The following is a 56,483-nucleotide window of genomic DNA, read 5'->3' as shown; positions in this document are numbered from 1 at the left end:
GCACCACCGACACCCGGCTCCTCGGAGACGGCGAGGTGCGGGATGAACATGACGATGGACATGATGAAGGGCGCCATGTCGGCGTCGGACATGCCCATGAAGGACATGGACATGTCGATGATGGAGGAGTGTATGGAGGCCCTCTCCGCGTGCATGCAGGCGTGCCTCATGTGCGCCGATGCCGACGCCGGCGAGGGCCTCGGCCGGTGCGGCGCGATGTGCGCCAACTGCGCCGACGTGTGCGACGCGATGATGCGGATGATGCTCCGCACCACCGGCTACGACATGCAGGTCATGATGTCGATGATGGAGACCTGCGTCACCATGTGCCGCGCGTGCTCCGCGGAGTGCATGATGCACGCCGACGCCCACGAGCACTGCCGCATGTGCGCGATGGCCTGCGACCAGGCCGTCATGGCCATGGAGCGGATGATGGGCGCGATGAAGGAGATGATGCCGGCGAGCTGACGTGCGCATCACGTCGACGCGGCCCGGGCGGCCGCGTCGCGTGCGTCAGACCGCGGCGACGCTGTAGCGATCGTCTCCGCGGGCGAGCACGCCGTACACCGGGTGCAGGGCGACCGGGTCGCCGACGGCGAGTCGCCCCGTCAGCGCGCCGTGGTTCCACACCCGGTGCGCGCCGCCCTCGAGGTCGATGAGCTCGACGAACCCGTCCGACGCCGTCGCGACGACGACCGCGTCGGTCCACCGGCTGGCGACGATGCGCGAGAGCCGGTCCTGCATCGGGTGCAGGCCGTGACCGGGCCGATCGGAGCCGCACGACTCGCCCTCGACGCAGCCGCGCATGCCCATCGCGAGGCCCGTGCGGGACTCGGCGGCGGCGTGCGGGTTCTGCGGCGACATGTCGTGCTCCTCGGTCGGTCGGTTCGTGCAGGCGACGATACGCCGGGGCATGACGGATGTCCCGGGGCGCCGTCACACGCGGACACACGCGGCCCGCGGCCGGCCGTCGGCACCTCCGGCCGAACATCGGTCGCGTCGGGGGTCACCCGCATACGATGAGGCGCATGCAGCCCGACCGATCCCCCGCCCTGCGCGTCGCCGATCGCGTGCGCGACGCCGTGACCGCCGGCCGCCCGGTCCTCGCCCTGGAGTCGACCATCCTGACCCACGGCCTGCCGAGCCCGCGCAACCTCGAGGTCGGCCTCGCGACCGAGGCGCTCGTCCGCGAGGCCGGCGTGGAGCCGGCGACGATCGGCGTCATCGGGGGCACCGCGGTCGTCGGCCTCGACGAAGCGGAGATCGAGCGCCTGTGCAGCGCCGATGGCGTCGTCAAGGCGAGCACGCGCGATCTCCCGGTCGCTCGCGCGGCGGGCCTCGATGCGGGGACGACGGTCGCGGCGACCGCGTGGCTGGCGCACCGCGCGGGTATCCGGGTGTTCTCGACGGGCGGGCTCGGCGGCGTGCACCGCGGTGCGAGCGACACGTTCGACGAGTCGACCGACCTCCCGGCGCTCGCCGCGACTCCCATCGTCGTCGTGAGCGCCGGGGTGAAGTCGATCCTCGACGTGGGTGCGACGCTCGAACGTCTCGAGACGCTCGGCATCACCGTGCTCGGCCACCGGACCGACCGCTTCCCGGGCTTCTACGTCGCCGACTCCGGGTTCCCGGTCCCGGCGCGCGTCGAGTCGGCCGCGGAGGCGGCTGAGGTCGCTCGCGCGCGCGACGAGCTCGGCCTGGCCCCGGCGGTGCTCGTCGCCAACCCGGTGGCCGAGACCGACCAGCTCGATCCCGACGTCCACACCCGGGTCCTCGCCGAGGCGTTGGCTGCAGCGGATGCCGCGGGCGTGACCGGGCACGACACGACGCCGTTCCTGCTCGACTTCGTCCAGCGCGCGACCGACGGCCGCAGCCTCGAGGCGAACCTCGCGGTGTACCGCGGCAACGCCCGGCTCGGTGCGGAGATCGCGCGTGAGCTCGCCCGCTGAGCCGGAGTCGGGCCTGCTCGTCGTCGTCGGCGACCTGCTCGAGGACATCGTCGTCTGGGCGACCGAGCCGATCCGGGCTGCGACCGATTCGGCGGCGCAGGTGTTCCGGTCGCGCGGCGGCAGCGCAGCGAACGTCGCGGCGCACGCCGCGGCACGCACGCCGACGAGGTTCATCGGGAGAGTCGGCGACGACGGCGCCGGCGCTGCACTGGTGTCGGCGCTCGCCGCCTCCGGCGTCGACCTTCGCGTCCAGCGCGAGGGACGCACGGGAGCGGTCGTCCTGGTCGTCGCACCCGACGGCGAACGCACGATGTTCCCCGACCGAGCGGCGGCGGCCGAGCTCTCCGGCGTGGAACCCCGATGGCTCGACGGCGTGGCCTGGCTCCACGTGCCGAGCTACGGGTTCGAGCACGAACCGATGCGCGGCGAGGTGCGCCGCCTCGTCGCGCTCGCGCGCGATCGGGGGGCGCGCGTCTCGATCGACGCGTCGTCCACCGGGTTGCTCGAGGGACTCGGCGTCGCGCGCGTGCTCGGCTGGCTCGCGCAGCTCCGCCCGGACGTGCTCTTCGCGAACGAGGCCGAGGCCGAACGGCTCGGCGTCGACGGCGGTGGCGAGGTCGCGGCATCCGTCGCCGCCAGGGTCGTGGTCAAGCACGGTCCGGAGCCGACGGACGTGTTCGACGCCGGCGAGCGCGTCGCGCGCGTCCCGGTGCCGCCCGTCGCCGCCGTGCGCGACCTCACCGGCGCGGGCGACGCGTTCGCCGCGGGGTACCTCGCAGCCGCGATCGACGGAGCCGACGCCACGGCCGCGTGCGCAACCGGGCATGCCCTCGCCGCATCCGTCATCGCCTCGGCCGGCGGCGACATCCCGCACGGGTGACGGCGTGCCGAGCTGTCCACAGGAAGGGCAGCCGGGCCCGAGGCTCCCAGCCTGGCGACGTATGCTGCAATGCGGCCCGCGTTCCCCCGCCGACGGATGCCACCGACGCGCGCCGCGAAGGACGACCTCATGAGCGACACCGAGACCACACCCGGCACGCGTTCCGCAGCGCGCGCCGCCGAACGCGCGGCAGCCCGCGCGGCCCGCACGGGGAGCATCCCGCTCATCGGGCGACGGGACGCCGCCGGAAGGCGACCTGAGCGCGACGCCGCCACGGGTGGCGGCGCGAAGCCGACCGACGCCGCACGCCCCCCGCGGCGCAGCCCGTTCGGCCGCCGCAGCGACACCCCGCCCGGGCCGCGTGCGACGTTCCGCCAGCTGCTGCCGTTCATCTTCGAGCACCGGCCCGTGCTGATCCTCGTCGCGGCGCTGTCGATCGTCGGCGCGATCGCGAGCCTCGCGCAGCCGCTGCTCGTGGGCCGCGTGATCACCATCGTCGAGGCCGGCGACCCGCTCGACGGCATCGTCTGGGCGCTCGTCGCACTCGTCGTCATCAGCGCGATCATCACGGGCTACCAGCACTACCTGCTCCAGCGCACCGGGGAGGGCGTCGTGCTCTCGAGCCGGCGCCGCCTCATCGCGAAGATCCTGCACCTGCCGATCGCCGAATTCGACACGCGCCGCACGGGCGACCTCGTGTCGCGGGTCGGCAGCGACACGACGATGCTCCGCGCCGTGCTCACCCAGGGCCTCGTCGAGGCGATCGGCGGCGCGGTCACGTTCGTCGGCGCGCTCATCGCGATGCTCGTCATCGACGCGGCGCTCCTCGGACTCACCGTCCTCGTCATCGCGGTCGCGATCACGACCGTCACCCTGCTGTCCGCTCGAGTGCGCGAGGCCTCGCACGCCGCGCAGGCGAAGGTCGGCGACGTCGCGGCCTCGGTCGAGCGCGCCATCACCTCCGTGCGCACGATCCGCGCCGCGGGCGCCACCGAGCGCGAAGTGCGCGACGTCGAGGTCGAGGCCGAGGGCGCCTGGGAGATGGGGGTCAAGGTCGCGCGGATCTCGGCGCTCATCGTCCCGATCGCGGGCATCGCGATGCAGGTGTCGTTCCTCGTCGTCCTCGGCGTGGGCGGCTTCCGCGTCGCATCGGGCGCGATCACGATCGCCGACCTCGTCGCCTTCATCCTCTTCCTGTTCATGATGATCCTGCCGCTCGGCCAGGCGTTCGGCGCGATCACCTCGGTCAACCAGGCGCTCGGTGCGCTCGGCCGCATCCAGGAGATCCTCGACCTGCCCGACGAGGACGCGAACGACCGGCAGCTGGCCGCGCGCGCCGTCATGGTCGGTCCGGCGAACGAGGGCCTGCTCCCGGATGCCGCGGCCGTCGAGTTCGACGACGTCCACTTCGCGTACGCGCTCACCCGGCCGTCCGACCCGGCCGATCCCGGCAACGACTCACCCGACGAGCACCTGCCCGAGCCCGACGCGACCGACCGCCAGCCCGTGCTCCGCGGCGTCTCGTTCCGTGTCCCGCGCGGTCAGCGCATCGCGCTCGTCGGACCGTCCGGCGCGGGCAAGTCGACCATCCTGTCGCTCATCGAGCGCTTCTACGACCCGAGCGTCGGCACCGTCCGACTCGGCGGACTCGACCTCCGGTCGCTCGACCGCACCGAGCTCCGCGCGCAGATCGGCTACGTCGAACAGGACGCGCCCGTGCTCGCCGGCACCATCCGCGACAACCTGAAGCTCGGCAGCCCCGACGCGACCGACGAGGAGTGCGTGCACGTGCTGCACGCCGTGAACCTCGGCTCGGTGCTCGAGCGCGACCCCGCCGGCCTCGACGCGCAGGTCGGCGAGAACGGCATCATGCTCTCGGGCGGCGAGCGCCAGCGCCTCGCGATCGCGCGGGCGCTGCTCGCCGCGCCGCCGATCCTGCTGCTCGACGAGTCCACGTCCTCGCTCGACGGCGTGAACGAGCGCATGATGCGGGAGGCGATCGACGCGGTCGCCGCCGGGCGCACGCTCATCGTCATCGCGCACCGGCTCTCCACGGTCGTGGACTCCGACCGCATCGTGGTCGTCGAGGACGGCCGCGTCATCGGCGAGGGCACCCACCAGGAGCTCGTCGAGTCCGTGCCGCTTTACCGCGAGCTCGCCGAGCACCAGCTGCTCGTCTGACCCGAGGCACCCCCACCTCGGATTCAGGGCTGACCCCCACCCCGCCCCGGGGCCTGCGCGGATGCCGCGCACCCCGGGGCATCCGTACCGTGTCCTCATCGCGTTTCCGGCGCGCACGCGCCGCCCACCCGGAGGACCATCATGACCTTGCTCGACGCTCCCAGGACCGCTGCCCGCGGCGCGACGACCGTGCGCGACCTCGCCGCGGTCCTCGCCGCTCCCGCCACCGCCGAGGATGCGGCGCCGTCCTCGCCCGAGCCCACCTTCGACGCCCTCCGCGCACGCCTCCAGTCGTGGCTGCGCGAGTGGGACACCCAGCGACTCCCCGCATTCGAGCAGGCGCGCTCCGTCGCCCCGGCGGGCGACCGTCCCAGCTCGCTCCGCGCCGCGCCGACGCGCACCGACGGCGCGGTGCGCATCACCGCGAGCCTCTACGACCCGCCGAGCCGCGGGGGCGACCCGCTCGCCTGGACCCGCAACTGGGTCACCGCGGTCGTGCTGCCGACCGCGCCGGCGGACGGCCGGGTGTTCTACCGCTTCCGCGTCGGCAGCCGCCTCGTGCTCGACGGTCGCGCCGAGACCGCGCTCGTCTCGACGAGCGTGCACGTCGGCGTCGTCTCGGATGCGGCATCCGGCAGCCCGTTCGACGTGCCGGGATTCGCCACCCCGACGGCGCGCCCGCTCGTCGGCGTGACCGCCCGCGAGGACGTCGACGCGCAGGCCGAGCAGGACGTGGAGGGCTCGATCGCCGTGCGCGCGGGCGAGTCGCCCGTCATCGGCATCGTGGTGGGCGCCGACGTCGTGTTCCGCGACGGCTGGATGCGCGTCCACGAGGGGTCCGGCCTCTGGGTCGGCGCCGCCGACCGCGGTCCGACCGGGTCGGTCGAGGTGCGCTTCGCTCCCGACGCGCTGCTCGACCTGTTCGGCGACACCGGCATCTGACACCCGCTCGCGTCCCATGCGGCGTAGCCTCGCCGCATGGGACGCTACGCCGTGGTCCTGCCGATCGACCGGCTCGAGGTCGGCGGCAGCTTCCCGGTCTCGGCGTGGCCGCTGCACGTCACCGTCGTCGAGCCGTTCGAGACCGATCACGGCACGGCGTGGGTCGCCGACCTGATCGGACCGGTCCTGCACGGACGGCGCCCGATCGAGGCATCCGCCTTCGACCGGGCGATGTTCGGTCGACACCGCGACGTCCCGGTGACGCTGGTCCGCGACGACGGCCCGCTCGGCGCGATGCGCACGCGCCTCCTCGACGCGCTCCGCGACGCCGACATCGACGTCGCGCGTGCCCGAGCGGACTACCGACCGCACGTGACCGACACCGCGCACGGCTCGGTGCCGCCCGGCCGCTCCGTCCGACTCGCGCAGGTCGCGCTCGTGGACCTGCGCCCGCCCGAGGGTCGCGCCATGCGCTCCATCGCGGCGATCTGGCCGCTCGCGGCGGACTGACGGGTCAGCCGGCCGTGCATCGGGCACCTCAGGCGAGCACGTGCCCTACTGACGCGGAGAGCGGACCTCCGCACGCTCGGCCTCCGGCGACGCCGGGCCGTCGTCCGATGACGCTTCGGCACCACGGGTCCGCCACTTCTGCCACGGCCAGTGGCCCGAGATCTCGACCTCGAGCGACCAGCTGAGGAAGGTTCTGATGACCACGATGAGCGCGAGGACCGACACCGATTCGAGCGTGGGCTCGACTGCGACCGTCCGGATGATGTCCGCAGCGACGAGCAGCTCGAGGCCGATGAGGATGCCGCGGCCGAGCACGCGACGGAACCGCGCGTAGACCGGGCCGGCCCTCCGCAACCGACGGATGCCGGCGTCGACCACTGCGACGGCGACGCCGACGACGATCGCGACGACCCCCAGCAGGTCGATGACCTCACCGGTGCGCTCGATGAACGGCCCGAAGTCCATACGCCCTCCCGCAGCCCACGGTAGACCCGCGCGCCCGGCGCGCGACGGATGAGCGCGCGCGTGGCGGCGAGGCGGGGCCGCCCCGCAACTGGGGCTTCCGGCGGGCGCCGTGGGCGAGGAGAATCCGGGTATCGCCCGACGAGGCGGTCGGGCGGAGCCCGCATGGGCTGATGTTGAGACCAGGGGGTCCGATCATGCACGTCGCCCGAATCCTGTCCGCCGCGGCCCTGGTGGTGGTCGCATCGTTGACGCCGGTGGCCGCACAGGCCGACGACACCACGTACACCGCCCAGCTCAGCGCGGCGAACGAGGTGCCCGCCAACGCGTCGCTCGCTCGCGGCGCGGCGATCTTCCAGCTCTCCGCCGACGGCACCGAACTGGACTACCGGCTGATCGTCGCGAACCTCGAGAATCCGATCGCGGCGCACATCCACCTCGCGCCGGAGGGCACGAACGGCGCAGTCGTGACCTTCCTGTACGGTCCCATGCCAGCGGGCGCCGGACGCACGAGCGGCGTGATCGCGACGGGCACGATCACGGCGGCGAACCTCATCGGGCCGCTGGCCGGCGCCTCGCTGGCCGATCTCGTCGCCGAGATCGAGGCCGGCAACACCTACGTCAACGTGCACACCAACGATGGCGAGCCGCCGGCGAACACCGGGCCCGGAGACCTGGCGAGCGGCGAGATCCGCGGCCAGATCGGCTGACCGCCGCGCGATCGCCCCGGGAGACGGCGACGGATGCCGCGGGCGTGACGCGCCTTCCCGTGCACGTCGCGCCCGCGGCATCCGTCGCCTGCGCGCCCCCGGCGCGCGTCACCGCCGGTCGTCGCCCACCCCTGAGCGACGACCGGCGGAGGGTCCGCTACGCCTGCTGCTGCAGGTGGTAGCGGAGGCTGGAGAGTTCGGCGCGCAGCGCCGCGGGCACGCGGTCGCCGAACTTCGCGAAGTACTCCTCGGTGAGGTCGCACTCGGCGAGCCACGTCGTCGGGTCGACCTCGAAGAGCTGGTCGAGCGCGTCATCGGTGATCTCGATGCCGTCGAGGTCGAGCGAACCCTCGGCCGGCAGGTTGCCGATCGGGGTCTCGTCGGCCTCTGCCGTGCCCTCGATGCGCCCGACGACCCACTCGATGACCCGCGAGTTCTCGCCGAAGCCCGGCCACAGGAACTTCCCGTCGTGGCCCTTGCGGAACCAGTTGACCTGGAAGATCTTCGGCGCGTTCGTGCCGAGCACGCGGCCCATCTTGACCCAGTGGCCCCAGTAGTCGGCCATGTTGTAGCCGCAGAACGGGAGCATCGCGAACGGGTCGCGGCGGAGTTCGCCGACGGTGCCCTCGGCTGCGGCGGTCTGCTCCGACGAGATCGTGGCGCCCATGAACACGCCGTGCTTCCACGAGCGGGCCTCGGCGACGAGCGGGACGTTCGTCGCCCGGCGACCGCCGAAGAGGATCGCGTCGATCGGCACGCCGTCGTGGGCGTCCCAGTCGTCCGAGATCTGCGGGCACTGGGCCGCCGCGACCGTGAAGCGCGAGTTCGGGTGCGCCGCGGGACGACCCGAGCCGGGGGTCCACGCGTTGCCCTGCCAGTCGGTGAGCTCGGCCGGGACCGTGTCGGTCAGGCCCTCCCACCAGACGTCGCCGTCGGGGCGGAGCGCCACGTTCGTGAAGATCGTGTTGCCCCAGAGCGTCTGCACCGCGGTCGGGTTGGTCGTCTCGCCGGTCCCGGGCGCGACGCCGAAGAAGCCGGCCTCGGGGTTGATCGCGTAGAGGCGGCCGTCCTCGCCGGGGCGCATCCAGGCGATGTCGTCGCCGATCGTCTCGACCTTCCAGCCGGGGATCGTGGGTCGGAGCATCGCGAGGTTCGTCTTGCCGCAGGCCGACGGGAACGCCGCGGCGATGTGGTACGCCTTGCCCTCGGGCGAGGTGACCTTGATGAGGAGCATGTGCTCGGCGAGCCATCCCTCGTCGCGGGCCATGACGCTCGCGATGCGCAGCGCGAACGCCTTCTTCGCGAGCAGCGCGTTGCCGCCGTAGCCCGACCCGTACGACCAGATCTCGCGGGAGTCGGGGAACTGCACGATGTACTTCGTGTCGTTGCAGGGCCACTCGACGTCGTCGCGCCGGTGGCCGACGCCGTCGACGAGCGGGTAGCCGAGCGAGTGGACCGTGTGCACCCACGGCTCACCGGACTCGATGAGGCGGTAGACCTGCTCGCCCATGCGGGTCATGATGCCCATCGAGAGCACGACGTACGGCGAGTCGGTGATCTCGACGCCGAGCTGGCTGATCTCGCCGCCGAGCGGGCCCATCGAGAAGGGCACGACGTACATCGTGCGTCCCTTCATCGAGCCGGTGAAGACGCCGATGAGCTCCTCGCGCATCGCGTGCGGGTCGCGCCAGTTGTTCGTGGGGCCCGCGTCCTCCTCGTAGGTGGAGCAGATGAACGTGCGGTCCTCGACGCGCGCGACGTCCGACGGGTCGGTGCGAGCGAGGTAGCTGTTGGGACGCCACTCGGGGTTGAGCTTGATCAGCTTGCCCTCGGCGATGAGCTGGCGCGTGAGCTGGTCGGCCTCCTGCTTGGAGCCGTCGCACCAGACGATGTCGTCGGGCTGGGTGATCGCGGCGATCTCGGCCACCCAGGCGCGCAGGGCCGGGTCGGTCGTGCCTCGGGGGCGGTCCTCCGCGTCCGAGGCGGGTCCGGAGGCGCTGACCGAGAAGTCGGAGATGGTCATCGTCGTCCTTTCGAGGAGTTCGGAGAGCCGCCGTGATCGGTGGCGTGTTTCAAGTCTCGGCGAGGATGCGCCATCCATTCGGCCGATTCGGGTGTTAAGAATCCGCGATCTTTCGATAATCTGAAGGCATGAAGCTCGGCAGCCCAGACCTGGCCACGCTCGGCCACCGCATCCGGCACTACCGGACCGACCTCGGGCTCACGCTCGACCAGCTCGGCGATCGGGTGGGGCTCGCGGGCAGTCAGCTCTCCCTCATCGAGAACGGCAAACGCGAGCCGAAGCTCTCCACGCTCGATGCGCTCGCGTCTGCGCTCGAGGTCGACCTCGCCGACCTGCTCTCCCGCGAGGCGCCGAGCAGACGCGCCGAGCTCGAGCTCGAGCTCGGACGGGCGCAGTCGAGCCCGCTCTACGCCGCGCTCGGCCTGCCGCACGTGAAGCCGAGCCGCGGGATGACCGACGAGTCGCTCGAGGCGATCGTCGGCCTGCACCACGAGCTGCAGCGCCGCGCGAGCGAGGCGATCGCGACGCCCGAGGAGGCGCGGCGTGCGAACACCGAGCTCCGGGAACGCATGCGCTCGCGGAACAACTACCTGCCCGAGATCGAGCAGCTCGCCGAGGAGCAGGTGCGCGCGTCCGGCCATCGACAGGGCGCGCTCACCCACCGCGAGGTCAGCGTCATGGCCGAGCGCCTCGGTTTCCAGCTGATCTACGTCAACGACCTGCCCGACTCCACCCGGTCGATCACCGACCTGGCGAACGGGCGGATCTACCTGCCGCCGGCCTCGATCCCCGGCGGTCACGGGCTGCGCTCGATGGCGCTGCAGGCGATGGCGCACCGCCTCCTCGGCCACGAGCCGCCGGCGAGCTACGTCGAGTTCCTCTGGCAGCGGCTCGAGATCAACTACTTCGCGGCCGCGTGCCTGATGCCGCAGGATGCATCCGTCACCTTCCTGCAGGAGGCGAAGAAGGACAAGCGCCTCGCGATCGAGGACTTCCGCGACGCGTTCGGCGTCACGCACGAGGCCGCGGCGCTCCGCTTCACGAACCTGGCCACGAGCCAGCTCGACATGACCGTGCACTTCCTGCGGGTGAACGGCGACGGGGCGCTGCTCAAGGGCTACGAGAACGACGGCCTGCCGCTGCCGACGGATGTCACGGGGTCGATCGAGGGCCAGTGGGTGTGCAAGAAGTGGAGCGCCCGCACCGCGTTCGAGCACACCAATCGGACGACCGAGAACTACCAGTACACCGACACCCCGGTCGGCACGTTCTGGTGCGCGACGCAGACGGGGCGAACGGATGCCACCGAGTTCTCGATCACCGTCGGCGTGCCGTTCAACCAGGCGAAGTGGTTCCGCGGGCGCGAGACCACCCTGCGCTCGGAGTCGCGCTGTCCCGACGAGTCGTGCTGCCGGCGCGCGCCCGACGGCTTGGCCGAGCGGTGGGCGGGCCAGGCGTGGCCGAGCGCACGGCTGCACGCGCACGTGCTCTCGCCGCTGCCGTCCGGAACGTTCCCGGGCGTGGACGACGCGGAGGTGTACGCGTTCCTCGAGGCCCACGCCGGCGAGTAGCCCCGAGGGACGCTCGACATCGCTTGCGATACTGTGCGCCACACAGTACAGTGCAGGACATGAGCATGGATGCCACGACTGCGAGCCACCTGCAGGAACTGCGGCGCGGAACCGTCGTGCTCGGCTGCCTCGTCCGGCTCCGCGAACCCGACTACGGGTACGCGCTGCTCGAGTCGCTCAACCGCATCGGCATCACCGTCGATGCGAACACCCTCTACCCGCTGCTCCGACGACTCGAGAAGCAGGGCCTCCTCACGAGCGAATGGAACACCGACGAGGCGAGGCCTCGGAAGTTCTACCGCACCAGCCCGGCGGGCGAGCAGCTCGCCGGGGTCCTCACCGCCGACTGGAAGCACATCGACCGGGCGCTGGCTCGGCTCACCTCGGGAGAAGGATCATGACCACCCCCGCAGCAACCCTCACCGACCGCTACGTCTGGGCCGCCGCCCGCACACTCCCCGAACCACAACGCGAGGAGTTCGGCCGCGAGCTGCGCGAGCGCATCGGCGACGAGGTCGACGCGCGTCGCGGGTCCGGCGCACCGGACGACGACGCCGAGTTCGCCGTCCTCGTCGAGCTCGGAGACCCCGCGGCACTCGCGGCGAGGTACCTCGATCGCCCGCTGCACCTCATCGGGCCGCGCTACTACCTCACCTGGAAGCGCCTCGTGACGATGCTCCTCGCGATCGTCCTCCCGATCGCGGTCGGGGCCGTCCTGCTCGCCCAGGCGCTCGCGGGAGCGCCGGTCGGCGAGGTCTTCGCGAGCGCGTTCAGCGTCGGATTCTCCCTCGCCGTCCAGCTGGCCTTCTGGCCCACGCTGGTGTTCGCGATCATCGAGCGCAACCCCGGCTCCGGTCCGGTCGAACGCTGGACGCCCGAGCGCCTGCCGACGATCCCCGACGACGGCAGGGGCGGTCGCCTCGGCGACCTCATCGCGTCCCTCGTCTTCCTCGGGCTGTTCGCCGGGGTCATCATCTGGCAGGGCTACGGCGCACCGGTCGCCAACCCGCTGGGCGAGTCGGTCCCCGTGCTCTCCCCCGACCTGTGGTCGTTCTGGATCCCGTGGTTTCTGGTGCTGATCGGGCTCGAGATGGTGTTCGCGACGGCGATCTACGCGTGGGGCTGGAACTGGTGGCTCGCGATCGTGAACCTCCTGCTCAACGTCGCCTTCGCGGTGCCCGCGCTGTGGCTCTTCACGACCGGCCGGCTGGTCAACCCGGAGTTCCTCGACGTGGTCGGGTGGCCGTGGGGCGAGGCCGGCGGAATCGTGGTCACGATCATCGTCTTCGCCGTCATCGCGGTGAGCGTCTGGGACGTGATCGACGGCGTGATCAAGACCGTCCGCAGGCGCGGCGGGTCCGCGCTCTCGCTCGGCCGGATCTAGCCTCGCAGCGCGAGCGCGCGGCACGGACGCGCGCGCCTACTTCGGCTGCATCCGGATCCCGCCGTCGAGGCGGATCGTCTCACCGTTCAGCATCGGGTTCGCCACGATCGAGCGCACGAGCGCCGCGTACTCGCTCGGGTGACCGAGTCGTGACGGATGCGGCACCTGCGCCTCGAGCGAGGCGCGCACGTCGTCGGGCATCCCGGCCATCATCGGCGTCTCGAAGATGCCGGGCGCGATCGTCACGACCCGGATGAGCAGCTTCGAGAGATCCCGCGCGATCGGCAGCGTCATACCGGCGACGCCGGCCTTGGAGGCGGAGTAGGCGGCTTGGCCGACCTGGCCGTCGAAGGCGGCGACGGAGGCGGTGTTCACGATGACGCCGCGCTCGAGCGTCGCGGGGCCGTCGGCGACTCCGGCGGCCACCGGCTCGGTCGCCGCCATCGCCGCCGCCGCGAGTCGGATCACGTTGAACGTGCCGATGAGGTTGACCCGGATGGTGCGCTCGAACGCCTCGAGCGGCGCGGGGCCCTCACGGCCGACCGTGCGGTTCGCGGTCACGATGCCGGCGCAGTTGACCGCGACCCGAAGGGGTCCGAGTGCGGATGCCGCGGCGACCGCCGCGGCGACCTGCGCCTCGTCGGCGACGTCCGCGGGCACGAACCGCGCCCGCTCGCCGAGCTCGGCCGCGGCCTGCTCGCCGCGCGGGCCCGGCAGGTCGACGAGCACGACCCGGGCGCCGCCGTCGACGAGGGCCTGCGCCGTCGCACGCCCGAGCCCGGACGCGCCGCCCGTGACGATCGCGGATGCTCCGGTGAGTTCCATGTGGTTCCTTCCTTCGGTTCGATTCCGGTTCGGCGGCGTGCCGACGCCGGTGCCGAGGCTCGGCGAGGAGTGCCGCGCGGGGCGGCCGGGACGGCTCAGACCCGCTCGACGACGTACGCGTTGGCCATGCCGCCGCCCTCGCACATCGTCTGCAGTCCGTATCGTCCGCCGGTCGCCTCGAGCTGGTTCACGAGGGTCGTGAGCAGCCGCGTGCCGCTCGAGCCGAGCGCGTGGCCGAGCGCGATCGCCCCGCCGCGCGGGTTCAGCTTGTCGGGGTCGGCGCCGGTCTCGGCGAGCCACGCGAGCGGCACGGACGCGAACGCCTCGTTGACCTCGTACGCGTCGATGTCGTCGTGGCCGAGGCCGGCGCGCTCGAGCACCTTCGCGGTGGCCGGGATGACGCCCGTCAGCATGAAGAGCGGATCGCTCCCGACGACCGAGAACGCGCGGAAGCGCGCCCGCGGCTCGAGCCCGAGCCGTTCGGCGGCCTCGGCGCTCATGATGAGCGCGGCCGAGGCGCCGTCCGTGAGGGGCGAGGAGTTTCCGGGGGTGATCCGCCATTCGACGTCGGGGAAGCGCTCGGCGAGCCGGTCGGTGCGGAACGCCGGGTTCAGCCCGGCGAGCGACTCGACCGAGGTGCCGGGTCGCACGGTCTCGTCGACCAGCCGGTCCACGCCCGCGACGGGCACGAGCTCGGTCGCGAACGCGCCCGACTCCCCGGCCGCCGCGGCGAGGTCGTGCGAGCGCGCCGCGAAGGTGTCGAGCTCGTCCCGTGTGAAGCCCCATTCCTGCGCGATCAGCTCCGCGGACACGCCCTGGCTCACGAGGCCCTCGGGGTACCGCGCGTGCACGCGCGTGCCGAACGGGTCGGCGCCCGCCGCGCTCGAGCCGAGCGGCACCCGGCTCATCGACTCGACGCCGCACGCGATGATGATGTCGGCCTGGCCGGCGAGGATCGCCTGCGCCGCGAAGGTCGCCGCCTGCTGGCTCGACCCGCACTGGCGATCGATGCTCGTGCCGGGCACGTGCTCGGGGAAGCCGGCCGCGAGCACGGCGTTCCGGGTGACGTTGTAGGACTGCTCGCCGATCTGGCTGACGCAGCCACCGATGACGTCGTCGACGATGCCGGGGTCGAGGTCGTTCCGGTCGATGATCGCCGTGAGCACGCCCGCGAGCAGGTCCACCGGATGGACGCCGCTCAGCATCCCCCCGGGCTTGCCGCGCCCCACCGGGGTGCGGACGACGTCGACGATGACGGCTTCGGTGCTCATGCCTCCAGCCTAGGTCCGACCGCACGGCGGGCGGCACGGCGGGTGGGACGCGAACGGCCGGCTCGCGGCATCCGTCGAGCGATCGGATGCCGCGGCCGGCCGGGCAGGTCCGGAGATGGGGGGGTCAGCCGACCTCGGCCACCTCGGGCACGGCCGCGGGCGCGACCTGCTCGATGCGCACGGGCTCGCGCTCGGGCAGCACGACGGGGTGACTGCCGGCCATCGCCTCGATGACCCGGACGACCTGGCACGAGTAGCCGTACTCGTTGTCGTACCAGACGTAGAGCACGACGTCGGTGCCGTCGGCGATCGTGGCGAGGCCGTCGACGATGCCGGCGCGGTGGCTGCCGACGAAGTCGGTCGAGACGACCTCGGCCGACTCGATGTAGTCGACCTGCTGCCGCAGCGGCGACGTGAGCGACACCTTGCGGAGGTATGCGTTCACCGTGGCCTTGTCGGTGGGGCGCTCGAGCTGCAGGTTCAGGATCGCGAGCGAGACGTCGGGCGTGGGCACGCGGATGGCACTGCCCGTGAGCTTGCCCTCGAGCGCCGGCAGCGCCTTCGCGACGGCCTTGGCCGCGCCGGTCTCGGTGATGACCATGTTGAGCACCGCCGAGCGGCCGCGGCGGTCGCCCTTGTGGAAGTTGTCGATGAGGTTCTGGTCGTTCGTGAACGAGTGCACGGTCTCGACGTGGCCGCGCACGACGCCGTACGCCTCGTCGATCGCCGCGAGCACGGGCGTGATCGCGTTGGTCGTGCACGACGCGGCGGACAGGATGCGGTCGTCGGGCTCGATGTCGGCGTGGTTGATGCCGTGCACGATGTTCTTGATCGCGCCCTTGCCGGGGGCCGTGAGCAGCACCCGCGAGACGCCGGTCGACTCGAGGTGGCGGGCGAGGCCGGCCTCGTCGCGCCAGCGACCCGTGTTGTCGACGACGATCGCGTCGTCGATGCCGTAGGCGGTGTAGTCGATGGTGCCGGGGTCGTCCGAGTAGATGACCTGGATCAGCGTGCCGTTGGCGAGGATCGTGTTCGCCTCCTCGTCGACCGTGATCGTGCCCTGGAACGGGCCGTGCACGGAGTCGCGGCGGAGGAGGCTCGCGCGCTTGGCGAGGTCGTTCTCGCTGCCCTTGCGCACGACGATGGCGCGCAGGCGCAGGCCCTGGCCGCCGCCGGCGTGGGCGATGAGGATGCGCGCGAGCAGGCGGCCGATGCGGCCGAAGCCGTAGAGCACCACGTCGGTGCCGGTCGGCGCGGGCTCGCCGGCGTCGACGAGGACGGGCGCGATCTCGGCCCGGAGGAAGTCGACGAGGTCGGTGCCGGCGGGCGCCGCGTGGAAGCGGGAGACGAGCCGGGCGACGTCGATCGAGGCGGGGCCGGGCGCGATCTCGGTGAGGGCCTCGAGCACGCGCATGGTGTCGGCCAGGTCGAGCTCGACGTCGCCGGCCTGCCGGGCGAAGCGGTGCGCCTTCAGCAGCTCGACGGCGGAGCGGTTGATGAGCCGCCGGCCGTGGATCGAGGTGACGACCCCGTGCCGGCGGTACAACCCGCCGATGAGCGGGATCATGCGCTCGGCGAGCTCCTCTCGGGCGATCCAATCCTCACGGCGGGCGTCGAACTCGTGGCTCACGGCTCTTCCTCTCAGCCGCGGGGCGGACCACGTCGGCCTTGCGGGTCGCGCGCGGGTGGGCAGCGTCGACCACGGGGTTGTCCAAGGGGATGCCACGATGATATCGGGCGCGACGCCGGTGACGGGCTGTACATGACGTCGGGTGCGGTGACCCGCGGCTGCCGCGACGGCGAGTCGCGCGCGGTGCCGTCAGACCGTGACGTCGTCGACGAGGGCGATGTCGTAGATCGCGATGCGCTGCGGCACGCCGTCGAACGCCTCGGCGCGGGCGTCGGACTCGAGGTACGCGGCTTCGAGGGCGCGGAAGGCGTCGGCGTCGCCGGGGGCGCTCACCGCCCACACGAACTGGTTCGCCTCGCGGAGGCCGTACGCGAACTCGATCGTGAACCCGGCGCCGGATCGCACGCCCGGCATCCACTCGTCGAACCACGACACGAACGCGTCGTACTCCCCGTCGACGAGCGTGTACCGGCGCAGCTGGATGGTCTTCACCCGAGTCATCCTGCCGCATCCGGCGGGCGGATGACGTCGTCGGGGGCGGGCTATACTCGCGGTGTCCAGGCGCCCGATCCCCCGCGATCGACGAGCGGCGCCGGCGCTCGAAAAATGGGCGCGAAGCGAAGGCCGGAACCGGCCGGCCGCGCGAGACACATACGGAACCGCCACATCCGTCACCGTCTCGAGAGGCTCCGCCATGCCCACCGTCTCCGCGCACGTCGCCCGCACCCTCGCCGCCCACGTCGACCACGTCTTCGGCGTCATGGGCAACGGCAACGCCTGGTTCCTCGACGCGCTCGAACGCACGACCTACGCGACGTTCACCGCGGTCCGGCACGAGGTCGGCGGCGTCGTCGCCGCCGACGCGCACTTCCGCGCCTCGAACCGGCTCGCGGCCGCCACCGCGACCTACGGCGCCGGGTTCACGAACACCCTGACGGCGCTGGCCGAGGCCGTGCAGGCGCAGGTGCCGCTCGTCCTCGTCGTCGGCGACGAGCCGACCTCGGGCCCGCGCCCGTGGGGCGTCGACCAGATCGCGCTGGCGTCCGCGGTGGGCGCGCGCACGTACACCGTCGGCCGGACGGATGCCGCGGCCACGACGGTCATCGCGATCGAGCACGCCCTCGCGTACCGGGTGCCGACTGTCCTCGCGATCCCGTACGACGTCGCGTCCGCCGACGCCGGTCCAGTGCCGGAGGTGCCCGCGCCGGCCGCCCCGGCGCCGCTCGCGCCGGACGGCGCGTTCACGGCGGGCACGATCGCGGCGCTCGCTCGCAGGCTCGCCGCCGCCGAGCGGCCGCTGCTGGTCGCCGGCCGGGGTGCCTGGCTCGCCGGAGCCGGCGACGTGCTCGGCGCGCTCGCAGACGCCACGGGCGCCGTCACGGCGACCACCGCGCTCGGGCGCGGCGTGTTCCCGAACGCGCGGTTCGACCTCGGCGTGACCGGCGGCTTTGGCGCGGAGGGTGCGATGGGCCTCGTGCGCGAGGCCGACGTCGCCGTCGTGTTCGGCGCCTCGCTCAACCAGTTCACGATGCGCTTCGGCGACCTCTTCGCACCCGGCACGCACGTGGCCCAGGTCGACGTCGCGCCCGCCGCCACGCATCCGCACGTCGGCGCCTTCGTCCGCGGCGACGCCGCGCTCGTCGCAGGTGCCCTCCTCGACGAGCTCGCCGAACTCGGCGCCCGGCCGTCCGGGTGGCGCGAGCGCGTCGAGCTCGCACCGCTGCGCGCGCACGAGCCCGGCGTCGGGACCGTGGCCGCCGACGGCCGGCTCGATCCGCGCAGCGTCGCGGCGCGGCTGGCCGAGCTGCTCCCGGAGGACCGCGTCGTCGTCTCGGACGGCGGCCACTTCATCGGCTGGGCCAACATGTACTGGCCCGTCGCGTCGCCGGACCGGATGATGATGGTCGGCACCGCGTTCCAGTCGATCGGGCTCGGCTTCCCGAGCGTCGCGGGTGCGGCGGCCGCCAAGCCCGGGTCGACGATCGTGCTGACGACCGGCGACGGCGGCGGGCTGATGGCGATCGCCGACCTCGAGACGGCCGTGCGGACGGCGGGCGGCCGCGGGGTCGCAGTGGTCTGGAACGACTCGGCCTACGGCGCCGAGGTCCACGTCTACGGGCGCATGGGGCTCGCCGAGCGGCCGATGCGGATCCCCGAGGCCGACTTCGCCGGGCTCGCCACGGCGCTCGGCGCCGAGGGCGTCGTCGTACGCGAGCTGTCGGACCTCGACCGGCTCGCGGGCTGGGCGGCGGAGCCGGTCGCGGAGCGGCGATTCCTCCTGCTGGACTGCCGCGTCTCGGACACGGTCACCGCGCCGTACCAGGAGGAGATCCTCGGCGTGAACTCGGCGACGATCGACTGACGCGACGCGGCCGGCCGACGCGGGCCGCCACCGAATCCGCCGGAACCTCGGCGAAGTGATCGTATATGATCCATGATACGAAGTTCCTCCCGCCTTCGATACGATCGCGGGTGACGCTCACGATGAAGTGGAGGCCCCGTGCCAGACCAGTCACGCATCCGCGAGATCGCCGACGAGCTCTTCGCCGCCGACCGCGACCGCACGACCGTCCCGCTCCTGACCGCCCGCAACCCCGGCATGACCGTCGAGGATGCGTACGCGGTGCAGCGCGAGTGGGCCGAGCGGCGCATGTCGGCCGGAGCCCGGCTCGTCGGCCGCAAGATCGGACTGACCTCGAAGGTCATGCAGGTGGCCACGGGCATCACCGAACCCGACTACGGCGTGATCTTCGACGACATGGTGTACGAGTCGGGTTCGGTCATCGAGTTCGACCGATTCTCGAACGTGCGCATCGAGGTCGAGCTCGCGTTCGTGCTCGGCGCGCCGCTCGAGGGGCCCGACACCACGATCTTCGACGTGCTCCGCGCGACCGAGTACGTCGTGCCCGCGCTCGAGGTGCTGAACTCGCACATCGCGCTCGAGGGCCGCACGATCGTCGACACCATCAGCGACAACGCCGCGATGGGCGCGATGGTCGTCGGCGGCCGCCCCGTGAAGGTCGACGACGTCGACCTCCGCTGGGTGGGCGCGCTGCTCTCGCGCAACGAGACGATCGAGGAATCGGGCGTCGCGGGTGCGGTGCTCGGCCACCCCGCGATGGGCGTCGCCTGGCTCGCGAACAAGCTCGCGCAGCACGGCCAGTCGCTCGGCGCGGGCGAGATCATCCTCGCCGGGAGCTTCACCCGCCCGATGTGGGTCGAGCGCGGCGACACGGTCCACGCCGACTACCACGACCTCGGGAGCATCTCGTGCCGATTCGCCTGACCCTGCCGCCGACCATCGCCGCCCGCATCGACGAGGCCGACCGTCCGCAGGTCGGCATGTGGGTCTGCTCCGGCAGCCCGCTGGTCGCCGAGATCGCCGCGGGCAGCGGCCTCGACTGGGTGCTGATCGACGGCGAGCACTCCCCCAACGGGCTCGAGTCGATCCTCGCCCAGCTCCAGGCGGTCGCCGCCTACCCGGTGGCCCCGGTCGTCCGCGTGCCGTACGGCGACACCGTCGTCATCAAGCAGTTCCTCGACCTCGGCGTGCAGAACCTCCTCGTGCCGATGGTCGACTCGGCCGCGCAGGCCGCCGAGATCGTGCGTGCGGTGCGCTACCCGACCGGCGGCGTCCGCGGTGTCGGCTCGTCGCTCGCGCGCGCCTCGCGCTGGAACCGCGTCGACGACTACCTCCAGGCCGCGTCGTCGACGATCAGCCTCCTGGTGCAGATCGAGTCGGCGGCGGCCGTGGCGGCGGTCGACGAGATCGCGGCGACGCCGGGCGTCGACGGCCTGTTCGTCGGGCCCGCCGACCTCGCCGCGTCGATGGGGCACCTCGGGCAGCAGTCCCACCCCGAGGTCGTCGAGGCGGTCCTCGCGTCGATCCGCGCGGGGATCGCGGCGGGCGTGCCGGTGGGCGTGAATGCGTTCGTGCCCGCCGATGCCGAACGCTACCTCGAGGCCGGCGCCTCGTTCGTCGCGGTCGGCGCGGATGTCGCGCTGCTCGCGCGTGCGTCCGAGGCCCTCGCCGATCGCTTCATCGGGCCGTCCGGCGCAGCGGACGCCTCGGGCGATCCGGCCGGCGGCACCGACGGGCCGGGCACCGCCGCGAGCGCCCCGACCGCCGAGCGCCCGAGCTACTGACCGACAGCGGCATCCGGGTCGTTGCCATGCATCGCCAGATCGTATATGATTTCGGATATCAGAAGACGAGGGAGTCCATGTCCGCCATCGCGAAGCCCGGCAAGATCATCGCCGTGCACCTCAACTACCCGTCGCGCGCAGCGCAGCGGGGTCGCACGCCCGCACAGCCGAGCTACTTCCTGAAGCCCCAGAGCTCGCTCGCGGGCACCGGCGGCACCGTCGAGCGCCCGGCCGGCACCGAGCTGCTCGCGTTCGAGGGCGAGATCGCACTGATCATCGGCGAGCCCGCTCGACACGTCTCCCCCGCGGAGGGCTGGGCGCACGTCGCCGCCGTCACCGCCGCGAACGACCTCGGGATCTACGACCTCCGCGCCGCCGACAAGGGATCGAACCTCCGATCCAAGGGCGGCGACGGCTTCACCCCGCTCGGGCCCGTCGCGATCCCGGTCGACGGCATCGGCCAGGGCGACTGGCGCGTGCGCACCTGGGTGAACGGCGAGCTCGTGCAGGAGGACACCTCCGACACGCTCCTGTTCGACTTCGGCCGCCTCGTCGCCGACCTGTCCCAGCACGGCACGCTGGAGACCGGCGACGTGATCCTCACGGGCACGCCGGCGGGATCGACCGTCGTGGTCCCGGGCGACGTCGTCGAGGTCGAGGTCGATGCACCGCGCGCGACGGGCGCGCCGACGACCGGCCGCCTCGTCACGACCGTCGCGCAGGGCACGGTCGCCTTCGGCGACTTCGGATCGAAGCCCGCGGTCGACGACCTCCAGCGCATCGAGGCATGGGGTTCCGAGGACGCGCACGCCGCCGCCGTCGCGGCCGGGCGAGCGACGCCACTCGACGCCGAGCCGCCGTTCGAACTGACCGAGGCGCTGCGCGCCCGGCTCTCGTCCGTGGCCGTCGCGACGCTCTCGGTCGCACTCCGCAAGCGCGGCTACCACGACGTCTTCATCGAGGGGGTCTTCGCGAACCACCCGGGCGACCGCATCGTGGGCCGCGCCCGCACGCTCCGGTTCATCCCGGCCCGTCCCGACCTCTTCGCCTCCCACGGCGGCGGCTACAACGCCCAGAAGCGCGCGTTCGACACCGTCGGCGCGGGCGAGGTGCTCGTGGTCGACGCCCGCGGCGAGCGCGGCACCGGCACGGTCGGCGACGTCCTCGCGCTCCGCGCCGAGGTGCGCGGCGCGGCCGGCATCGTCACCGACGGCGGCGTGCGCGACTTCGATGCGGTCGCCGAGATCGGGATCCCCGTGTTCTCGCGGGGCCCGCACCCGAGCGTCCTCGGTCGCCGGCACGTGCCGTGGGAGACCGACGTGACCATCGCGTGCGGCGGCGCAGCCGTTCAGCCCGGCGACGTGATCGTCGGCGACGGCGACGGCGTCATCGTGATCCCGCCGCACCTCGTCGCCGAGGTCGCCGCCGAGGCCGCCGAGCAGGACGCGGCCGACGCCTGGATCGCCGAGCGCGTCGCCGAGGGCGAGCCCGTCGACGGGCTGTTCCCGATGAACCGCTCATGGCGCGAGCGCTACGAGCGCGAGCGGGATGCCGCGGCATCCGGCGCCCTGCCGCCCGAGGAGGCACGATGAGCGCCGAGAGCAAGTCGCAGCGGGCGTACCGGTTCATCCGGGAGCGGATCGACGACGGCCGGTACGTCCCGGGCTACCGTCTGGTGCTGGCGCAGATCGCCGGCGAACTCGACGTCTCCGTGGTGCCCGTTCGCGAAGCCATCCGCCGTCTCGAGGCCGAAGGGCTCGTCACGTTCGAGAGGAACGTCGGCGCGCAGGTCGCGCTCATCAAGGAGACCGAGTACCTGCACACGATGCAGACGCTCGCACTCGTCGAGGGCTTCGCGACCTCGCTCACCGCGCCGTACGTGACGGCCGAGCAGCTCGCCCGGGCGCGCGCGATCAACGACGAGATGCGGCGCACGCTCGACGAGTTCGAACCGCATCGGTTCACCGAGCTCAACCTCGAGTTCCACTCCGTGCTCTTCGAGGGCTGCCCCAACCCGCACGTGCTCGACCTCGTGCACCGCGGATGGAACCGGATGCGGGTGCTGCGCGACTCGTCGTTCAGCTTCGTGCCGGGGCGCGCCCGCGCCTCCGTCGAGGAGCACGAGCGCATCGTCGACCTCATCGAGCGGGGCGCCGACGCGCTCGAGATCGAACTCGCCGCCCGGCAGCACCGCACCGCGACGCTCGACGCCGTGCTCGCCTACCAGGCCGACCACAAGCCGGCGGGCGCGCCGGCCCCGGAGGCCGTCACGACCTGACCCCGGCCGAGCCATCCGGCCACCAGCACCGCGGCGCTCGCCGACGCACGCCGCCCGCACAGCACGACACGGAAGGAACCCGCATGACCCAGCACATCCCCGAGGGGCTGCCCGACCGCATCCGCCACTACATCGGCGGCGAGTTCGTCGACTCGATCGGCGGCGAGACGTTCGACGTGCTCGACCCCGTCTCGAACGAGACCTACGTGCAGGCCGCGGCCGGCCAGAAGGCCGACATCGACCGCGCCGTCGCCGCCGCGCGCCGCGCCTTCGTCGACGGGCCGTGGCCGCGGATGCTGCCGCGCGAGCGCTCGCGCGTGCTGCACCGCATCGCCGACCTCGTCGAGTCGCGCGACGCGCGCCTGGCCGAGCTCGAGACCTTCGACACCGGCCTCCCGATCACGCAGGCACTCGGCCAGGCCCGCCGTGCGGCGGAGAACTTCCGGTTCTTCGCGGACCTGATCGTCGCGCAGGCCGACGACACGTACAAGGTGCCGGGTCGCCAGGTGAACTACGTCAACCGCAAGCCGATCGGCGTCGCCGGCCTGATCACGCCGTGGAACACGCCGTTCATGCTCGAGTCGTGGAAGCTCGCGCCCGCGATCGCGACCGGCAACACGGTCGTGCTGAAGCCCGCGGAGTTCACGCCGCTCTCGGCGAGCCTCTGGGCCGAGATCTTCGAGGAGGCGGGCCTCCCGCAGGGCGTGTTCAACCTCGTCAACGGGCTCGGCGAGGAGGCCGGCGACGCGCTCGTGAAGCACCCCGACGTGCCGCTCATCTCGTTCACCGGCGAGAGCCGCACCGGGCAGGTCATCTTCGGCAACGCGGCGCCGTTCCTGAAGGGCCTGTCGATGGAGCTCGGCGGCAAGAGCCCGGCCGTGGTCTTCGCCGACGCCGACCTCGACGCCGCGGTCGACGCGACCATCTTCGGCGTGTTCTCGCTGAACGGCGAGCGCTGCACCGCCGGCAGCCGCATCCTCGTCGAGCGCGCCGTCTACGACGAGTTCGTCGAGAAGTACGCCGCGCAGGCGAAGCGCGTCGTGGTCGGCGACCCGCACGACCCGAAGACCGAGGTCGGCGCGCTCGTGCACCCGGAGCACTACGACAAGGTCATGAGCTACGTCGAGATCGGCAAGGGCGAGGGCCGGCTCGTGGCCGGCGGCGGCCGCCCGGAGGGCTTCCCCACCGGCAACTACGTCGCCCCGACCGTGTTCGCCGACGTGGCGAAGGACGCCCGCATCTTCCAGGAGGAGATCTTCGGCCCGGTCGTCGCGATCACGCCGTTCGACTCCGACGAAGAGGCGCTCGAGCTCGCCAACGGGGTGAGGTACGGCCTGGCGGCGTACATCTGGACCAACGACCTGAAGCGCGCGCACAACTTCTCGCAGGCCGTCGAGGCCGGCATGGTCTGGCTGAACTCCAACAACGTGCGCGACCTGCGCACCCCCTTCGGCGGTGTCAAGGCCTCCGGCCTCGGCCACGAGGGCGGCTACCGCTCGATCGACTTCTACACCGACCAGCAGGCGGTGCACATCACGCTCGGCGCCGTGCACAACCCGACGTTCGGCAAGCAGGAGCACCACGAATCCGACCTGGACGACCCGGACCCGCGCTGACGCGCCATCCCACCGACCCATCTCACGCAAGGACGCTGACATGACCGACCGCAACGACATGACCCTCACCTCCTCGGGCTTCTACGTCTCCCAGGAGGCTCCGATCCACAGCGAGAACCCGATCCCGACGCCATCCGTCCCGGCCCCCGACATCCTGCGCTGCGCGTACATGGAGCTCGTCGTCACCGACCTCGAGGCGAGCCGGAACTTCTACGTCGAGGTCCTCGGCCTCACGGTGACCGAGGAAGACGAGAACACCGTCTACCTGCGCTCGCTCGAGGAGTTCATCCACCACAACCTCGTGCTCCGCTCGGGCCCGGTCGCGGCCGTCGCGGCGTTCAGCTACCGCGTGCGCACCCCGGAGGACCTCGACAAGGCCGTCGCGTTCTACACCGAGCTCGGATGCCGCGTCGAGCGTCGCACCGAGGGCTGGACGAAGGGCATCGGCGAGTCCGTGCGCGTCGAGGACCCGCTCGGATTCCCGTACGAGTTCTTCCACGACGTCGAGCACGTCGAGCGCCTCGCCTGGCGCTACGACCTGTACACGCCCGGCGCCCTCGTGCGACTCGACCACTTCAACCAGGTCACGCCCGACGTGCCGCGTGCGGTCGCGTTCATGCAGGACCTCGGCTTCCGGGTGACGGAGGACATCCAGGACGAGACCGGCACGGTCTACGCCGCGTGGATGCGCCGCAAGCCCACCGTGCACGACACCGCGATGACCGGCGGCGACGGCCCTCGCATGCACCACGTGGCCTTCTCGACGCACGAGAAGCACAACATCCTCGCCATCTGCGACAAGCTCGGCGCCCTGCGGATGTCGGACGCGATCGAACGCGGCCCCGGCCGCCACGGCGTCTCGAACGCGTTCTACCTCTACCTGCGCGACCCCGACGGCCACCGTGTCGAGATCTACACGCAGGACTACTACACGGGCGACCCCGACAACCCCGTCGTCACGTGGGACGTGCACGACAACCAGCGCCGAGACTGGTGGGGCAACCCCGTCGTGCCGTCCTGGTACACCGAGGCCTCGCTCGTGCTCGACCTCGACGGCAACCCGAAGCCCGTCGTCGCCCGCACCGACGACTCCGAGATGGCCGTCACCATCGGCGCGGACGGGTTCTCGTACACGCGGAAGGGCGACGAGGAGAAGGGCTTCAAGCTCGGGCACACGCTCTGAGCAGGGTCTCGGGCGCGCGAACAATAGCGGATTCGGCCAACCTTCGGAATGGCTGGACGTCCCGGCGACTCCGACGGGATGCTGGTCACGTGATCGCGTATCAGGGAACGACCGCTTCGCGGGCGATCACGACCGGGGGGACGACCCCGGGGGGCGCGAGTCCCCCGGGGCCCGAAGGTTCCCGACCCGCCGTGCGCCGCACGGCGTCATCGCCATTCAGAAAGGCACTCCCGTGAACACCCTGCTCATCATCGTCGGCATCATCGCCATCATCCTGCTGTTCACCGGCGGCTTCGTGCAGTCGCTGAACTTCCTGCTCTGGGTCGGCATCGTCCTGCTCGTCCTGGCCGTCATCGTCTGGCTCGTCCGGATGCTCACCGGCAACCGGAGCGTCTGACCGCCGACGCGGGACCGCGCGTGCGCGGTCCCTGCGCTCAGGCCGACTCGCCGCCCGCACCCTTCCTGTGCCGGGCGGCGTCGTCGTCCGTGGGCGCAACCGCGGCCGTGGACTCCCCGGCGGCCTCCTCCGCCTCCGCGTGCGGGTCGACGAGTTCCAACGCCTCGATCATCCCGGCGAGGAACCTCGCCACGACGGCGAGCTCGTCCTGGTCGAGCCCGTCCGCGACCTCGATCATCGCCCGGTGCATCAGGCCGAGCGTCGCCCGAACCTCCTCATCGCTGTCGCTCGTGCTCGCGACGACGAGCGAACGGCGATCCGTCGGGTGCGGCCGACGCACGAGGTGACCGCTCCGTTCGAGGCGGTCGATGAGCACGGTCGTCGACGCCGTCGAGATGCCGAGCAGCTTCGCCAGCGCCCCGGGCGTGAGCATGTCGCCTTCGCGTTCGGCGCGCAGCACGTAGCGCAGGGCGAGCAGGTCGGTCTCGCCCATGCCCATCGCGTCCCGTGTGCGCCGACGCATCTCCTGGTCGGCCGATCGGTACCGACGGAGCAGGTTGAGCACGTCGACGCTGCCGAGCCGCGTCTCGTCGGAGCCGTACCAGTAGCCGCTCGACTCGGATCCGCTCGGACGACTGGACACCCTGACACCCTAGTCGCCGGCAGCGCACCGCGCTTCGTGCACCGAGGTCCAAGTGCGTCGCGCGGACGGGCAACGCCGAGAGTCGGGTCGCTGCCTACCGTGGAACCCCAACTCAACGTGGAGGTGCCATGAACAGCCCGATCCCAGTCCTCGAGGAGACGCACGCCGATCTGCTCGCCGAGATCACGCCGCGCGACGGCGAGCGGCGCGAGATCCTCGACCCGGCGACGGGCGGCCTCGTCGGACACGCCCCGGTGCACGGCATCGGCGACCTCGAGCGGGCGATCGCCCGCGCGGAGGCCGCGCAGCCGGCCTGGGCGGCGCTCGGCCATGCGCGTCGGAGCGAGCTGCTCATGCTCGCCGCCGACGCGATCGACGCCGAGGCGGAGGCCCTCGCGCACGTGCTCTCGCGGGAGCAGGGCAAGCCGCTGAACGGTCCGAACGCGCGATTCGAGGTCGGCGCGGCATCCGGGTGGATGCGGGCCGCCGCGGCGACGCCGCTCGAGGCCGAGGTCGTCGTGGACGACGGCGAGACCCACGCCGAGCTGCACTACCGGCCGATCGGCGTCGTGGGCGCGATCGGTCCGTGGAACTGGCCGCAGATGATCACGGTCTGGCAGGTCGCGCCGGCGCTCCGCATGGGCAACACGGTCGTCGTGAAGCCGTCGGAGTACACCCCGCTCAGCGTGCTCGCCCTCATCGAGGTCATCAACCGCGTGCTGCCCGCAAGCGTCGTCGAGGTCGTCTCGGGCGGTCGCGACGTCGGTGCGGCGCTCGCGTCGCACCCGTCGGTCGGCAAGGTGATGTTCACCGGCTCCACCGCGACCGGCAAGGCGATCATCCGCAGTTCGGCCGACACGGTGAAGCGGCTCACCCTCGAGCTCGGCGGCAACGACGCCGGCATCGTGCTGCCCGACGTCGACCCGAAGGCGATCGCGGAGGCCGTCTTCTGGGGCGCGTTCATCAACACGGGGCAGACCTGCGCCGCGCTGAAGCGCCTGTACGTGCACGACGACGTCTACGACGCGGTGTGCGACGCCTTGGTCGACGTCGCGCGGGCGATGCCCATGGGCGTCGGGCTCGACGAGGCGAACGTGCTCGGGCCGCTGCAGAACCGGCAGCAGTTCGACGTCGTCGACCGCCTGGTGGAGTCGGCGAAGGCGGGCGGCGCCCGCGTGCTGCTCGGCGGCGACCCGGATCGCAGCGCACCGGGCAACTTCTACCCGACGACGCTCGTGGCCGACATCGACGACCGTTCGCCCCTGGTGCAGGAGGAGCAGTTCGGTCCCGCGCTGCCGATCATCCGCTACCACGACCTCGATGACGCGATCGCGATGGCGAACGGGGTCGAGGTGGGTCTCGGCGCCTCGGTGTGGTCGACCGACCGCGACGAGGCGCGGAGCATCGCCGCTCGCCTCGAGGTCGGCACGGTGTGGATCAACGCGCACGGCGCGGTCCACCCGATGGCGCCGTTCGGCGGCGCGAAGCAGTCGGGCTACGGGCTCGAGTTCGGCGTCGAGGGCCTCAAGGCGCTCGGCGTGCCGCAGGTCGTCAACGGCTGACCTGCGGAGCGTCCGCGGGGGCGGGCAGGGGACGGGCCGGGAGTGCGATCGCGCTCCCGGCCCTCGTCGTGCCCGGTCGTGTCGCGCTCCCGTCTCGGCATGCGGAGCTGCGCCCGTCGCGGCGCGTATCGTTGACCCCGACGCCGCGGCGTCGCGAGAGGGGACCATGCCGAAGATCGTCGACCACGACGCGCGCCGCCTCGAGATCGTGCACGCGACCTGGCGCCTCATCGCCGAGAAGGGCTTCCGCGCCACCACGATGCGCGAGATCGCCAGGGCGTCCGGCGTCGCGAACGGCGGGCTCTTCCCCTACTTCCGCAACAAGGAGGAGCTGATCGGGGCGACGTTCGAGCACGTGTTCGCCGCCACCAACGAGCGCTTCGCAGCCGTGCGCGCCGACCTCGAGGGCATGGCGGCCCTTCGCGAGCTGATGCTGCAGATCTTCCCCCTCGACGAGGAGCGCATCCTCGAGGCGCGTATCGTCATCCCCTTCTGGGAGTACGCGGCCAACGAGCCCGAGCTGCTTGCCCTCCACGAGCGCACGATGGACCAGTGGCGCGTCGAGATCGGCGGTCACCTCGCCGACGCGAAGCGCCTCGGCGAGATCCGCGACGACGTCGACATCCCCGTCGTCGTCGACCACTTCATGGCGATGCTCGACGGCGTGCAGGTCATCGCCGTCGTCGCTCCGGCGAGCGCCGACGCCGACCGGCTGACGCGGTTGCTCGACGGATACCTCGACCTGCTGCGCTGACGACGGTCGGCGACGGATGCCGCCGGCTCGGCGGCATCCCTCAGTTGATGATCTCGCCCCGCTCGTCCGCGGCGAGTTCCGCCAACCGGTCGCGCCACTGCTGCAGCGCCTCTGGCGTGAGCCGGGTCCAGTCGTCGACCTCCCCGACGACCCGCAGGGGTTCTGCGCTCCGGTACGACCGCGTCGGGTTGCCGGGGAACTTCTTGTCGGTGACGTTCGGGTCGTCCTCGAACGGACCGGTCGGCTCGACGGCGTAGACGCGCGGCTCGCCGTCGCCGGGGGCGAGCTCGGCGGCGAGGCCGGCGCCATCCGGAAGCGCCGTGAAGTACACGTGGTTCATGACCACCTCGGGACGGTAGTTCGAGCGGAACCCCGCCGTCAGGAGGTCCCCGACCTGCAGGTCGGCCTTCGTGCCGTGGTAGAACGGCCCCTCGTCGATCACGTCGCCCACCGGGACAGCGTAGACCCTGCCGCGAGCGGTGATCGGGATCGGGACGGGGCGACCGGGGTGGAACGGTCCGCTGCTCAGGGACCCGCCCGCGGCATGTCGGATGCGTCGCTCGCCGTCCGTCGTCCCGACCTCCGGGGATGCCGCTCCGGCGTCCATCGCCGTCGGCACGCGCGTCGACTCGTCCGTCACCCGGCTGGTCAGGGGTGGATGACCTCGAGCGGTCCCTCGTCGGCGGTCGGCGGCTCGAAATGGTCGAAGTACGAGGCCGCGACCTCCTCCGGCAGGGTGAAATCGTCCCCGTGCTCGAGACGACGGGCGCGCACCCTCGCCAGGGCGACCTCCCTCGGCGTCGCCAGGTAGATGATCTCCGGCTCGATCCCGAGCGGCCTCAGGAGGGAGCGGTACGACTCTCTCACGCGGCGCGACCAGAACGAGAAGTCGAGGACGACGTCCGCCCCGGCGGTCACGAGCTCGAACAGCCGGGCCCGGAGCACCTCCTCGATCTGGGCATGGACCTCACGCGGAAGCGGCATCGAGCGGATCCCACGTGCCCACGCCACCTCGTCGAACGAGAGACGTACCATCCCCTGCCGTTCGAGACGCCGAGCGACGGTGGACTTCCCCGCGCCGGCCGGACCGCACATGAAGACCACGCGCGGTGGGACCCGGCTCAGCCGCCCGTTCCGTTTCGACACTCCGCCGATCGTATCCGCTGTCGAGGAGGAGCGGCGTCGGACCACGGGTGCCGACCGTCGAGAGGGGCGCCGACGGGCACGGCGGGGACGGGCGGATGCGGCGCCCCCGCGGCATCCGCCCGTCTCGATCCGATCGTCCGGGCGTCAGTGCCCGTGCCCGTGCCCGTGCCCCGAGCACGTGCACTCGCCCGCCTCGCAGTGGCATCCGCCGGCCGCGGCATCCGTGTGGCACGCCATGCCCAGCGACTTGGACGAGGGGACGTTGAGCGTGGGGTTCCGCCCGAAGAAGCCGTAGGGCTTCAGGGTGAACTTCGCGTAGTCGACGGGCATGACCGGCCAGTCCTCCACGCGCGGGAAGTGCGTGGGGCCGAAGGTGTGCCAGAGCACGATGTCCTCGCCGTCGATCGAGCGGTCGGCCTCCGTGTAGCGCGGGAGGCCGTCGCCGCCGGGGTTCTGGTTGACGAGGTCGCCCGCCGGGTAGCGTTCGTCGCGGTCGTAGCGCGTGACCCAGAGGTGCTTGCGCGTGAAGCCGGCGCGCTTGGCGATGACCGACTCGGGGTCGGCGAGCAGCGTCGGCGTGCCCTCCGCGCGGAGTTCGTACCCGACGGGGCGGCCGAGCCGGTTCTGCCGCTCGGTGTTGACGATGTGCCAGGCGCGTCCCGCGACGGGGTCGGCATCGCGCGCGCCCTCGGCCTCGGTCCGCAGTCGGGTCGTGCGCTTGGTGAACGCGTTGCCGTAGGCGTTGCCCTCGCCCATCGGCACGCGCACCGCGTCGACCTCCTCGACCGCGTTCGCGACGCCGTCGACCATCATGTCGAGCCGCGCGCTGAACAGGTGCTGGTGGTAGGGCGCCCCGAGCCCGGGAGCGACCTCGCTCGCGTGATCGCCCGCCTCCGGGTCGTAGGCCGACGAGAACAGCACGCCCGTGAGCTTCGCCTCGCACTCGATCGTGCCGTCGAGGTAGAGGTACCAGTAGAACCCGTAGTCGTAGTTGCCGACCGTCGTGAAGAAGCTGATCACGAGGCGCCGCTGGCGGCGGACCTCGTTCGAGCCCGTGTAGATGTCGGTGTGCTTCCAGAGGGTCCCGTAGTCCTCCTCGTGCATGCAGATCGCGTTCGGGATGACGCGGGGGTGGCCGAATTCGTCGGCGATGGTGGCGTCGAAGTACCGGATCTCGCCGAGGCAGTCGCACCCGAGCTGCAGGGAGTTCGCGTAGCGGCCGAAGACGTACTCCCCCGTGTCGAAGTAGTTCTGCCAGAAGCGCGCGGGAGACGGGTCGCCGTAGGGCACGACCATCTCGGCGATGGAGGCGCGGTAGACGATGTCGCGTTCGATGCCGCCCTGGTCGGCGTCGACGTAGCGGATGCGACGGAGCACGAGCCCCTCGCGCGCGTCGAACGCGAGCGAGAACCGCCAGTTCGCCCAGCTCACCCGGTCCTCCTCGACGGTGAAGCTCGGCCCCTCGGGCTGGGTGATGCTGATCGGCTTCAGCGTGTCGAGCGGCGCGCCCTGCACCTCGGGGTCGTCGAAGTTCCCCGACTCGGCGGGGATGTCGTAGACCCTGTGGTCGATGAGCTCGAACATCCGGCCCTCGATCATGTCGACGTAGGCGCAGAGCCCGTCGACGGGGTGCGCCCAGCAGTGGTCCTGCTCGTCGTGCCGCATGAAGGCGAGCACGCGGATGACGCGGCGCCCCCGCTCGGCCTCGAACCCGTACTCGCCCGCCGACAACGGGGCGAGCGCGACCTGCTCGTGCGTGATGCCGCGCTTGGCGAGGGCCTCGTGCCACTCGGGCTCGGCGCCCAGCAGGTCGTAGATCGCCTCGAACTCGACGTCGAGGATCGGCACCTGCCCGTTCGCGCCGTCGATCTCGTCACGGCGGAGGATCGACCGGTCGGTGACCGAGACCCGCACGTCGGAGGACGCACCCGTGGCCCGGTCGAGCAGGAGCACCCGGGCGACGCGCGGGAGCTGGATGCCGGCGAGGACGTCGGGCTTGGCGGGCTCGTCGAGGCCGACGTACACGAACCGCGTGTGCTCGGCGAGGAGGCCGGCTTCGGCCAGGATCTCGCGCGTCGCGTCGATCTCGTCGGCTGAGAGGCCGCGCATCGGGTCGATCGCGGGCGCGCCCGGATCGGGCGAGTGGTGCCGCTCTGCGGCTCGGGTGGTCGACATCGTCGTCATGGTGCACCTCGTTTTTCTCTACGTTTGTCGAGTAATATATCCGGACTCGCCGGAACAGGGAAGATTCGGGGAACGAATGGCCGAGGTCGCACACGGATTCATGCTCGCCGGCGCGCTGGCCGGCACCGGCGCGACGCTCGCCCGGGGCCGTCGACTCCGCGCCCTCGACGCGGTCGCCGCACTCGCGATGCTCGCGGCCATGTTCGACACGGCCGCCACCGGCATCCTCCCCGGCGTGGCGTGGGCGGGCATCCTCGTCCTCGCGGGCCTCGCCCTCGGCATCCGCTCGCGCGTCGATCGGTCGAACCGCTCCGCCACCGCCACGCCCAGGGACCCTCGGGCGGTCGGCGTCCGCTCCCGCCCGATCCACGACCTGCACCACGCCCTGGCGCTGATCGCGACCGGATGGCTCGTGGCCGCCGCCGGCAGCGACGTCCACGCTGCGTCCGCCGTGGCGCACGGGCACTCGGCCCCGCTCCTCGGCGCCGGGACTGTCGGCGTCCTCGGGGTGGTCGCGCTCGGCGCCGGGGTCACCCTCCGGGCGGTGCGCGACGGCCGCGACGCGGCCGGCCACGGCCTCGCGGCGGCGAGCATGACCGTCATGCTCGCCGCCATGGCCGCTCCCGGTCTCGTGAGCGCGTTCGTCGCCTAGATGCCGCGGTGCGGCTCGCCCGCCACGGCGGCGGCCTCAGCCTCCTCGAGGCCGTGGCCGATGCGCGCGTACAGCTCCGGGTTCCTGCGGCGGATCGCCATGCCCCACACGACCCCGACGACGCCCGGGACGATGAGCAGCGCAGGCAGGACGAACGTGACCGCTGTGGTCTCGGTCTGCCCGAGCAGGACGTTGAAGTTGGCGAGGATGAGCACGAACACCGCGAACAGGACGACCGCCGAGATCACCGGCGCGATGAGCGTCTGCCACGCGCCGAGTCCGCGACGGTCGCGTCGGAAGAACCCGATCACCGCGATCGCGATGACGCCCATCAGCAGCACGAGTCCCATGGCGCCGGTGTTGGTGAGCCAGGTGAACATCGTGAGGACCGGGTAGAGGAACTCGACCGGCGCGAAGTCGGACTTGAGGCCCATGCCCTCGCCCGCGACGACGAACCCGAGCGTCACCACGATCGCGATCGCGCTCTGGGCGACCGAGCCGGCCCACGGCGCACGCGAGCCCGCGCGCACCGCACCGAGGCCGCGGTGCAGCACGCCCTCGCGCCCGAGCGAGAACAGGTAGCGGGCGACGGCGTTGTGGAAGGACTGCAGGGCGGCGAACAGGCTCGTGAGGAACAGCACCTGCATGAGGTCGCTCAGGATGACCGGCGCATGCTGGCCCATGAACACGAACATCAGGTCGGGGCCGTAGGTCGCCGAAGCATCGACGATCTGCGACGGTCCGATGCCGACCGTGAACGCCCACGCGCTGAACGCGTAGAAGACGCCGATGATCGCGACGGCCGAGTAGGTCGCCCGGGCGACCGTGCGCTTCGGGTCCTTCGACTCCTCGCCGTAGATCGCGGCCGACTCGAAGCCCATGAATGCTGCGACCCCGAACGAGAGGACGGCGCCGACGCCGGGCACGAGGAACTCGGCCGGCTGGAGCCCGGCGGTGCTCACGCCTTCGGGCGCGACCGCGAACGCGACGAGGTCGAAGACGAGCACGGCGGCGAACTCCAGGGCGACGAGGATTCCGAGGACCTTGGCCGACAGGTCGACACGATTCACGCCGAGCGCGCCGACGACGACGATGCAGGCGAAGATCCAGAGCCACCACGGCGTGGAGATGCCGAACTTGGCCTCGAGGAACATCGACATCTGGAATCCGAACAGGCCGTAGATGCCGACCTGCATGGCGTTGTACGCCACGAGCGCGACGAGCGAGGCGCCGACGCCGAAGGGGCGTCCGATGCCCTGGGCGATGTAGGCGTAGAAGGCGCCGGCGTTCGTGACGTAGCGGCTCATCGCGGCGTAGCCGACGGCGAACACCGCGAGCGCCGCGGCGAGCACGATGAAGCCGACCGGCACGCCGATCACGCCGGTCACGGCGAAGGTCGTGGTCACGCCGCCGGCGACGACGGTGAGCGGCGCCGACGCCGCGATGATCATGAGGGTGACGGATGGCACGCCGAGTCGGCGGTGGCTGAGCCCACCGGTCGCCGACGGCGACGTCGTCGTCGTTGCGGAGGTCATGGCTGGAAATCCCTTGGTCGACGGAGGGCGAGCCACGGCGGCATCGCCCGGTTCCGGCCCATGGTTCCGTGCGCCGGCGCGCCTGGCTTGTCGCAGAGCGTACGCCGATTGACCCCGGCCGCAGACTCGCCCTGTCGAATTTGCCTCAACGCGCGTAGAGTTTCCTCTCGACCCGGACATCGACGTCCCACCGAGAGATGAGGTGCATCCCGTGCCCCACGGATCCTTCCCCTCCCCCGCGCCCGCGTCGGACATGCCCGCGATCGACACCTCGTCGCTGGCGCTCGACTTCGCCGAGTTCAGCGCGCTCGCCTCGCGGTCCTTCGTTCCGCTCCGCGTGCGCGCGGACGATCCGGACGCATTCCGCGGGGACATCCGCGCCTCGATCGGCGACGACATCCACGTCTCCGTGGTCACCGCCTCGGGACACGAGATCCACCGCACGCCCGAGCTCGTCGCCCGGTCCGAGCATCGCTCCTTCAAGCTCGGCCTCCAGCTCTGCGGCACGGGCCTGCTCGTGCAGGACTCCCGCGAGGCCGTGCTCCGGCCCGGCGACCTCACGATCTACGACACCGATTCGCCGTACACCCTCGTGTTCGAGGAGGCGTTCAGCACGCTCGTGCTCATGCTGCCGCACCGGATGCTCGAGCTGCCCACCGACGCCGTGCAGGGCATGACGGCCGCGCGCATCGCGGGCGAGGACGGCCTCGGCCGCGTGGTCGCGCGCTTCCTCGCCGAACTCGCGGGCGACCTCCATCAACTCGACGGACCCATCGGCGGCCGCTTGGCCCGCAACGCGGTCGACCTCGTGACGACGCTCTACGCTCGCGAGCTCGACGTCGCCCGGGACGCCGACCGACCCCACCGGGCCGTGCTCCGCGGCATCCAGGCCTGGCTCGACGACCGGTTGGGCGACCCCGAACTCACGCCGGCGAGGATCGCCGCGGCCCACTTCATCTCGACGCGCCACCTGCACGCGATCTTCCACGAGGAGGGTCTCACCGTCTCCAGCTGGATCCGATCACGCCGGCTCGACCGCTGCCGGCGCGAACTGCGGGACCCGCTCGCGGCGCACAGGCCGGTCGGCCAGGTCGCGGCCCGCTGGGGTTTCGCCGATGCCGCGCACTTCAGCCGCGCCTTCCGCGCGGAGTTCGGCGAGCCGCCGACCGCCGTCCGAGCGCGCGCGACGGCCGCGTGATCCGAATCGCAGGTCAGACGAGGAAGTCGATCGCCGCGTCCTTGAACGTGCGGGACGTCAGCGTCGAGACGTGGTCGCGACCCCGGATCGTGATGAGGTCGCTCCCCCAGTCGAGCGCGAGCTGCTGCACGCCGACCGGCACCGGGTCCTCCTCGCCAGCGACGAACAGGACCGGGATGCCGCCGGGGATCGCGAGCGGGGCGCCCGAGACGCCCTCGATGCACGCCAGGAGCGCCTCGCGGTCGGCGCCGGCCCGGATCGCCGGGGCCAGGACCTGGGCGATCACCGGGTTGCGCGGTTGCGTGCCGTCGACGAGGTACCCGCGTGCATCCTCGACGTCCCACGTCGCGAACAGCTCCGTCGGCCCCGCACCGCCCACCACGACGCGACGCACCCGATCGGGGGCGAGCTCGCAGAGGGCGGAGATGACCCGATTGCCCATCGAGTAGCCGATCGCGTCGCACCGCTCGGCGCCGGCCGAGTCGAGCACCGCGAGGAGGTCGCCGCCGAGTCGATCGGGTGCGTACGCGTCGGCGTCGGCCGGCTTGTCGCTCGCACCGTGCCCGCGGAGGTCCATCGTGATCACGCGACGGCCGGACTCCACGAGGGAGCGCACCCACCCCGTGCCGTCCCACGTGACGGTCGAGTCCGACGCGAAGCCGTGCACCAGCAGGACGGGCGGGCGACCCGACTCGGCATCGTCACCGTGCACGCGGTAGGCGATGAGGACGCCGTCCGGAGCCTCGGCGTGCAGGACCGGCGCAGACGAGGCCGGCCCGATCACGCGCGACCCGCCTCGTCGTCGGCAGTTGCGCCGGCGTCGTCCGTGCCATCGGGCTCGTCCGTCTCGACGACCTCGCCCGGCGGAAGCTCCGCGGATTCGACGATCGCGGCCCCGGCGTGACCGAGTTCGGCGATCGCCGCGGCGGACGACTCCGCCGCGACGCCCGCGACCAGGTCGCGGAGCACGCGCACGTGGCGCCCGTGCTCGATCGCGTCGAGCGCGCTCGCGCGCACGCAGTAGTCGGTCGCGAGACCCGCGACGTCGATGTCGGTGATGCCGTGCTGCTCGAGCACCTCGGTGATCGACGCGCCCGAGTCATCCGTGCCCTCGAAGATCGAGTACGCCGGCACCCCCTGGCCCTTGCGGATGTGCACGTCGACCCCGCTCGTGTCGAGCGCGGGATGGTACTCGGCACCCGGCGTGCCTGCCATGCAGTGCTTGGGCCAGGTCGTCACGAAGTCGGGCTCGGCATCGGTCGCGAAATGCCCGCCGTTGTCGTCGTCGGGGTTGTGCCAGTCGCGGGATGCCACGACGAGGTCGTAGCGTTCGCCGTGCTCGGCGAGGTAGGCGGTGATGCCCGCCGCGACGGCCGCACCGCCGTCGACGCCGAGCGCGCCGCCCTCGGTGAAGTCGTTCTGCACGTCGATGATGAACAGGGCCCGACTCATGATCGGCTCCTTCGCTCCTCGGGTCTCGGGCGGGGTTCCTCCGGCCGCCGCTTCCATTCTGTCGCGATTCGCGGATGCCGCGGCAGGCCCTCGGTCACTCGTTCGAGAGTTCGTCGCCGCAGCGGTAGAAGCCCGTCGTGAGCGTGTCGATCGCCACCTTCGCGTCGGCCGTGATCTGCGAGACGTCGCCGAGCGCGTAGATCGCGAAGGTCAGGGTCGTGCCGTCCTGCGCGTGGACGATGCCCCCGAGCGTGTAGCCCGTGTCGATCCAGCCGGTCTTCGCGAAGACCGCGCCGTGCGCGACGGCGTTGTCACCCGCGAACCGGTCGGCGTACGACAGCGAACCGCGCTGGCCGGCGATGGGGAGGCCATCGCGGATCACGCCGAGGTTCCCCTCGCGCGCCTCGACCTTGGCGAACAGCCGGGTGAGGTACGCGGGGGGCACGGCGTTGTCGGGAGAGAGTCCCGACCCGTCGATCACCCGGATGCCGCCGCGGGCGATGCCGTACGTCGCGAGCGCCTGTCGCACCGCGGGGTCGATGGCCGCGAACGTGTTCCCCGTCCCCACCGCGACCGCCACCTGCCGGGCGAGCATCTCCGCGACCGTGTTGTCCGATACGACGAGCGACTTGTCGATGAGCTGGGCGACGGTGGGCGACCAGACGCGGCCGAGTTCGGTCGCGCCGGCAGGCGCCGTGCCGCGCTCGATCGCCGACACGCCCCCGAGTTCCGAGGCGAACGCGTCGCCTGCCCGGCCGACCGCGTCGGCACCCCGGCGCGAGGTGTTCGCGTACGGGTCGTCGCGGTCGCCGTCGACCATGAGGGCCGTGATCTCGGGCATGTAGCCGAGGTCGCGCTCCGTCGGCGCCCAGCTCGCATGCCAGGTCTCCCCGCCGAAGTACGACGAGTCGAGGACGAGCTTCGTGAGGGGCGGGTTCGACGGATCGGCGTCCCACGCCGCGCGCACCTGGGCGGCGAGGTCGTCGAGGTGCGCGGCACCGGGGTAGACGGTCTCGTTGCCGGTCGCGGTCCGCGAGAGCGTCAGGTCGCCGCCGCCGACGAGCACGACCGAGCCCGGTTCGGCGCCCTTCACGACGGTCGTCGCGAAGCGGTCGTCAGGCGAGAAGACGGCGAGCGCGGCCGCGGCCGTGACGACCTTCATGACGCTCGCGGTCCGCGAGGCCTCGAGCCCGCCGCGATCGAAGAGCACCTCCCCCGTCTCGGCGTTCATGACCTGCGCCTGCAGGTTCGCCAGGCGCGGATCGGCCGCGAGGCCCGCGACCGAGCACGTGCGCACGCGTGCCGCCGGTTCGGGCGTCGGGGTCGGCGTCGCGGTGGGGGTCGGCGTGGGCGTGTCGGTCGGGGTCGGCGTCGGGGTGGCCGACGGCGTCGGCGACGCGTCACCGCCCGTCATGGTCGCGGCGAACGCGACGGCCCCTCCGAGCAGTCCGACGGCGGCGACCGCGGCGACGGCGGCGAGCACCCGATGCTCGGCGATCAGCGAGCGGACGCCCCGTGGCCGGTCGGGCGTCGTCGCGGCGACCGGGTCGCGTGGCGATGGGGCCGTCGCGGGGTCGCCCGGCGACGCGGGCTCCCCCTGCGCGGGCGTCGCGCCCGTGGCATCCGTCTCGTCGCTCACCCGGGCATTGTACGGACGTCGTCCGGGCGCCTCCCGAGTGCCTGCGCTCGCGGGGCGCCGGCCGGAGGACGGGTCAGGGCGCTGATACCTCGGTGCAGAACTCCCGGACGACCCGCGCGATCACGTCGGCCAGCGCGTGCAGCGACGCGACCGAGACCCATTCGAGGTCGGCGTGGGCGCCGCCGCCGACGGGCCCGATGAGCACGACGGGGATGCCCGCCTCGGCGATGAGCCCGGCGTCGGTCCACCACGGGTCGCCCCGCACGACGGCGGGTGCGCCCGTGACGCCCCCGACCGCGCCGACCACGGCGCGCGCGATGCGCGCGTCGGACGACGCCTCCATGGCGGGCCGCACCACGAGGGGCACGATGCGGCCCGGTTCCGAGGCCGCGAGCACGCGCTCGAGCTCGGCACCCGGGTCCGGGTCGCCGGGCAGGGTGCGGCGCTCGACGACCAGCACGCAGCGGTCGGCGACCGTCGCGGCATCCGTCCCGCCGTCGATGGTGGCGACGCGCACGCTCCCCGATCCGAGCAGCGGATGCCCCGGGCGCGCGGCGAGCTGGGCACCGAGGGCGCGCAGCGCGACCAGCCCGTCGAGCGCGCGATCGATCGCATCGACGCCGAGCTCCGGCTGCGAGCCGTGCGCCGCCACGCCGTCGTACTCGACGCGATACCAGGCGAAGCCGCGATGCGCGAGCGTCACCTCGAGGTCGGTCGGCTCGAGCACGATCGCGCCGTCGGGGCGCCGCCGGGCCGGGCCGGAGCGCCCCTCCGCGTCGATCGCCGCGAGCAGCTCCTCCATCCCGAGCGAGCCGAACTCCTCGTCGGCGGCGAACGCCAGCACGATGTCGCCGGTGAGGTCGTCGGGTGCCGTCGCAGCGGCGATCATCGCCGCGGCGAGTCCACCGGCCATGTCGTAGGCGCCGCGGCCCACGATGCGATCGGGCACGGCGTGCGACGCGTCATCCGCTGCACTGCCGGCGCCGCCGACCGTGTCGAGGTGCCCGGCGAGGAGCAGGGTCCGGCCGCCGCCTCGACCGCGCCGGCGAGCGAGGACGCTCGGGCGCGAAGGATCGGCGCCCACCTGGCGCACCTCGAAGCCGCGTTCGTCGAGCCAGGTCGCGATGACGCCCGCGAGTTCGCGCTCCCCCGCACCGCCGATGACCAGCGACGGGTTCGTCGCGTCGATCGCGACGAGTCGCCGGGCCAGGGCGGCGACGTCCCCGTCGAGGGACACCTCGTTCCCGTTCGCGCCGACCGGCTCAGCCCTCGCCCGGGTAGCGCAGGCCGATCTCCGCGCGGATGCGGTCGAGGGTGCCCATGATCGCGACGGACTCCTCGGTCGGCAGGACGTCGCCGCCGTCGAGCCGACCGGCGGCGACGAGCTCCTCCATCGCTGCCGCCTGGTAGTGCATGCCGCGGCCGTTCACGTCGGATGCGAACTCCTCGATGACCACGTCGTCGTGCCCGATGACCCGGAAGCTCGTGGGCGTGTACCAGACCCCGTCGATCTCGATGCGCGCCTCGGTGCCGAGCACGAGCGCCCGATTCGGGCCGCGGGCATCGCTGGCGGAGAACGTCGAGGCGATCCGGCCCTCGGCGTAGCCGAACTGGACGGCGATCTGGGCGTCGGCGCCGGTCTCCTTGAAGATCGCCGTGGACTGGATGACGGCGGGTGCGCCGAAGAGGTCCCACGCGAACGAGACCGGGTAGATACCGAGGTCGAGCAGCGCGCCCCCGCCGAGGTCGAGTGCGTTGAGCCGGTGCGACGGATCGTCGGAGAGCTTCTGGGTGTGGTCGGCGATCATCGTGCGCACCTCGCCGATCGCGCCCGACGCGATGATCTCGCGGATGCGCACCATGTGCGGGAGATACCTCGTCCACATCGCCTCGAGCACGAGCACGCCGCGGTCGCGGGCCGCATCGGCGACGACGCGGGCCTCGGCCTCGTTCAGCGTGAACGGCTTCTCGACGAGGACGTGCTTGCCGGCCTCGATCGCCGCGAGCGCCGACGCCGCATGCCACGGATGCGGCGTCGCGACGTAGATCGCGTCGACTTCGGGGTCGGCGAGCAGCGCGTCGTAGCTGCCGTGCGCGGTGGCGATGCCGAACTCCTCGGCGAACGCCCGCGCCGACTCGGTCGACCTCGAGCCCACGGCCCGCACGTCGAAGCCGTTCAGCCGGAGGTCGGAGGTGAAGAGGCGGGCGATGCCGCCGGTCGCGAGGATTCCCCATCGCAGTCGTGCCGTCATGCGCGCCAGCCTAGCGGCGACCTCCCCTCCGCTGGATCCGGAGGTGCCCGTCCAGATGACACCTGTTCTGGGATATGCGGAAGCCTCATGATTCCCGCTAGGTTTCGGCCATGTCGGCACATTCGAACCGAAGGAGCCGCATCGTCGGCTCGATCGCCGGGGCCACCGTCGCCCTCGTCGCCGTCTTCTTCGGCGCCGCACCATCCGCCCTCGCCGCCCCGCCCGATCCGGTGAACAAGTACGTCTCGCTCGGCGACTCGTACGCCGCGGGGCAGGGCGCCGGGATCCCGTTGGACGCCTGCCTCAGGTCCGACGCCGCGTACCCGGTCCTGCTCGACGCGGTACCGCGGACGAACCTGCTGCGCCAGGCCGCGTGCAGCGGCGCGACGATCTCCGACGTCGCGTCGACCCAGCTGTCGCAGGTGAATCGCGGCACGACGCTCGTCACGCTGACCGTGGGCGGGAACGACCTCGGGGTCGGCGCCGTCTTCGCGATCTGCGCACCCGACCCGGAATCACTCGCCTGTGCGATGGCCGTCGCCGAGGCGGAGCAGCTTCTCGCCTCCGGAGTCATCGGTCAGCAGCTCGGTGCGCTGTTGCTCGCGATCGCCGAGCGCGCACCCAACGCGCGCATCGTCGTGACCGACTACCCGGTGCCGTTCGTGAGCGGGTTCAGCGCCCTGACCGACACCGTGAACGCCGCGACCCTCGCGCTCGACGCCCAGATCGGCGCCGCGGCGACCGGGGCGGCCACCGCCGGCGCGAACGTCCACTACACGAGCTTGGAGTTCGCCTACCTCGGCCACCAGGTCGGCGATCTCGACCCGTGGCTCGGCGCCGACCAGTTCGACCCGCTGACCTTCCTGCACCCGACCGCGACCGGTCAGGCCGTCTACCGCGACGCGATCCTCGTCGCGCTCGGATGAGTCGGACGATGTCCTCGCACGCGCGGCACGATGCCGCCGTTCCGGCAGTCCACGCGCGTCGCGTCGCGCTCCTCGCCGCCGGGCTGCTCGCGGCGCTCACCCTGCTCCTCGGCTCGGCGCTCGCCGGCCCGGCGGACACCGCCCACGCCGCGGTCCCCATGGCCAAGCCGGACAAGCCGGGCAAGCCCGGCGGAGGGAGCGGAGGCGGTGGCGGCGGCGGCACAACCGAGCTCGAGTACGCCGCACTCGGCGACTCGTTCGCCGCCGGCGTCGGCGCCGGCAGCTACATCGAACGGACGTGCTACACGAGCTCGAAGAGCTATCCGAAGCTGCTCGATGGAGACGCGGACAAGGCACTCGTCGCGTTCCCCGCCTGCTCGGGCACGGACACCGTCGACGTGCTCGACCGGCAGATCGCGGCGATCCCGACCACGGCGAAGCTCGTCACGGTCACCGTCGGCGGCAACGACGTCGGCTTCGCCGACGTGATGCAGAACTGCTTCGTGCTCGTGAGTTCGTCGTGCTCGTCGAAGATCGCCGCAGGCGCGGCCATCGCGGACTCTCCGGAGTTCACCGCGAGCATCGTCGCGGTCGTCGACGGGATCCAGGAGCGGGCACCGGGCGCGAAGGTCATCGTCGCCGGCTACCCGCTGCTCTTCTGGGAGAACAGTTCGGGCGTGAACCCGAAGTACGTCTGGGCCGACGAGGTGAACGACGAGACGGTCGAGCTCAACGACGTGGTCGAGGCGGCCGCGACGTCCGCCGGTGCCGTCTTCGTCGACGTCGAGGACGACTTCGCGGGGCACGGCATCGGCAGCTCGAGCCCGTGGATCAACGACTGGAAGTGGCTGACGACCACGACGGTCAACGCCTTCCACCCGAACGCCACCGGGCACGCCGCCTACGCGACGGCGATCCGGGCGGTTCCGCTCTCGTAGTCCGCCACCTGGACGGAGGGCCCGGACGTGGTCCGGGCCCTCCGCATTCCCGGCTCGGGCACCGATCGGGGCGTGCCGGGCCGAGTCAACGGTCGGTCAGGGCGCTGCGGCAGCGCCGACCGGGGGCGTCTCGCTTCGCTCGTCGGCTGCGGCCTCGAGCACCGTCGTCCATGCACCCGACCCACCGCGCAGCACCGCCACCGCAGCGCCGGTGAACGCGATCAGCCCGAGCACCAGCGAGGCGTACGCGATCCAGGCGCCGGAGAGGAAGTTGGGCAGCACGAACTCGGTCACCGTCCAGGCGAGCAGGGCGATCGCGACCCAGCGCGGCGCGACGGCCGAGCGGAGCAGGGCGACCGCGACGAGGATCACGCCGAGCACCGTGCCGCCGAGCCCGGCGAGGAGGTACGGGACGAAGTCGCCGCCCTGCGTGGCCGCGAACGCGGCCTGCGCCGCATCGAGGTCGCCCGACTCGACGGCATACCGCGCCATGCCGAGCGTGACGAGGCTCGCCCCGCCGTAGGCGGCGTGGCCGAACGCGCCGAGACCGCTGAAGGCGGCGCCGAGCGTGGCGAGCACGGGTGAGCGGTGACTCGCCGCGTGCGCGAGCCCGACCAGGCCGATCGCCCAGAACACCTGGGACCACAGGAAGAGCTGGAGCCCGATCGCGGCGGACGTCGAGCCGGCGAGGAGCTCGACGTACCCGGTCGGGTCGTCGGGGAACTCGGGTTGCAGCAGGATCCCTGCGACGGCGGTGGCGATGGCGACGACGAGCGATCCGGCGACGAGCACGCGGCGGACGGACGGCAGTGCACGGGACGTGGACATGGGCGGATTCCCCCTCGGTTCGGCCGCGGCCCTTCCGCGGCGACGGCTCGACGGTACGAGCGGCGCGACGTCGGGGGCATCCATCGTGGGTGCCGTCGCCGATCACCGGAAGTCGACTCGCCGATCACCCGACGGTGATTCCCCCGGCGGCGTGCGGACCGCTAGCCTGCGGTCGTGGACCGCCGCACGCGCTGGCATCTCGCCCAGGACATCGCCGTCGCCGCGCTCATCGCAGCGCTGGGCCTCGCCGAGGTCTGGGTGCCGTTCGAGTCCGTGCAGGGCACGGGCTCCCCGGTGGTGAGCACGGCGGCGATCCTCGTCTGCGCGGTCCTGCTCGCGCTGCGCCGAGTCGCCCCGCTCGTCCTCGTCGGGGTCCCGCTGACGTGGGTCCTGTGCTTCGTCGCGACCGGCGGCGACGCCCAGGTGCTGTTCTTCGGGGGATTCCTCCCCCTCGCACTCGCCCTCTACACGGGCGCGCGGCACGGCGGCATCCGAACCTCGGCGGCCATCTGCGGTTCGGTGTTCGCGGCCGTGATCCTGGCCGATCTCTTCGTTCCCGAGCTCCAGGGGCCGAGCGAGGTGTTCTTCCACTGGGGCGTGCTCCTCACGATCTTCCTCATCGGCATCGGCATGCGCGTCTCCGAACGCCGAGCGGTGGATGCCGCGATCCGGGCCGCGGTCGCGGAGACCGAGGCCCGCGAGGCCGCCCTCCGCGCGGTCGCGGAGGAACGTGCCCGGATCGCCCGCGAGCTGCACGACATCCTCGGGCACTCGGTGAGCGTCATGGTCGTCCAGGCCGGTGCGGCGGCGGAGGTCGTCGACGTCGACCCGGGTGCCGCCCGGCAGGCCCTGGAGGCGATCCGGACGACGGGCACCGACGCACTGGCCGAGGTGCGCCGGGTCGTCGAGCTGCTGCGCGACGACGACCCGGAATCGCTGTCGCCGCAGCCCGGCATCGCCCGCATTCCCGAGCTGATCGAGCAGGCACGCGGTACTGGGCTCGTCGTGGACTTCCGGGCCGACGATACGAGCGACCTGTCGGCGGGTCGACAGCTCGCCGTCTACCGGGTCGTGCAGGAGTCGCTGACCAACGTGCGCCGTCACGCTGTACGGCGGCACGCTCGACGCAGGTCCGGGTCCGGGTCCGAGCGGATGGCGCGTCCACGTGTCACTCCCGACCGGGGCTCGATCGTGACCGCGTCGACCGCGACCCGGGTCCTGCTCGTCGACGACCAGGAACTCGTCCGCGTCGGGTTCCGGCTCATCCTCGAACGTGCCGGGCTCGAGGTCGTCGGCGAGGCCGGCGACGGGGCCACCGGCGTCGCGGCCGCCGCCGAGCTCGCCCCCGACGTCGTGCTCATGGACATCCGCATGCCGGTCATGGACGGCATCGAGGCGACACGGCTCATCCTCGAGGGTGACCCGTCCCGTCGCGTGCTCGCGCTGACGACCTTCGACCTCGATGAGATCGTGTTCGCCGCGGTCCGGGCCGGGGCATCCGGGTTCCTGCTCAAGGACGTGCCGCCCGCCGACCTCGTCCACGCGGTCGGGGTCGTGTCCCGCGGCGAGGCGATGCTCGCCCCGGCGGTGACGGCACGCCTGCTCGAGCGCTTCGCCTCGTCCCCCTCCCCCGATTCCGCCCTGCCGCCCGGCGTCGAACTCACCGAGCGGGAGGTCGAGATCGTCCGGCTGGTCGCGCGCGGCCGGTCGAACGCCGAGATCGGCGCAGTGCTGTTCCTCAGCGAGTCGACCGTGAAGACGTACGTCTCGCGCCTGCTCGCCAAGCTCGGCGCGCACGACCGGGTGCAGATCGCGATCCTCGCCTACGAGTCCGGCCTCGTCCGGCCCGGCGAACGCACGGACTGACGGCGCGGGTCCTCGACGACCTGTGCGGGCTGAGGCCGCCTGCCTTCGAAGGTTCCCTCGATCGCTCGCGAGGCGTACGATGGTGCTAATCACAATAGCGCCATTACGTCAGGAGGCGCACATGTCGATCTCCGCCCCACCCCGCAAGCCGGACGTCACACCGCGGACCGACGTCGACGATCCACCGCCGATCGAACACGAAGCGGAACTTCATCCAGGGGCGTCCCGCTCCGTGCCGACCAGCAAGGTGCGAGCGCTGATCGAGGAGGCGTGGCGGCGCACCGGCCGCCGCCGTGTCCTGATCGCGTCGGCCGCGATCGCGCTGTCGGTCGGCGTGGTGGCGCTCGCGCTCGGAACCCTCAGCCCGACCGGGCTCCCCGACGGAGTTCCCGAGCGACCCATCAGCCTGGGCGGCCGATCGGCCGCGGGGCCGGCGACGACGGGGGAGAACGGAACCCTCGCCACCGTGGCCACGTCGGCTGCAGGCGCGCCGAGCGACATCTACCTCCTCGAATCCGGTAGCACGGTTCCGCGGCAGCTGACCTCGACGCCGGAGTTCGACGAGTACGCGCCGGCGTGGTCGCCGGACGGCACCCTGCTCGCGTTCATCCGGTCGGACCCGCCCGACGACGAGCAGGCAGATGCCGCGATCAGGTCCGTCGGGTTCGCGCAGGCGGCGGCGTGCGTGGACGTCTGCGAGCTGGTCATCGCGGACGGCGCGACCGGCGTGCCGGTCCTCTCGTCGGGCATCGGGCATGCGTATCCGCGCGCGCAGGATGGCTTCGACCGTTCCCTGGTGCCCTCCTCGATCGCATGGGCGCCGAACGGCAAGTCGGTCATCGTCAACCGGAGTTTCTGCGGGATCGGGGGCTGCGGCGGCCCCGCGGACGTCGGATCGGTGCTCGTGGACGTGGAGACCGCGCGCACCGTCGAGATCGCGCCGGGGCTCTCCGTCCTCGGCTGGTCGCCCGACGGACGCTGGCTCGCAGTCGCCGAAGAGCGTGGCGTGTACGGCCACTCGGTCGTGGCGGTGCCGACCGGCGCCTTGGATGAGTCGGCCCTCGCCGATCCGCCGGAGCGAGACGGATGGATCGTGCTCTCCGGCACCCTGTCGTGGGCGAACGACATCGGCTGGGCGGCGGACTCCTCGACGGTCTTCCTCAACGAGGGCCAGATCTTCGGGCCCGGGTCCGGCGCGCAGTGGCGGCCCGCCACGATCGACGCGGTCACGGTTCCGGACGGGATCCGGCACACGGTCATCGCCGACGGGGCGGGTCCATTGGTCTCACCCGACGGTCGGCACCTCGCGTACCACACCGACTACGAGCTCGAGGGGGACGACGGGATCCTGACCGACATCTGGGTCGCCGACATCGACGGTGCCGGCGCCCTCCGGATCGCCGAGAACGCCACTGCGGACTCCTGGTCACCGGACGGGCGACTCCTGGTCGCCCACGACGACCGATCCTGGTTCACCATCGCCTCGGACGGCACCAGCCGGACCGACCTGGCGGTCCGGGCCACCGGAGACGGGGTGCCGTGGGGCCCCACCGCATCGTGGCAACGTCTCCCGGCCACTGAGTGACCGACGGACGCGTCCCGGCGCGAATCCCGGGTTCGGCGGTTCGAGACGCCGAAGGCCCCCTCCGTGTGGAGGGGGCCTTCCGAGTGGAGCCGCCTGGGGGAATCGAACCCCCGACCTATTCATTACGAGTGAATCGCTCTGCCGACTGAGCTAAGGCGGCGTGGCATCCGTTGCGAATCGCACCGAACGGCACGAGAGACCATGTTAGCGGGTTTTCACCAGGCTCATGACCACTCGCCGCTCGTCAGCACTGCGGGTCGGCAGCGGGCACGGTGCCGTCGACGAGGAAGTCCTCGACGGTGTCGTCGATGCACGCGTTCGACTTCCGGTACGCCGTGTGGCCCTCGCCGTCGTAGCTGACGAGGAAGCCGGATTCGAGCTGCGCCGCGAGCGCCTCCGCCCACTGGTACGGCGTCGCCGGGTCACCGGTGGTGCCGATGACCATGATCGGCTCCGCGCCCTCGGCCGTGATCGCCGCACGCTCGACCTCGCTCGCTGCCGGCCACTGCGCGCACCCGATGTCGCCGTACCCGAAGTACGGGCCGATGATCGGCGCGGCCTCGGCGAGCTCCGCCGCGCCGGCGCGCATCTTCGCCGGGTCGTCGTCGTACGTGTAGTCGAGGCAGTTGACGGCGCGGAACGCCTCGGTCGAGTTGTCGCGGTAGGTGCCGTCCTGTTCGCGACCGTTGTAGAGGTCGGCGAACGCGAGGGCGATGTCGGCCTCGCCGAACATCACCGACTCGAACATGTCGCTGAGATAGGGCCAGCTCTCGGCACTGTAGAGGGGGTAGATGATCGCCGTCACGAGCGCGTCGGCGCCCAGCCGGCGCCCATCGCTCCCGCGCAGCGGGCTCGCCTCGACGGACGCCAGCAGTCGCGCGACTTCGTCGGCGGCGTCGTCGACCGACCCGGAGAACGGGCACTCGGCGCCGGACAGGCAGTCCCCCAGGTAGGCCCGCAACGCATCCTCGAACCCGACCGCCTGGGCGATGTTGACCTCCTGGTTGCTCGCCGTCGGGTCGATCGCGCCGTCGAGGACGAGACGGCCGGTCTTCTCGGGGTAGAGCCCGGCATAGGTCGCGCCGAGGAACGTGCCGTAGGAGTACCCGAGGTAGTTCAGCCGCTCATCGCCGAGGATCGCGCGCAGCAGGTCGAGGTCGCGCGCCGCGCTCACGGTGTCGACGTTGGCCAGCAGGTCTCCGGTCTCGTCGACGCACGCCTGCCCGAACGCGCGGTTCGCCGCGGTGACGTCGGCGATCCACTCGTCGCTCCCGCGCTCGGCGGGCACGATGCCGTAGAGGAACTCGTCCATCTCCGCGGCGTCGACGCACGTCACCGCGGTCGACCGGCCGACGCCGCGCGGGTCGAAGCCGACGATGTCGTACCGCTCCTGCAACCGCGGTCCCGCCGCGTAGTCGACGGAGTCGGCGATGAACTCGTACCCCGAGCCGCCGGGGCCGCCCGGGTTCACGAGCAGCGACCCGAGCTTCTGGCCGCTCGCCGGACGACGCACGAGCGCGAGCTCGATCTCGCCCGCACCCGGATCGCTCCAGTCGAGGGGGGCGGTGGCGGTCGCGCACAGCTTGTCGTCGCAGCGCTCCCACTCGAGCACCTGCGAGTAGAACGGCTCGAGCTCGGCCGCGACGCGCTCCCCGGTCGGCTCGGACCGCTCCGTCCCGCCGACGAGGAAGGGCGGGACGGTGCACCCTGCGAGCAGCAGCACCGACGCCGCCACGACGGCCGCCGCCGAGACCAGACGGCCGCGCACGCTCACGAGCGCACTCCGCGAACCGGCTCCGGTCGGCGGATCGCCGAGACGAGCATCGCCTCGAGGGCGAGGGTCGGCTGGACGTTGGCGTCGATGCGGATGCGGGCCTCCTGGATGGCGTCGAGCGTCTCGAGCGTCTGCGCCGGGGTCGCGGATGCTGCGGCGCGGGCGATGTCGGCGGCGATGTCGAGGTTGACGAGGTCGACCTCGGCACCGAGTTGGGTGACGAGGATGTCGCGGAACAGCGATGCGAGGTCGACGAGGATCCGGTCGATCCCGTCGCGCAGGCTCCGGGTCGCGCGTCGCTTCTGGTCCTCCTCGAGCGCGCGGAGCTGCGAGCGGAGGGCGGCGGGAACGGCCTGGCCGGGGGCGACGCCGAGCGAACGGAGGGTGTGCTCGCGCTCCTCGGCGTCACGGAGCTCGGTGATCGCCTTCGCATCGTCGCCGGCGATCTCGAGCAGGCGCGCGGCGGTGAGTACGGCGCCGGGCGTCGATCGCACCTGCAACGCGAGTCGCAGGGTCTCGTCGCGTCGATCGCGCGCCTCGGCGCTGGTGGCGAGCCGGTGCGCCATGCCGATGTGGCTCTGCGCCTCGCGCGCCGCGCGCTCGGCGACGTCGGGGTCGACGCCGTCTCGACGGACGAGGAGGTCGGCGACCGCGGCGATGCCGGGCACCTGCAGCCGCACCGATCGGACGCGTGAACGGATCGTGGGGATGAGGTCGGCCTCGCTCGGCGCGCAGAGGATCCAGACCGTGCGCTCGGGCGGCTCCTCCAGCTCCTTCAGGAGCACGTTCGAGGTCTGCTCGGTCATGCGGTCGGCGTCTTCGACGACGATGACGCGATGGTGACCGACGGACGGCGCGTAGTGCGACCGCTCGACGATCTTGCGCACGTCGGCGACCTTGATGATCACGCCCTCGGTCGCGAGCACGTGCAGGTCGGGGTGGCTGCGCGCGAGGACCTGGGCACGGGTGGTGCCATCGCCGTCCGGGCTGCCGGAGAGCAGCGCCTCGGCGAACGCGTAGGCGAGGTTCGAGCGCCCGGAACCGGGCGGGCCGGTGATCAACCACGAGTGGGTCATGTCGGCGCCCGCCCGCGAATCGGCCGCGGCAGCGGCCGCCGCGCGCAGCACTGCGATCGCGGCATCCTGACCCGTCAGGTCGCTCCACACGGTCACGATTCCACGCTACCTTCGGCCGACGACAGCGGCGCCGGTCGATCGCAGGCCGCGGACGGAACGCCCGGACGTCGTCGAGCCGGCCCTCACGCGAGCGCCTCGATGCGCGCGCGGATCACGGAGTGGATCTCGTCGACGGGGCGCGTCGCGTCGACGACGAGGAAGCGGTCGGGCTCGGCCCCGGCGAGGGCGAGGTACGCCTCCCGGACGCGCGCGTGGAACTCCCCCGCCTCCGCCTCGAGACGGTCGTAGCGGGTCCTCGCACCGTCGAGTCGGCGTCGGGCGACGTCGGACGGCAGGTCGAGGAGGATCGTGAGGTCGGGCGCGAGACCTTCGGTCGCCCACTCGGAGATGGACCGGACCTCGGCGGCGTCGAGCACCCGGCCGGCGCCCTGGTAGGCGACCGACGAGTCGATGTAGCGATCCTGGACGACGACCTCGCCGCGCGCGAGCGCGGGTCTCACGACAGTGGCGACGTGGTGGGCCCGGTCGGCCGCGTAGAGGAGCGCTTCGGCGCGCGGCGCGATGTCGCCGCGGTGGTGCAGGACGATCTCGCGCACCTCGACGCCGACCGCGGTGCCGCCGGGCTCGCGCGTGCGCACGACCGTGCGGCCCTCGGCCGTGAACCACTGCTCGAGCAGTTCCGCCTGGGTCGTCTTGCCCGATCCGTCGCCGCCCTCGAGGGTGAGGAACAGCCCGCGGCTCACGAGCTCTTCTTCGCCGTACGGGTGGTGGTGCGCTTGGCGGGTGCCTTCTTCGCTCCGGACTTCGCCGCGGCGGTGCGCGTGCCGCGCGCCGGCGCCGGACCCTTGTCCCGCTTGATCTGGAGCAGCTCCACCGCGCGCTCGAACGTGATGTCCTCCACGGACTCGGCGCGCGGGATGGTGGCGTTCGTGGTGCCGTCGGTCACGTACGGACCGAAGCGGCCGTCCTTCACCTTGATCGGCTTGCCGCTCACGGGGTCCTCCGCGAACTCCTTGAGCGCGCTCGACGCGCGTCGCGCACCGTACTTCGGCTGCGCGAAGAGCTCCTGGGCTCCGGCGAGGTCGATGTCGAAGATCGCGTCCTCGCTCGGGAGCGTGCGCGTGTCGGTGCCCTTCTTGAGGTACGGGCCGTAGCGGCCGTTCTGCGCGGTGATCTCGTCACCCGACTCGGGGTCGAGGCCGACCACGCGCGGAAGGTCGAGCAGCTGCAGCGCGGTCGCGAGGTCGACCTCCTCGATCTGCATGCTCTTGAACAGCGAGGCGGTCCGCGGCTTCGGGGCGGCGGCCTTCTTGGCGCCGCGCTTGGCCGCCTTCACCGGCTGGGCGTCGGCGACTTCGCCGGTCGCGGGATCGACGGATGCCTCGGCCGTCTCGGGCTCGGGCTCGAGCTCGGTCACGTAGGGACCGAACCGGCCGTCCTTCACGACGACCTGCTTGCCGTTGTCGGGGTTGACGCCGAGCACGCGGTCGGTCTGCACCGGCGCTTCGATGAGTTCGCGCGCCTTCTCGGCCGTGAGCTCGTCGGGGGCGAGGCCCTCGGGCAGGTTCACGCGGCGCGGCGGCGCATCCGCTGCGGCCTCGGGGTCGACGGTCTCGAGGTACGGGCCGTACCGGCCGATCCGGAGCGTGAGGCCCGGGCCGATCACGATCGAGTTGATCTCTCGCGCGTCGATGTCGCCCAGGTTGTCGACGACCTGCCGGAGCCCCGTGTGGCGATCGCTGCCGAAGTAGAACTCGTTCAGCCAGTCGACGCGGTCGGCCTCCCCCGACGCGATCCGGTCGAGGTCGTCCTCCATCTCGGCCGTGAAGTCGTATTCGACGAGGTCGCCGAAGTGCTCCTCGAGCAGGCGCACGACCGAGAACGCGACCCAGCTCGGAACGAGGGCCTGGCCGCGCTGCGTGACGTAGCCGCGGTCGAGGATCGTCGAGATGATCGATGCGAACGTCGAGGGGCGACCGATGCCGAGCTCCTCGAGGCGCTTGACGAGGCTCGCCTCGGTGTAACGGGGCGGCGGGCTCGTCTCGTGGCCCTTGGCCTCGAGCTCGGCGAGGCCGACCGCCTCGCCCTCGGCGAGCTGCGGGAGCTTCGCCTCGCCGGGAGCGTCATCCGCGTTGCGCTCCTCGTCGCGGCTCTCCTCGTAGGCGGCGAGGAAGCCGCGGAACGTGATCACGGTGCCGCTGGCGGTGAACTCGGCGGTCGTGCCGGCGACCGCGGCCGTGGGCGACTCGGGCTCCGAGGCATCCGTCGCCGTCGGACCGACCTCGATCGTGACGGTCGCGGTCTGCCCCTTGGCGTCCGCCATCTGCGAGGCGACGGTCCGCTTCCAGATGAGGTCGTACAGCTTGAACTCGCTGCCGCGGAGCACGCTCTGCAGCTCGGAGGGCGTGCGGAAGACCTCGCCGGAGGGACGGATCGCCTCGTGCGCCTCCTGCGCGTTCTTCGACTTGCCTGCGTAGGCGCGGGGCTTGTCGGGCACGCTGTCGGCGCCGTACAGCTTCACGGCCTGCGTGCGAGCGGCCTGGATCGCCTGCTGCGACAGCGACACCGAGTCGGTGCGCATATAGGTGATGTAGCCGTTCTCGTACAGCGACTGCGCGACGCGCATCGTGTCGCGGGCCGAGAGCCGGAGCTTGCGTGCCGACTCCTGCTGGAGCGTGGAGGTCGTGAAGGGCGCCGCAGGGCGCCGCGAGTAGGGCTTCGACTCGACACGGCTCACGCGGCGGCCGACGGTGTCGTCACGGAGTGCGGCGGTCAGCGAGTGCGCGGTGGCCTCGTCGAGCACGACGGCCTTGCCGGTCAGCCGGCCGGAGTCGTCGAAATCGCGACCGGTCGCGATGCGCTCGCCGCCGACGCGGACGAGCCTGGCCTCGAACGACGAGGACTCCTTGGTGAAGCGACCGATCAGGTCCCAGTAGGAGGCTGCCACGAAGGCGAGGCGCTCGCGCTCGCGGTCGACGACGAGTCGCGTCGCGGCCGACTGCACGCGGCCGGCCGACAGGCCGGGCCCGACCTTGCGCCAGAGCACCGGCGAGACCTCGTAGCCGTAGAGCCGGTCGAGGATGCGCCGGGTCTCCTGCGCATCGACGAGCGCGGTGTCGAGTTCGCGGGTCTCGTCCTTGGCCTTGAGGATCGCGTCCTTCGTGATCTCGTGGAAGACCATGCGACGCACGGGCACCTTGGGCTTGAGCTCCTGCAGCAGGTGCCAGGCGATGGCCTCGCCCTCGCGGTCCTCATCGGTGGCGAGCAGGAGTTCGTCGGCGCCCTTCAGGGCGCGCTTGAGTTCGGCGACCGTCTTCTTCTTCGCGTCGGACACGACGTAGTACGGCTCGAAGCCGTTCTCGACGTCGACGGAGAACTTGCCGAGCGAGCCCTTCTTCAGTTCGGGAGGCAGGTTCTTGGGCTCGACCAGGTCGCGGATGTGCCCGACCGACGAGAGCACCTCGTAGCCGTCGCCGAGGTATTGGGCGATCGACTTCATCTTGGTCGGCGACTCCACGATCACGAGTTTCTTCGCGCCAGACACCGGACTCCTCTTGCTCATGGACGGAAACGGGGACGCACATCATCGCCGCGCCCCCGAGCGGTGTGCCATCGGCCGGCGGATGACGCCGACATGGCACACCATACACATATCGACCGTGAGGAAACCCCTCATGGCGCGTCGCGACGCGGGGAGGAAAGTCCCTTGCGGCCGTGGAGGACAGGTGGAGAATGGCGCCATGGACACGTCATCCGGCACCTACACCGCCAAGCTGATCGACGGACCACTCGAGGGGAAGACGGTCTCGACCGGCTTCCTCGACACCGGCGATCCGCAGCCGAGGATCAGCTTCCCCGGCGACGGCGGAAAGCACTACGTCTACTCCCGCGGCGCGGGACTGGAGTTCGACGCGCCGGGCGACGATCGCCCGTCCGCCGTCGAGTACCGCTTCATCGAGACCGTCTTCGACTGAGGCGGATGCCTGAGGCGTGACGCACCCGGGGGTGCGCCACGCCTCGGGTGCGCGAGCCGACTCGACTACACGTGGCGCTCGTCGACGCCGTCGTAGTGGGACAGCGGGCGGATGAGCGCGTTCGAAGCGGCCTGCTCGATGATGTGCGCCGTCCAACCGGTGACCCGCGATGCGACGAACAGCGGCGTGAACGTCTCGGTGTCGTACCCCATGAGGTGGTACGCCGGTCCCGACGGGTAGTCGAGGTTGGGGTGGATGCCCTTGCGCTCGACGAACTCGCCGGAGAGCGCGTCGTAGAGCTCGGCGAGGTCGGGCCGGTCGTAGTGCGCCACGAGCGTGTCGAGCGAGGCCTTCATGGTCGGCACGCGCGAGTCGCCGTTCTTGTACACGCGGTGGCCGAAGCCCATGATCTTGCGCTTCTCGGCGAGCGCGGCATCCAGCCACGGCACGACGTTCCCGGCATCCCCGATCTCGTCGAAGATGCGCATGACGGCCTCGTTCGCCCCGCCGTGCAGCGGGCCCTTGAGCGCGCCGATCGCGCCGGTCACCGCCGAGTAGAGGTCGGAGAGCGTCGAGGTGATGACGCGGGCCGTGAAGGTGGACGCGTTGAAGGAGTGCTCGGCGTAGAGGATCATCGACACGTCGAACGCGTCGACGACGACCTGGTCCGGGACCTCGCCGAACGACATGTGCAGGAAGTTCGCGGAGTAGTCGAGGTCGTCGCGCGGCGGGACGAGGTCCTCACCGCGCCGGCGCCGCTGGTCGTACGCCACGATCGCGGGCAGGGCCGCGAAGAGCGACGTCGACTTCGCGAGGTTCGCCTCGCGACTCGCATCGTCGGTCGTCGGGTCGGAGGCGCCGATGACGCTCACGGCCGTGCGCACGACGTCCATCGGGTGCGCGGTCGTCGGCAGCAGGTCGATCGCGGCCTTCACGTTCGGCTGCAGCGCGCGCCCGGCGCGCTCGGCGGCGCGGAACTCCGCGAGCTCCGCGGCATCCGGAAGCTCGCCGTGCCAGAGCAGGTAGGCGACCTCCTCGAAGCGCTTCGTCGCGGCGAGCTGCTGCACCGGGTACCCGCGGTAGAGCAGCGAGTTCGTCTCGGGGTTCACCTTCGAGATCGCGGTCGTGTCGACCACGACGCCCGCGAGGCCCTTGCGGATCTCGGGGACCGGCGCCGGGGCGGTCATCGTGTCGGTCATGTCGTGCTCCTCTCGGGGCCGCGCCTCAGCGCGCGACCGTGAAGTTGAAGATGGACGTGTCGAAGTGGTTGTAGCCCTCGTAGTCGATGAGCTCGTAGAGGTCGGCCCGGTGCTGCATCTGAGGGAGGAGGCCGGTGAGGGCGCCGGCATCCGTCAGCTCGTCGAGGCCGCGCTCGGCCGCGCCCATGGCCAGGCGCAGGAGCGAGACGGGCCAGATCACGAGGTTCATGCCGACGTCGGCGAGCTGCTGCACGGTGAACAGCTCGCTCTTGCCGAACTCGGTCATGTTCGCCAGCAGCGGCACGTCGACCGCGGCGCGCATGGCCGCGAACTCCTCGAGCGATCGCATCGCCTCGGGGAAGATCGCGTCGGCGCCGGCGTCGACGAGCGCCTTCGCGCGGTCGATCGCGGCGTCGAGGCCGTCGACCGCGGCGATGTCGGTGCGCGCCATGACGAGGAAGTTCGGGTCGCGCCGGGCGTCGACCGCGGCGCGGATGCGCTGGAGCGCCGTGTGCTCGTCGACGACCTGCTTGCCGTCGAGGTGGCCGCACCGCTTCGGGTTGATCTGGTCCTCGATGTGGAGCCCCGCGAGGCCCGCGTCCTCCATCTCCTGCACGGTCCGCGCGACGTTCATCGGCTCGCCGAAGCCGGTGTCGGCGTCGACGATCGCCGGCAGCTCCGTCATGCGCGCGATCTGCTTCGCCCGCCCGGCGACCTCGGTGAGGGTCGTCAGGCCGATGTCGGGCAGGCCCAGGTCGGCGGAGAGCACGGCGCCCGAGATGTAGACGCCGTCGAAGCCCTTGCGCTCGATGAGTCGCGCGGAGAGCGGGTTGAACGCGCCGGGGAAGCGGAGCAGCTCGCCGCTCGCGAGGCGTTCGCGGAAGCCGGCTCGCTTGTCGGCCGGGGTGGTCTGGGCGTACAGCATGGGTCCTCCTAGAAGATGCCGCGGGGCGTCTCGAACTGGGCGAGCACGCCGGGCGCGGCGACGATCGTGAGCTGGCCGAGCTCGTCGGGGCCGAGCTGCGGGAGCCGCTGGGCGACGTCGAGGAAGCGCTCGATCTCGGCCGCCTCGAGCACGCCGTCGGCGAGCGTGCGGAACTTCTCGACGTACTGCTCGCGGCCGAACGGCCGGGCGCCGAGCGGGTGCGCGTCGGCCACGGCGATCTCGTCGACGATGGTCTCGCCGCCATCGAGCGTGATCACGACGCGGCCGCCGAAGGCCTTCTCGCCGATGTCGAGCGAGTGGTAGCGGCGCGTCCACTCCGGGTCCTCGACGGTCGAC

The 56,483-nt window shown here is 72.0% G+C and carries 51 protein-coding genes, 1 tRNA gene and 1 pseudogene; 27 read left to right on the top strand and 26 right to left on the bottom strand.

The genetic code is table 11. From position 1 onward, the window contains the following. Positions 1 to 42: 42 nt before the first annotated feature. Positions 43 to 468: an aldehyde dehydrogenase gene (locus GJR97_RS01040; protein ID WP_195760574.1), complete on the top strand. Its 426-nt coding sequence runs from the start codon at positions 43 to 45 to the stop codon at positions 466 to 468. A 45-nt stretch (positions 469 to 513) separates the two neighbouring features. Here GJR97_RS01040 and GJR97_RS01035 read toward each other — a convergent pair whose 3' ends face one another. After that, on the bottom strand, positions 514 to 864 hold the full coding sequence (locus GJR97_RS01035) for a hypothetical protein (protein ID WP_154344703.1): 351 nt from the start codon (positions 862 to 864) through the stop codon (positions 514 to 516). Between the two features lie 164 nt (positions 865 to 1,028). Between GJR97_RS01035 and GJR97_RS01030 the strand changes: the two genes are divergently transcribed. The 5 genes from GJR97_RS01030 (at position 1,029) to GJR97_RS01010 (ending at position 6,462) form a co-directional block, all read left to right on the top strand. Next, the gene (locus GJR97_RS01030) at positions 1,029 to 1,949 is read left to right on the top strand and encodes a pseudouridine-5'-phosphate glycosidase (RefSeq protein WP_154344702.1); all 921 of its coding nucleotides are present in this window, start codon (positions 1,029 to 1,031) and stop codon (positions 1,947 to 1,949) included. Continuing rightward, a complete protein-coding gene (locus GJR97_RS01025) occupies positions 1,933 to 2,829 on the top strand; it encodes a carbohydrate kinase family protein (protein WP_324612961.1) in 897 nt (298 codons plus the stop codon). The genes GJR97_RS01030 and GJR97_RS01025 overlap by 17 nt, the downstream gene beginning before the upstream one ends. 129 nt (positions 2,830 to 2,958) lie before the next feature. Further along, positions 2,959 to 5,010, top strand: a complete 2,052-nt coding sequence (locus GJR97_RS01020; protein ID WP_154344701.1) for an ABC transporter ATP-binding protein — start codon at positions 2,959 to 2,961, stop codon at positions 5,008 to 5,010. Between the two features lie 141 nt (positions 5,011 to 5,151). Next, positions 5,152 to 5,952 carry a hypothetical protein gene (locus GJR97_RS01015; RefSeq protein WP_154344700.1) on the top strand — a complete coding sequence of 267 codons (801 nt, stop codon included), beginning with the start codon at positions 5,152 to 5,154 and terminating at the stop codon, positions 5,950 to 5,952. 36 nt (positions 5,953 to 5,988) lie between these two features. After that, positions 5,989 to 6,462 carry a 2'-5' RNA ligase family protein gene (locus tag GJR97_RS01010; RefSeq protein WP_154344699.1) on the top strand — a complete coding sequence of 158 codons (474 nt, stop codon included), beginning with the start codon at positions 5,989 to 5,991 and terminating at the stop codon, positions 6,460 to 6,462. A gap of 45 nt (positions 6,463 to 6,507) precedes the next feature. On the opposite strand, the gene GJR97_RS01005 is transcribed toward GJR97_RS01010, so the two are convergent. Next, a complete protein-coding gene (locus GJR97_RS01005) occupies positions 6,508 to 6,927 on the bottom strand; it encodes a DUF1622 domain-containing protein (protein WP_154344698.1) in 420 nt (139 codons plus the stop codon). 194 nt (positions 6,928 to 7,121) lie between these two features. Between GJR97_RS01005 and GJR97_RS01000 the strand changes: the two genes are divergently transcribed. Further along, positions 7,122 to 7,634: a CHRD domain-containing protein gene (locus GJR97_RS01000; RefSeq protein ID WP_154344697.1), complete on the top strand. Its 513-nt coding sequence runs from the start codon at positions 7,122 to 7,124 to the stop codon at positions 7,632 to 7,634. Between the two features lie 157 nt (positions 7,635 to 7,791). Here GJR97_RS01000 and GJR97_RS00995 read toward each other — a convergent pair whose 3' ends face one another. After that, positions 7,792 to 9,657, bottom strand: a complete 1,866-nt coding sequence (locus tag GJR97_RS00995) for a phosphoenolpyruvate carboxykinase (GTP) (RefSeq protein WP_154344696.1) — start codon at positions 9,655 to 9,657, stop codon at positions 7,792 to 7,794. Between the two features lie 128 nt (positions 9,658 to 9,785). Here GJR97_RS00995 and GJR97_RS00990 point away from each other — a divergent pair, with 128 nt between their 5' ends. Genes GJR97_RS00990 through GJR97_RS00980 form a run of 3 tightly spaced genes read left to right on the top strand, consistent with a single transcriptional unit; the run spans position 9,786 to position 12,612 of the window. Further along, complete coding sequence (locus tag GJR97_RS00990) at positions 9,786 to 11,228, top strand: helix-turn-helix domain-containing protein (protein WP_154344695.1); 1,443 nt, start codon at positions 9,786 to 9,788, stop codon at positions 11,226 to 11,228. A gap of 59 nt (positions 11,229 to 11,287) precedes the next feature. Next, on the top strand, positions 11,288 to 11,629 hold the full coding sequence (locus GJR97_RS00985) for a PadR family transcriptional regulator (protein WP_154344694.1): 342 nt from the start codon (positions 11,288 to 11,290) through the stop codon (positions 11,627 to 11,629). Then, positions 11,626 to 12,612 (top strand): hypothetical protein, encoded by a 987-nt coding sequence (locus GJR97_RS00980; RefSeq protein WP_154344693.1) that lies wholly within the window; start codon positions 11,626 to 11,628, stop codon positions 12,610 to 12,612. The genes GJR97_RS00985 and GJR97_RS00980 overlap by 4 nt, the downstream gene beginning before the upstream one ends. A 36-nt stretch (positions 12,613 to 12,648) precedes the next feature. On the opposite strand, the gene GJR97_RS00975 is transcribed toward GJR97_RS00980, so the two are convergent. From GJR97_RS00975 to GJR97_RS00960, 4 genes are all read right to left on the bottom strand, one after another. Next, on the bottom strand, positions 12,649 to 13,437 hold the full coding sequence (locus GJR97_RS00975) for an SDR family NAD(P)-dependent oxidoreductase (RefSeq protein ID WP_154344692.1): 789 nt from the start codon (positions 13,435 to 13,437) through the stop codon (positions 12,649 to 12,651). Positions 13,438 to 13,532: 95 nt separating this feature from the next. Then, positions 13,533 to 14,708 carry a thiolase family protein gene (locus tag GJR97_RS00970; RefSeq protein WP_154344691.1) on the bottom strand — a complete coding sequence of 392 codons (1,176 nt, stop codon included), beginning with the start codon at positions 14,706 to 14,708 and terminating at the stop codon, positions 13,533 to 13,535. Positions 14,709 to 14,832: 124 nt separating this feature from the next. Continuing rightward, positions 14,833 to 16,338, bottom strand: coding sequence for a glyceraldehyde-3-phosphate dehydrogenase (locus GJR97_RS00965; protein WP_324612960.1), 1,506 nt, complete (start codon positions 16,336 to 16,338; stop codon positions 14,833 to 14,835). Between the two features lie 189 nt (positions 16,339 to 16,527). Further along, entirely contained in the window at positions 16,528 to 16,830 is a 303-nt protein-coding gene (locus GJR97_RS00960) for a hypothetical protein (protein WP_324612959.1), read from the bottom strand. A 202-nt stretch (positions 16,831 to 17,032) separates the two neighbouring features. On the opposite strand from GJR97_RS00960, the gene GJR97_RS00955 reads away from it, so the two are divergent. The 8 genes from GJR97_RS00955 (at position 17,033) to GJR97_RS00920 (ending at position 25,958) form a co-directional block, all read left to right on the top strand. Continuing rightward, the gene (locus GJR97_RS00955; protein ID WP_154344689.1) at positions 17,033 to 18,700 is read left to right on the top strand and encodes a thiamine pyrophosphate-binding protein; all 1,668 of its coding nucleotides are present in this window, start codon (positions 17,033 to 17,035) and stop codon (positions 18,698 to 18,700) included. Between the two features lie 138 nt (positions 18,701 to 18,838). After that, entirely contained in the window at positions 18,839 to 19,624 is a 786-nt protein-coding gene (gene hpaH, locus GJR97_RS00950; RefSeq protein WP_324612958.1) for a 2-oxo-hept-4-ene-1,7-dioate hydratase, read from the top strand. Further along, positions 19,609 to 20,484: an HpcH/HpaI aldolase family protein gene (locus GJR97_RS00945; protein WP_324612957.1), complete on the top strand. Its 876-nt coding sequence runs from the start codon at positions 19,609 to 19,611 to the stop codon at positions 20,482 to 20,484. Before hpaH ends, GJR97_RS00945 begins: the two co-directional genes overlap by 16 nt. Before the next feature lie 77 nt (positions 20,485 to 20,561). Beyond that, on the top strand, positions 20,562 to 22,076 hold the full coding sequence (locus tag GJR97_RS00940) for a fumarylacetoacetate hydrolase family protein (RefSeq protein WP_154344688.1): 1,515 nt from the start codon (positions 20,562 to 20,564) through the stop codon (positions 22,074 to 22,076). Next, entirely contained in the window at positions 22,073 to 22,762 is a 690-nt protein-coding gene (locus GJR97_RS00935; protein ID WP_154344687.1) for a GntR family transcriptional regulator, read from the top strand. The genes GJR97_RS00940 and GJR97_RS00935 overlap by 4 nt, the downstream gene beginning before the upstream one ends. 83 nt (positions 22,763 to 22,845) lie before the next feature. Further along, entirely contained in the window at positions 22,846 to 24,378 is a 1,533-nt protein-coding gene (gene hpaE, locus GJR97_RS00930; RefSeq protein ID WP_154344686.1) for a 5-carboxymethyl-2-hydroxymuconate semialdehyde dehydrogenase, read from the top strand. Between the two features lie 40 nt (positions 24,379 to 24,418). Then, a complete protein-coding gene (gene hpaD, locus GJR97_RS00925) occupies positions 24,419 to 25,561 on the top strand; it encodes a 3,4-dihydroxyphenylacetate 2,3-dioxygenase (RefSeq protein WP_154344685.1) in 1,143 nt (380 codons plus the stop codon). 232 nt (positions 25,562 to 25,793) lie between these two features. After that, entirely contained in the window at positions 25,794 to 25,958 is a 165-nt protein-coding gene (locus GJR97_RS00920; RefSeq protein ID WP_154344684.1) for a hypothetical protein, read from the top strand. Positions 25,959 to 25,995: 37 nt separating this feature from the next. On the opposite strand, the gene GJR97_RS00915 is transcribed toward GJR97_RS00920, so the two are convergent. Then, positions 25,996 to 26,601 carry a MarR family winged helix-turn-helix transcriptional regulator gene (locus GJR97_RS00915; RefSeq protein ID WP_324612954.1) on the bottom strand — a complete coding sequence of 202 codons (606 nt, stop codon included), beginning with the start codon at positions 26,599 to 26,601 and terminating at the stop codon, positions 25,996 to 25,998. A gap of 128 nt (positions 26,602 to 26,729) precedes the next feature. On the opposite strand from GJR97_RS00915, the gene GJR97_RS00910 reads away from it, so the two are divergent. After that, positions 26,730 to 28,163 carry an aldehyde dehydrogenase family protein gene (locus tag GJR97_RS00910; protein ID WP_154344683.1) on the top strand — a complete coding sequence of 478 codons (1,434 nt, stop codon included), beginning with the start codon at positions 26,730 to 26,732 and terminating at the stop codon, positions 28,161 to 28,163. Positions 28,164 to 28,329: 166 nt separating this feature from the next. Then, entirely contained in the window at positions 28,330 to 28,917 is a 588-nt protein-coding gene (locus GJR97_RS00905) for a TetR/AcrR family transcriptional regulator (protein WP_154344682.1), read from the top strand. A gap of 40 nt (positions 28,918 to 28,957) precedes the next feature. On the opposite strand, the gene arr is transcribed toward GJR97_RS00905, so the two are convergent. The 3 genes from arr to GJR97_RS00890 all read right to left on the bottom strand — a co-directional run bounded on the left by arr (position 28,958) and on the right by GJR97_RS00890 (position 32,247). Further along, on the bottom strand, positions 28,958 to 29,368 hold the full coding sequence (arr, locus tag GJR97_RS17975) for an NAD(+)--rifampin ADP-ribosyltransferase (protein ID WP_324612953.1): 411 nt from the start codon (positions 29,366 to 29,368) through the stop codon (positions 28,958 to 28,960). A 197-nt stretch (positions 29,369 to 29,565) separates the two neighbouring features. Next, a complete protein-coding gene (locus tag GJR97_RS00895) occupies positions 29,566 to 30,063 on the bottom strand; it encodes an AAA family ATPase (RefSeq protein WP_324612952.1) in 498 nt (165 codons plus the stop codon). A gap of 144 nt (positions 30,064 to 30,207) precedes the next feature. Then, positions 30,208 to 32,247, bottom strand: a complete 2,040-nt coding sequence (locus GJR97_RS00890; protein WP_154344681.1) for a primary-amine oxidase — start codon at positions 32,245 to 32,247, stop codon at positions 30,208 to 30,210. 76 nt (positions 32,248 to 32,323) lie between these two features. Between GJR97_RS00890 and GJR97_RS00885 the strand changes: the two genes are divergently transcribed. After that, a complete protein-coding gene (locus tag GJR97_RS00885; RefSeq protein WP_154344680.1) occupies positions 32,324 to 32,899 on the top strand; it encodes a hypothetical protein in 576 nt (191 codons plus the stop codon). Here GJR97_RS00885 and GJR97_RS00880 read toward each other — a convergent pair. Continuing rightward, the gene (locus tag GJR97_RS00880) at positions 32,896 to 34,434 is read right to left on the bottom strand and encodes an APC family permease (RefSeq protein ID WP_154344679.1); all 1,539 of its coding nucleotides are present in this window, start codon (positions 34,432 to 34,434) and stop codon (positions 32,896 to 32,898) included. The two genes, GJR97_RS00885 and GJR97_RS00880, sit on opposite strands and share 4 nt — an antisense overlap. Before the next feature lie 253 nt (positions 34,435 to 34,687). Here GJR97_RS00880 and GJR97_RS00875 point away from each other — a divergent pair, with 253 nt between their 5' ends. Further along, on the top strand, positions 34,688 to 35,632 hold the full coding sequence (locus GJR97_RS00875; protein ID WP_154344718.1) for an AraC-like ligand-binding domain-containing protein: 945 nt from the start codon (positions 34,688 to 34,690) through the stop codon (positions 35,630 to 35,632). Positions 35,633 to 35,645: 13 nt separating this feature from the next. On the opposite strand, the gene GJR97_RS00870 is transcribed toward GJR97_RS00875, so the two are convergent. The 5 genes from GJR97_RS00870 to GJR97_RS00850 form a co-directional block, all read right to left on the bottom strand. After that, positions 35,646 to 36,416, bottom strand: a complete 771-nt coding sequence (locus GJR97_RS00870; protein WP_324612949.1) for an alpha/beta fold hydrolase — start codon at positions 36,414 to 36,416, stop codon at positions 35,646 to 35,648. Continuing rightward, positions 36,413 to 37,084, bottom strand: coding sequence for an isochorismatase family protein (locus GJR97_RS00865; protein WP_154344678.1), 672 nt, complete (start codon positions 37,082 to 37,084; stop codon positions 36,413 to 36,415). Before GJR97_RS00865 ends, GJR97_RS00870 begins: the two co-directional genes overlap by 4 nt. Positions 37,085 to 37,178: 94 nt before the next feature. Next, entirely contained in the window at positions 37,179 to 38,723 is a 1,545-nt protein-coding gene (locus GJR97_RS00860) for a D-alanyl-D-alanine carboxypeptidase/D-alanyl-D-alanine-endopeptidase (RefSeq protein WP_324612948.1), read from the bottom strand. Positions 38,724 to 38,796: 73 nt separating this feature from the next. Then, positions 38,797 to 39,960: a M20/M25/M40 family metallo-hydrolase gene (locus GJR97_RS00855; protein WP_324612947.1), complete on the bottom strand. Its 1,164-nt coding sequence runs from the start codon at positions 39,958 to 39,960 to the stop codon at positions 38,797 to 38,799. A 25-nt stretch (positions 39,961 to 39,985) separates the two neighbouring features. Continuing rightward, entirely contained in the window at positions 39,986 to 40,975 is a 990-nt protein-coding gene (locus GJR97_RS00850; protein ID WP_154344677.1) for a Gfo/Idh/MocA family protein, read from the bottom strand. Positions 40,976 to 41,085: 110 nt separating this feature from the next. Between GJR97_RS00850 and GJR97_RS00845 the strand changes: the two genes are divergently transcribed. Beyond that, the gene (locus GJR97_RS00845) at positions 41,086 to 41,901 is read left to right on the top strand and encodes an SGNH/GDSL hydrolase family protein (protein ID WP_154344676.1); all 816 of its coding nucleotides are present in this window, start codon (positions 41,086 to 41,088) and stop codon (positions 41,899 to 41,901) included. 8 nt (positions 41,902 to 41,909) lie between these two features. After that, complete coding sequence (locus tag GJR97_RS00840) at positions 41,910 to 42,839, top strand: SGNH/GDSL hydrolase family protein (protein WP_195760573.1); 930 nt, start codon at positions 41,910 to 41,912, stop codon at positions 42,837 to 42,839. 96 nt (positions 42,840 to 42,935) lie between these two features. On the opposite strand, the gene GJR97_RS00835 is transcribed toward GJR97_RS00840, so the two are convergent. Next, positions 42,936 to 43,667, bottom strand: coding sequence for a hypothetical protein (locus GJR97_RS00835; RefSeq protein ID WP_154344674.1), 732 nt, complete (start codon positions 43,665 to 43,667; stop codon positions 42,936 to 42,938). Between the two features lie 174 nt (positions 43,668 to 43,841). Here GJR97_RS00835 and GJR97_RS18635 point away from each other — a divergent pair, with 174 nt between their 5' ends. Next, on the top strand, positions 43,842 to 45,533 hold the full coding sequence (locus tag GJR97_RS18635; RefSeq protein ID WP_154344673.1) for a response regulator: 1,692 nt from the start codon (positions 43,842 to 43,844) through the stop codon (positions 45,531 to 45,533). A 232-nt stretch (positions 45,534 to 45,765) separates the two neighbouring features. Beyond that, positions 45,766 to 47,118, top strand: a complete 1,353-nt coding sequence (locus GJR97_RS00825; RefSeq protein WP_195760572.1) for a TolB-like translocation protein — start codon at positions 45,766 to 45,768, stop codon at positions 47,116 to 47,118. 84 nt (positions 47,119 to 47,202) lie between these two features. Here the strand turns inward: GJR97_RS00825 and GJR97_RS00820 are convergent. The 5 genes from GJR97_RS00820 to topA form a co-directional block, all read right to left on the bottom strand. Then, a tRNA-Thr gene (locus GJR97_RS00820) sits at positions 47,203 to 47,278 on the bottom strand. Between the two features lie 84 nt (positions 47,279 to 47,362). Next, positions 47,363 to 48,892 carry an alpha/beta hydrolase gene (locus GJR97_RS00815; RefSeq protein WP_324612946.1) on the bottom strand — a complete coding sequence of 510 codons (1,530 nt, stop codon included), beginning with the start codon at positions 48,890 to 48,892 and terminating at the stop codon, positions 47,363 to 47,365. Further along, the gene (locus GJR97_RS00810; RefSeq protein WP_324612945.1) at positions 48,889 to 50,064 is read right to left on the bottom strand and encodes a DNA polymerase III subunit delta'; all 1,176 of its coding nucleotides are present in this window, start codon (positions 50,062 to 50,064) and stop codon (positions 48,889 to 48,891) included. The genes GJR97_RS00815 and GJR97_RS00810 overlap by 4 nt, the downstream gene beginning before the upstream one ends. Before the next feature lie 86 nt (positions 50,065 to 50,150). After that, complete coding sequence (tmk, locus tag GJR97_RS00805; RefSeq protein ID WP_324612944.1) at positions 50,151 to 50,771, bottom strand: dTMP kinase; 621 nt, start codon at positions 50,769 to 50,771, stop codon at positions 50,151 to 50,153. Next, positions 50,768 to 53,572 carry a type I DNA topoisomerase gene (gene topA, locus GJR97_RS00800; protein ID WP_324612943.1) on the bottom strand — a complete coding sequence of 935 codons (2,805 nt, stop codon included), beginning with the start codon at positions 53,570 to 53,572 and terminating at the stop codon, positions 50,768 to 50,770. The genes tmk and topA overlap by 4 nt, the downstream gene beginning before the upstream one ends. Before the next feature lie 196 nt (positions 53,573 to 53,768). On the opposite strand from topA, the gene GJR97_RS00795 reads away from it, so the two are divergent. Further along, positions 53,769 to 54,002 (top strand): hypothetical protein, encoded by a 234-nt coding sequence (locus GJR97_RS00795; RefSeq protein ID WP_154344670.1) that lies wholly within the window; start codon positions 53,769 to 53,771, stop codon positions 54,000 to 54,002. A gap of 65 nt (positions 54,003 to 54,067) precedes the next feature. Here GJR97_RS00795 and GJR97_RS00790 read toward each other — a convergent pair whose 3' ends face one another. The 3 genes and pseudogenes from GJR97_RS00790 to GJR97_RS00780 all read right to left on the bottom strand — a co-directional run. After that, positions 54,068 to 55,201, bottom strand: a complete 1,134-nt coding sequence (locus GJR97_RS00790) for a bifunctional 2-methylcitrate synthase/citrate synthase (RefSeq protein WP_229275890.1) — start codon at positions 55,199 to 55,201, stop codon at positions 54,068 to 54,070. 25 nt (positions 55,202 to 55,226) lie between these two features. Then, positions 55,227 to 56,126, bottom strand: a complete 900-nt coding sequence (prpB, locus tag GJR97_RS00785; protein WP_154344669.1) for a methylisocitrate lyase — start codon at positions 56,124 to 56,126, stop codon at positions 55,227 to 55,229. A gap of 8 nt (positions 56,127 to 56,134) precedes the next feature. Beyond that, positions 56,135 to 56,483: pseudogene (locus GJR97_RS00780) on the bottom strand (MmgE/PrpD family protein); the annotation flags it as partial.

Origin of the sequence: Agromyces kandeliae, from assembly GCF_009674665.1 — a bacterium.
GTDB lineage: Bacteria > Actinomycetota > Actinomycetes > Actinomycetales > Microbacteriaceae > Agromyces > Agromyces kandeliae.
This window is presented reverse-complemented; position numbering and strand designations above follow the sequence as displayed.

What these genes read in the sequence shown, in the direction of transcription:
- prpB (WP_154344669.1), bottom strand. Translation starts at nt 56,126, where the DNA reads ATGCTGTACGCCCAGACCACCCCGGCCGACAAGCGAGCCGGCTTCCGC.
- GJR97_RS00995 (WP_154344696.1), bottom strand. Translation starts at nt 9,657, where the DNA reads ATGACCATCTCCGACTTCTCGGTCAGCGCCTCCGGACCCGCCTCGGAC.
- GJR97_RS00845 (WP_154344676.1), top strand. Translation starts at nt 41,086, where the DNA reads ATGTCGGCACATTCGAACCGAAGGAGCCGCATCGTCGGCTCGATCGCC.
- GJR97_RS01010 (WP_154344699.1), top strand. Translation starts at nt 5,989, where the DNA reads ATGGGACGCTACGCCGTGGTCCTGCCGATCGACCGGCTCGAGGTCGGC.
- GJR97_RS00885 (WP_154344680.1), top strand. Translation starts at nt 32,324, where the DNA reads ATGGCCGAGGTCGCACACGGATTCATGCTCGCCGGCGCGCTGGCCGGC.
- GJR97_RS00840 (WP_195760573.1), top strand. Translation starts at nt 41,910, where the DNA reads ATGTCCTCGCACGCGCGGCACGATGCCGCCGTTCCGGCAGTCCACGCG.
- GJR97_RS00875 (WP_154344718.1), top strand. Translation starts at nt 34,688, where the DNA reads ATGCCCGCGATCGACACCTCGTCGCTGGCGCTCGACTTCGCCGAGTTC.
- GJR97_RS00955 (WP_154344689.1), top strand. Translation starts at nt 17,033, where the DNA reads ATGCCCACCGTCTCCGCGCACGTCGCCCGCACCCTCGCCGCCCACGTC.
- GJR97_RS00850 (WP_154344677.1), bottom strand. Translation starts at nt 40,975, where the DNA reads ATGACGGCACGACTGCGATGGGGAATCCTCGCGACCGGCGGCATCGCC.
- GJR97_RS00975 (WP_154344692.1), bottom strand. Translation starts at nt 13,437, where the DNA reads ATGGAACTCACCGGAGCATCCGCGATCGTCACGGGCGGCGCGTCCGGG.
- GJR97_RS00985 (WP_154344694.1), top strand. Translation starts at nt 11,288, where the DNA reads ATGAGCATGGATGCCACGACTGCGAGCCACCTGCAGGAACTGCGGCGC.
- GJR97_RS00865 (WP_154344678.1), bottom strand. Translation starts at nt 37,084, where the DNA reads ATGAGTCGGGCCCTGTTCATCATCGACGTGCAGAACGACTTCACCGAG.
- GJR97_RS01005 (WP_154344698.1), bottom strand. Translation starts at nt 6,927, where the DNA reads ATGGACTTCGGGCCGTTCATCGAGCGCACCGGTGAGGTCATCGACCTG.
- GJR97_RS00790 (WP_229275890.1), bottom strand. Translation starts at nt 55,201, where the DNA reads ATGACCGACACGATGACCGCCCCGGCGCCGGTCCCCGAGATCCGCAAG.
- GJR97_RS00935 (WP_154344687.1), top strand. Translation starts at nt 22,073, where the DNA reads ATGAGCGCCGAGAGCAAGTCGCAGCGGGCGTACCGGTTCATCCGGGAG.
- GJR97_RS00880 (WP_154344679.1), bottom strand. Translation starts at nt 34,434, where the DNA reads ATGACCTCCGCAACGACGACGACGTCGCCGTCGGCGACCGGTGGGCTC.
- hpaE (WP_154344686.1), top strand. Translation starts at nt 22,846, where the DNA reads ATGACCCAGCACATCCCCGAGGGGCTGCCCGACCGCATCCGCCACTAC.
- GJR97_RS00795 (WP_154344670.1), top strand. Translation starts at nt 53,769, where the DNA reads ATGGACACGTCATCCGGCACCTACACCGCCAAGCTGATCGACGGACCA.
- GJR97_RS00910 (WP_154344683.1), top strand. Translation starts at nt 26,730, where the DNA reads ATGAACAGCCCGATCCCAGTCCTCGAGGAGACGCACGCCGATCTGCTC.
- GJR97_RS01040 (WP_195760574.1), top strand. Translation starts at nt 43, where the DNA reads ATGAACATGACGATGGACATGATGAAGGGCGCCATGTCGGCGTCGGAC.
- GJR97_RS00890 (WP_154344681.1), bottom strand. Translation starts at nt 32,247, where the DNA reads ATGACGACGATGTCGACCACCCGAGCCGCAGAGCGGCACCACTCGCCC.
- GJR97_RS00905 (WP_154344682.1), top strand. Translation starts at nt 28,330, where the DNA reads ATGCCGAAGATCGTCGACCACGACGCGCGCCGCCTCGAGATCGTGCAC.
- GJR97_RS01030 (WP_154344702.1), top strand. Translation starts at nt 1,029, where the DNA reads ATGCAGCCCGACCGATCCCCCGCCCTGCGCGTCGCCGATCGCGTGCGC.
- GJR97_RS01035 (WP_154344703.1), bottom strand. Translation starts at nt 864, where the DNA reads ATGTCGCCGCAGAACCCGCACGCCGCCGCCGAGTCCCGCACGGGCCTC.
- GJR97_RS01020 (WP_154344701.1), top strand. Translation starts at nt 2,959, where the DNA reads ATGAGCGACACCGAGACCACACCCGGCACGCGTTCCGCAGCGCGCGCC.
- GJR97_RS00970 (WP_154344691.1), bottom strand. Translation starts at nt 14,708, where the DNA reads ATGAGCACCGAAGCCGTCATCGTCGACGTCGTCCGCACCCCGGTGGGG.
- hpaD (WP_154344685.1), top strand. Translation starts at nt 24,419, where the DNA reads ATGACCGACCGCAACGACATGACCCTCACCTCCTCGGGCTTCTACGTC.
- GJR97_RS00990 (WP_154344695.1), top strand. Translation starts at nt 9,786, where the DNA reads ATGAAGCTCGGCAGCCCAGACCTGGCCACGCTCGGCCACCGCATCCGG.
- GJR97_RS00835 (WP_154344674.1), bottom strand. Translation starts at nt 43,667, where the DNA reads ATGTCCACGTCCCGTGCACTGCCGTCCGTCCGCCGCGTGCTCGTCGCC.
- GJR97_RS00980 (WP_154344693.1), top strand. Translation starts at nt 11,626, where the DNA reads ATGACCACCCCCGCAGCAACCCTCACCGACCGCTACGTCTGGGCCGCC.
- GJR97_RS01015 (WP_154344700.1), top strand. Translation starts at nt 5,152, where the DNA reads ATGACCTTGCTCGACGCTCCCAGGACCGCTGCCCGCGGCGCGACGACC.
- GJR97_RS01000 (WP_154344697.1), top strand. Translation starts at nt 7,122, where the DNA reads ATGCACGTCGCCCGAATCCTGTCCGCCGCGGCCCTGGTGGTGGTCGCA.
- GJR97_RS00940 (WP_154344688.1), top strand. Translation starts at nt 20,562, where the DNA reads ATGTCCGCCATCGCGAAGCCCGGCAAGATCATCGCCGTGCACCTCAAC.